Source organism: Gilliamella sp. wkB171 (assembly GCF_001693755.1).
GTDB lineage: Bacteria > Pseudomonadota > Gammaproteobacteria > Enterobacterales > Orbaceae > Gilliamella > Gilliamella apicola_F.
Map to the genome: position 1 here is coordinate 173014 of NZ_LYST01000039.1, position 55409 is coordinate 228422.

Here is a 55409-nt window from a genome sequence, read left to right on the forward strand (position 1 = left end):
TATCAATAACGGTAAGCAAATGAAAAACTGGCAAGCTTTATCGCTACAATTAGCGACACCCACTTGGTTAAGTGAGGAGTTTTGACATGTTAACAACATTAAAATTAGCTGTAGTCGGTCATGCCAATGTCGGTAAAACGTCATTACTGCGGACTTTAATACATAATAGTCAATTTGGTGAAGTTTCAGATAAACCGGGAACCACAAGGAATGTCCAGTCCATTACATTACCTTTAGCAAATAATCAATCTATCATTTATTATGATACGCCTGGATTGGAAGACAGCTTAGCGTTGTATGATTATATTCATCAATTAACTGTCGATAGCGGTAAACTAGACGGGATCGATAAATTAACGATTTTTTTACAAAGCCCAGAAGCTGAAAATAGTTTTGATCAAGAAGCAAAAGTGATCCGACAATTGCTTAAAAGTGATGCGGCAATCTATGTTATAGACGTGCGCGAGCCTATTTTAGATAAATATCATGATGAGCTTGCAATACTCGCTAGTGGTGATAAACCAATGCTTGCTGTATTAAATTTTACTGCAAGCGAAAAAGAAAATGAAAAGGAATGGAAAAGATTACTCTCACGCGTAGGGATACATGCTATCATACGCTTTGACGCTATAGTTCCGCCCCTAGATGGCGAGGAACGATTATATAAAAGTCTTGCTTTATTGCTCGAACCTGCCAAAAAGATCTTAGATCAATGGTTAGATCAAATTGCACAAATGCGACAATCTCGTAATCAAAATGCTAATTTGATTATTGCTGAAGCACTTGTTGATGTTACTGCCTTTTATAAGATGGCAAAAATTGATGATCAGCAAGCAATTGCACAAATGCAAGATCAAGTTAGAAAGCGCGAGCAATTGGCAGTAAATGAATTGTTGAAAATTTATCAATTTAATTCTGATTTAGAGCGTTTTGAGGCTTTACCTTTAATAAAAGGGCGCTATAATGCAGATCTATTTAATATTGATGCATTAAAACGAATGGGTGTGCATTTGACAAAAGGTTTTGTGTCAGGTGCAACTATAGGGGCAAGCATAGATTTAGCCACTGGTGGAATTACGCTTGGCTCAGCTGCTTTAATAGGAGCAGCAGTAGGCAGTATAATGCAAACTGCCAAACATTATGGTTCTAGAATGCGGTATCAGCTTTCTGGTTATAGTAAACTAAGTGTTGATGATGTTATTATTTGTTTTCTTTCTATAAGACTGCTTAGTCTGAAAGAAAGTTTAAATCATCGCAGCCATGCGAACACTTATCCTATAAAGTTGTCGAAATTAGAACAACAAGAGTGGGAAAAAGGTGTGTTGCCAAAAGAGCTAAAAATAGCAAGACGCTATTCGCAATGGTCGACTTTAAATAAAGGAACAAAAAGAAATGACAAAAAAAGACAATCGACGATCAAGCATGTTGCCGAACAACTTTTTTAGTGTGAAGAAGCGATTTTTAATAACGACTTTGCTTTTTTCTCTTTTTATGTTATTTGGATGTAGTACAAGTCAAGGGCAAGTATCAACGAAAACCACTAAACCTGACCCGCAAATGTTAGCAAAGATTGAATCTCACTATAAAAAATGGCAAAAAACCCCGTACCGGTTCGGTGGAACGACATTATCTGGTAGCGATTGTTCTGGTTTAGTTGTTAATTTTTTCAAAAATAAACTGTCTAAGACATTGCCTCGAAGTGCATCAGCTCAAGCTCAGTTAGGTTATAAAGTTACTCAACCTAAAGCAGGTGATTTAGTATTCTTTAAAACTGGTCGTAGCCAAAGTGGTCTACATGTTGGTATTTATTATGCTGATGGTAAATTTTTACATGCATCGACATCTAAAGGTGTAATTTATTCTAGTTTAAATGAAGATTATTGGAAAAAACATTATTGGATGACGCGTCGCTTAACAGATGGTTAGTCAAATCAATTGATTACAAATTAATTAAAAAGCTCTCTAAGTTAACTGATTTAGAGAGCTTTATTATTTTTAATAGTTGCTAATTAAATCTTACCCTGTTCTTTCAATTCACGCATTACATTAGCTACATAAAGCATTTCACCTGGTGTTCCAAGTGATATTCGACACCAGTTTGTAGCCGGTGCAAAATCTCTACCGATTAATATAAATTTTTGTTTCATCAATTCTCGATATTCATTCAAATTAATCGGTGTTTGGTGAAATATAAAGTTTGTTTCTGATTTAAGATAATGTAGCCCAAGGTCTGATAATGTTTTTTCCATAATTTCCCGCGATACATCAACGGCTTTTTTGGAATAAGTCAGATATTGTTTATCTTTCATCGAAGCCAAAGCAGCACAAACACCACAATAATTCAGTTTTTCACCAGCGACATATTGTGAAATATTTTTTATGTGAACTTCGCTACTAACAACATAACCAACACGTAATCCCGCCATTGCATGTATTTTTGAAAAAGTCTTGAGTAATATAATATTTTCGTAACCTTGTGTAATAAACTTATCGGCAGACTTGAAGGTAGGATCATTAACAAATTCAGCATATGCTTCATCAAAAATGAAAATAGTATTGTTAGGTTTGCTCGCTATCCATGATTCAATTTCAGGTAAACCAAAAACAGTAGACGTTGGATTATTAGGATTAACTAAATAAACAATTGAGAATCCTTGATAAGCTTCAACGGCTTTTCTTAACCCATTGATATCAATTTTCCAGTCATTTAAACAAGGTACTTTGGTTATTTTCAAATTAAAAATTTTAGCAAATTGTTCACCATCACTGTAGGTAAGTTCAGGTATAACTAGCTGAGTATTAGGTTTTACAAAAGCAGCGATGGTACTTCTAATACCTTCAGATGAACCGGCAGTCAAGAGTATCTGTTTTTCACTGACATTATGATGTTCTGCTATTGACTGACTTAAAATGGGCATCTCCGCTTTAGCATAGCGGTTAGCTTTAGGAACCGCATCAATTGCTGCTTGTTTGGCTGAAGGTGACATACCTAAAGCATTTTCATTAAAGTTAAGTCTTACCGGATTATTTACATCAGGTGTAACAACTGTATCAAGCATAGGCAATGAAAAAGCGATCGATTTTTGCACTTCTTGAGCATAGGCTTTGGACAGTAATTGATTTATTGATAAACCTGCAATTGCCGCACCAGAGAATGTTAATAAACTTCGACGGCTGATATTTAAATTTGCATCCATTATTCACCTCACCATTAGTTGATCTTCTGTCGGTAATAGTTTGATGCAATATTTATACCAGTTTCGATTGCCGATTATGTAATGCTTAATTTTGCTATATAAGTCAAGAACATTTGTATTTATTGCATTGGTGAGTGTGAGTAGGGGAAATGTTGAAATGCACTCTATTGGTGCTTTTTTGCACAATTAAATCTTTTTTTAAATACTGCGCTTATTTAACAATGATAAATAAGCACAGTTAATTTTGGTTAACCTTGATAAGATTAGTTAACTATCAGCAGGCGTTTCAATATCTGAATAGGTTGATAACATCTGCAAAAACTTATACTTCGAGTTAACCATTTTTGTTGAACGTTCATGTAAAGTATTCGCGACAGCAGGCTCTAATGTTTCTAATCGTCGGAATCGTTGTTCTTTCAATAGGATATCTGACAATGATTCACTATTTGGTGATTTAGAGTCTAATACTAATCCGGGTTTTCCTTCTGCTACGCGGCGTGGATCATAACGGTAAAGCGGCCAGAATCCAGATTTGACTAAATCTTTCATCTGTTCATGTGATTTAGCCAGATCATAACCATGTTCTTCACAAGGACTATACGCGATAACAAGTGAAGGTCCATCATAGGCTTCGGCCTCTTGTAACGCTTTAAGTGTCTGATTGAGTTGAGACCCTAATGCTATTTGCGCAACATATACATGACCATACATCATTACGCTTATGCCTAAATCTTTACGTGCTTTGTGTTTCCCTAGATCGGCAAATTTAGATACTGCACCCATTGGTGTTGCCTTCGATTGCTGACCACCTGTATTTGAGTAGCATTGTGTATCTAATACTAAAATATTGACGTTATCAGTTAAGCTCATTACATGATCAAGCCCACCAAAGCCAATATCATAAGCCCAACCATCGCCACCAATAGCCCATACTGACTTATCAATTAAATAGTCTGCATCTTGCATTAATTCTTTTGCTTCAATCGAATCCATGTGTGCTAATTGTTCACGTAATATAGCAATTTGTGCGCGTTTATCTGCAATTGAAACATCTGCTGATTGCAAGGCTAGGGTAATTTCGGGGGAGATTTCACCGCCAACATGCTCCAATAATCGTAAAACGCGTTTTTTATGTTGATCATAAGTAATACGGTAACCTAAAGCAAATTCAGCATTATCTTCAAATAATGAGTTAGCCCAAGCGGGTCCACGACCACTACGATCGGTAGTATAAGGGGTAGAAGGTAAATTCCCACCATAAATCGATGAACAGCCGGTTGCATTGGCAATGGCTAAATGATCACCATATAGCTGGGTTAACAATTTAATGTAAGGAGTTTCACCACAGCCTGCACATGCTCCCGAGTATTCAAATAGCGGTGTTAGCAATTGTGATGTACGGATATCAATACGTTCAAGTGTTTTGATATCACGATCTGGTAACGCCGAGAAATAGTCATAATTGGTTCGCTGGGTATCGAGGTTTTCAATACGCGGACGCATATTAATTGCTTTAATATCGAAGTTATTTCGATCTCGGGCTGGACAAACTTCAACACATAAATTACAACCAGTACAATCTTCAGGTGCAACTTGCAATACATAGCGTTGACCTTTCATGTCGCGTGCTTTAACTTCGAGCGAGCTAAGCGACTCAGGTGCATTAATCATATCATCTGGTGCTACAACCTTAGCTCTAATGGCTGCATGTGGACAAGCTACCGCACAATGGTTACATTGTGTGCAAAGCTCGGGTTGCCAAATAGGTATCTCTTCAGCAATATTACGTTTTTCCCATTTTGTTGTTCCGGTTGGCCAAGTGCCATCAGGGGGAAAAGCCGATACCGGCAAGCTATCACCAAGTCCTGCTAGCATTGTTGCTGTAACCATTTTAACAAAATCAGGTGCGTTATATGGCACAATAGCTGGGCGTGATGTGCTACTTTCATCAACACAACTTAATGGGATTTGTTCAAGTGATGCGATAGCTAAATCAAGCGCTTTCCAGTTATTTTCAACTAATTCTTGCCCTTTGCTACTGTAACTTTTGGCAATGACTTCTTTCAATTGAGCAATACTGAAGTCATTTTTAAATATTTCTGAAAGATGAAAAAAAGCCGCCTGCATTACGGTATTAATTCTTGCACCTAAGTTACATTCACGTGCTATTTTAGCTGCATTAATGATATAAAAGTGCGCTCTTTTTTTAATTAATTGTATTTGAACTTCTTTCGGTAAGCGATGCCAAATTTCATCTTTACTATAAGGGGTATTGAGTAAAAAAATACCATCATCTTTAAGTTTTTCAACAATCTGATATTTATCAATAAATTGATCTTGATGACAACCGATAAAGTGTGCACTCGTAATTAAATAAGGTGAGTCTATCGGTTCTAAATTAACACGTAAATGAGAAGTCGTTAAGCCACCGGCTTTTTTAGAGTCATAAACAAAAAATCCCTGAACATAAAAGGGCGAACTATCCCCAATAATTTTGATATTATTTTTTGTTGCCGAAACTGTGCCATCACTGCCAAGCCCATAAAATAGTGCTTCAAGAGCAGATTTTTGAGGAATAGACTTTTCAGGTAAGGTTAAAGATAAACCGGTAATATCATCATAGATACCCACAGTAAAACGAGGGCGAGGGTTTTCTAATTGCAGCTCTGTAAAAATAGCGAGAACACAGCAAGGATCAAACTCTTTTGATGATAAACCATAACGTCCACCAATGATTTTAGGTATATTGTTTCGTTCACCTTGACTAAAGCTTTCTGCAAAAGCTGTCATTACATCTAAATAAAGTGGTTCAGCTTGAGCACCTGGCTCTTTAGTTCTATCTAACACCGCAACTTTTTTAACACTAGTAGGAATAACTTCCAGAAAATGTTTGGCGGAAAAAGGGCGATATAGTCTAACAATTACCACACCCACTTTTTCATCGTTTTTATTCAAGTAATCAACGACTTCTTTACTGGTACTTGCACCGGAACCCATGATAACTATTACTCGCTCAGCATCATTAGCACCATAATATTCGAATGGCTGATACTTTCGACCTGTTTGTTGTTCAAAAGCGTCCATCGCATCGACAACATGTTGATAAGTGTTATTGTAATAAGGATTGACTGCTTCACGGCATTGGAAAAAGGTATCTGGATTAGCTGATGTACCTCGTATAGCCGGTTTATCCGGTGTTAAAGCTCGAGAACGGTAAGCTTTAATGGCTTCATGTGGTAAAAGCTGATGGATATCTTCGTCAGTCAATGGATAGATTTTATTGACCTCGTGTGAGGTTCTAAACCCATCAAAAAAATGTACAAATGGTACTCGACTGTTAAAGGTTGCAATTTGTGCGATTAACGCTAAATCTTGTGCTTCTTGTACCGAGCTTGAGCAAAGCATCGCAAAACCAGTTTGTCTGATTGACATCACATCGGAGTGATCACCAAAAATTGATAGAGCATGAGTAGCAACGGTACGCGCAGCAACATGTAATACAAATGGTGTTAGTTCCCCAGCAATTTTATACAGGGATGGAATCATGAGTAGCAAGCCCTGCGATGAGGTAAATGAGGTAGCTAATGCTCCCGTCATCAACGCGCCATGCACAGTTGAAATCGCGCCTGCTTCAGATTGCATTTCAACCACTTTAGGGATATCCCCAAACACGTTAGGTTTATTGAATTCAGCCCATGTACTAGCTTGTTCTGCCATTGATGAACTTGGTGTTATTGGATAAATAGCAATGACTTCGTTTGCACGATAAGCGACGGAAGATACCGCACTATTAGCATCTGATATGATCATTAAAAAACCTTGTATTCTAGAGTATTATGACATTACTTAGTTATAATAATTAGCATTATTGTACCAGAAAGTAAGATAGCTTTTAGTTATTTTTATGTTAAATTTTTTGTTTAACTCTTTGAATTTTTGAGTGACTGAAATTGATATTAATATAGTTGAAAATTTAAAAAAGGGCATAATTAATCAATCAAATAGGCAATAAAAAATAACTGTTAGTGATTTATCAACATAACGATAAAATCTTCTAATAATAAAGATGTTTTTCTATTAGGTTCTACCGATTACTTATTATTATCCAACCTTTATGGTTGGATAATAATAGTGTTAACCACTTGGCTATTTTATTATTACACGTTCGTTTGACGTTGAGTGTTTGATTTCACCCAGTAACCAAGCCTTTTCACCTTGATTATTAAGTAGGGTAATGGCTCTATCAGCAAGTGATTTGGGTAGCGCGATTATCAATCCAACTCCACAATTAAATGTTCGGTACATTTCGTGACGATCCACATTACCCGCCTGCTGTAGCCAATTAAAGATTGCAGGCCATTGCCAACTGTTTTCATTAATTATCGCTTGAGTATTATCGGGCAGAACGCGTGGAATGTTTTCCCAAAATCCACCACCAGTGATATGTGCTATGGCATGCACATCAATTTGCGCAATTAAGTTTAGAATCGATTTTACATAGATTTTTGTTGGTGCAAGTAAGTGATCGGCAAGCGTTTTGTCTTCTAATTGTGTCTTTGCTGGATTTACCCCACTCACTTCGATAATCTTCCGTACCAGCGAATAGCCATTGGAGTGTGGCCCACTCGATGCTAAAGCAATTAACGCATCACCATCTTGTACTTTGCTGCCATCAATCATTTCCGTTTTTTCAACAACACCAACACAAAATCCCGCTAAGTCATAATCATTACCATGATACATGCCCGGCATTTCAGCTGTTTCACCGCCAACTAATGCACAACCAGCTTGTTTACACCCTTCAGCAATCCCTGTTACAACGGTAGTTGCCACATCAACGTTGAGTTTACCAGTGGCATAATAATCAAGGAAAAAAAGTGGCTCAGCACCTTGTACAATAAGATCATTAACACACATTGCAACTAAATCAATGCCAATTGCGTCATGTCGATTTAAATCCATGGCTAGACGGAGTTTAGTACCAACGCCATCTGTTCCAGATACTAAAATAGGTTCTTTGTATTTTTGCGGAATTGCACATAGAGCACCAAATCCGCCTAAACCCCCCATAACTTCTGGGCGTTTAGTCGCTTTTACTACTGATTTGATTCGATTAACGAGTTCGTTACCGGCATCAATATCAACGCCAGCATCTTTATAACTTAGAGAGTTGTTATTTGACACGAGAAGTAATCCTTACAATAGAAAAATTGCTGATATTTTAGCAAGGAAGCAATTGAATGGCGATCTATAATTATATGAAATAACCAATTAATTAACATAATTAATTGGCTTCAAACCAACTTTCTAGAATGATAATCGCTGATGTTGCATCAACATGCCCCTTTTCAAGAGCTTTATAACCGCGAGAAGCAAAAATATGGGATTTAGCTTCAACGGTAGATAGCCGTTCATCTTGCAGATGGACTTGATAACCAAACATACCATGCAAACGATTAGCGAATTTACGTGCTCGAGCAGTTAACGGTTGTTCAGTCCCATCCATGTTAAGTGGTAAGCCTACAACCAAATAGTCAGGTTTCCACTCATTTAAAATTTTTTCAATTGCTTGCCAATTCGGAATACCATCACGCGCTTTAAAAGCGCATAATGGATTTGCTGTTTTGGTAATATCTTGCCCAATCGCAGCGCCAATGCTCGCGGTTCCAAAATCAAATGCAATTATTGTTGCCATTTATTATGCATTTCCCATTTGGTGCGAAATCGTATTTATGTTAATACCGAGTGATTGCGCTGCTTTTTGCCAACGATCTTCAATTGCGGATTCAAAAATAATTTTTGGATCAACATCTGTCACTAACCAATCATTACGTGCTACTTCAGCTTCTAATTGCAGTGACTGCCACCCGGAATAACCCAACGCTAAAAACATATCTTTAGGTTGCTCGGGTGAACCGATTGATTTAAGTAGATCAAGCGATGTAGTAATCATTACATCATCCGAAATTTTTATGCTAGAGGCGAAGCCTTGCTGGGGGGTATGCAAAATAAAACCTTGTTCTTCAGCGATAGGTCCACCAGCGAAAACAGGATGTTCAAGTTCAGCACAGTTTTTACTTGCAGTAATTTCAAGTCGAGTTAATACTGCGGCTACATTAAGATCTTGTATTGGTTTATTAATAACAATCCCCATTGCCCCATCACGATTATGTTCGCAAATATATACAACAGATCGGCTAAATGTTGGATCATTGATAGTTGGCATTGCCACAATAAAATGATTTTTTAGATTCATATGCTCACATTTCTATAATTTATAATGCACATTTGCCAATTTTTACATGATGTTGGATATCACAACGCATCAATAATTCAGGCTCGTTACTCTCTTCATTGATTGATTCGTTGATAATTTCAAATTGTTGCGATAAAAAAAAGTTAATTGCAGAACTATTTTTTTTATAAACATGTACTAGTAACTCACTATGGCGTTGCTTAGCTTTTTCAACTAGCGCTTTACCAATGCCTTGTCCACGATATTCAGGTACAACAAATAGACCCGAGATGTAATTTTCGGTTACGCCAATGAAACCTTTAACACCGTTAAGATCTTGTACATAGACCGTTGACATCGGAATTAACATTTTGACAATATCATAATTTTGTTTAAAAAATTGCGGATCAATAAAGCTATGTGCTTGTTGGTTTCCTTCAAGCCATATATTCATCACTGTATCTAAATCTTTACTTTGAAATTCTCTAATCATTTTTTTGCTCTACTTATTTAATCGACGTTCAATCGCATCCATTAACATACCGGTAATAGAAAGTTCTGGGTTTTCAGCTTCAATCTCACGTACACATGTTGGACTTGTGACATTGATTTCAGTTAGTTTATCACCAATAATATCTAAACCAACAAATAGTAAACCTTTTTGTTTTAAAACTGGAGCGATGCTTTTAGCAATCTGCCAATCACTTTCACTCAATGCTCTAACTTCCCCATGTCCACCGGCAGCAAGATTACCTCTGGTTTCGCCTTTTTGCGGGATTCTGGCTAAACAATAAGGAACGGGTTCACCGTCGACAACTAAAACTCGTTTATCACCGTCTTTAATAGCCGGTATGTAGGTTTGAGCCATGCAGTAACGGCTATTATGTTCTGTAAGTGTTTCAATAATTACCGAGACATTAGGATCGCCCGCTTTTATTCTGAAAATCGAGGCACCGCCCATACCATCAAGGGGCTTTAAAATAATATCGCCGTATTCTTGATAAAACGATTTTAGTTGATTGGTTTGACGGGTAACGAGTGTTTTTGGCGTAAATTCAGCAAACCACGCAGTGAATAACTTTTCATTACAATCTCGCAAACTTTGTGGTTTATTTACTACCAGTACACCTTTTGCTTCAGCCCGTTCGAGAATATAAGTTGCATAGATAAATTCAGTATCAAATGGTGGGTCTTTTCGCATCAATATTACGTCGAGTTCACTTAATGGCAGAGTTTGTTCATCTCCCATATCAAACCAGTGAGAATAGTCGTTATGAACGGTTAAAGTACGAGTGGTTGCATAAGCTTCACCGTTTAGTAAGAACAGGTCGTTCATCTCCATATAAAAAAGTTGGTAGCCTCGTTTTTGTGCTTCATGTAACATGGCAAAACTGGTGTCTTTTTTTATTTTTATTTGGCTAATTGGATCCATTACAATACCAAGCTTAATCATGGTAACTCCTTACTGATTTTTATTGGTTTTACTAATACGATATTACGTTGTGCGATTTTATACCGTTTATAAGGTATGTTTGAAACATTATTGATAAATGGTGTTATAAAATAGCATTTAAATATGCTGGCAACTATCATACTCGTTACTCAATGAGATGCAAATAAACATTTATTATCACGCTTTTTTATTGATTATCCCAGATCACCAAAACGAACTTGTAATGCTGTTATGGCTGTTAGCGCCGCTGTTTCGGTGCGTAAAACTCGTGGACCGAGTAATAGGTCAGTAAAATGATATTGATGAGTCAAATTTATTTCGTCATCTGAAAGCCCACCTTCAGGACCAATAAGTAGATTAAGGGTGTTATGTTCGCAAGATAATTGGTTAATACCTTGCTTAGCTTTAGGGTGAAGATTAAGTTTTAGCCCGTCAGTTAAATTTGCACACCAATTTTCTAATTTCATAACTGGATTTATTTTAGGAATGATATTACGTCCACATTGTTCACAAGCAGAAATCACGATTTTTTGCCATTGTTGGACTTTTTTTTCCAGCCGTTCTTCATCGAGTTTGACTCCACAACGTTCAGAAAGTAAAGGTGTAATACTTGCAACACCTAGTTCGACTGATTTTTGGATAGTAAACTCCATTTTTTCGCCACGAGACATGACTTGCCCTAAATGGATATTTAATGGTGATTCACGATCATCTAAAATCAAAGCTTTTGTTGTTACCTTTACAGATTTTTTATTAATCTCGTGTATGATGGCGGGCAAAATATGGTTTGAACCATCAAAAAGGGTAATCTCTTCACCGACTTTCATTCTTAAAACACGAATAAGATGATTGAACGCGTCATTATTTAATTCTATTAGGCTATTTTGGGCTAGAGGGTAAGGTTGAAAAATTCGGGTCATAATGTTCGTTATTTAATATTATTTGCAATAAATTATAGCGTAAATTCTCAATATTCGGTAATCTCTATTTTTACGCAATTAAGCTTTCGGAATTTGAGATAATGAGTGTACAGAGCAAAGATAGGGTATTGATTGAAGGATTAACCACATTAGCAACGATTGGCGTATATGAGTGGGAAAAAACCATCAAACAAAAACTAATACTTGATCTAGAAATGGCGTGGGATAATCAACCTGCTGGCGAAAATGATGATGTTGCACTTTGTTTGGATTACTTTAAAGTGAGTCAAGCTGTAACAAATTTTATCACTTCAACCGCATTTGAATTAATTGAAGGTGTTGCTGAGCGTGTTGCACAATTAATCATCCAGCAATTTGCTGTTAAATGGATAAAAGTCAAAGTCTCCAAACCAAGCGCAATTGCCAATGCAACTAATGTAGCGGTTGTGATTGAACGGACATCTCGTTTTTAATAACATAAGTATAGATTTTATTATGAACAATATACATGATGCCATTTCTAATCAATGCCATCGAACCGCAAAAGGTTTTCAAAATGAACAACCATTTAAAATAAAATTACGGGATATTTGGCGTTGGCATCGACAACGAAAAGTTTTACCACCAAAAATGGGGTACGATGCATTTAGACAAACGTGGTGTGAAAATATAGATTTAACGTTGAGCGGTGACCGCGTATGGTGGATAGGGCATTCAACAACATTAATTCGCTTAAATAACAAAATAATATTGACTGATCCTATTTTTTCACAGCGAGCATCACCTTTACAATGGATGGGACCTAAACGTTTAACCCAAGCTGCAATAAGTATTGATAAGCTTTCTCAGCTTGATTTTATTGTTATTTCGCATAATCATTATGATCATCTAGATTTTACTAGTATAAAAAAGCTTATTGTACGGTTTGCTAATGTTACCCTGCTTGTTCCGTTAGGATTGAAAACTAAATTAATCAAATGGGGAGCAAAGAATGTAATAGAATTGGATTGGTGGGAATCAATTAATATCAATGATATTACGTTTACTGCTACGCCGGCTCAGCATTGGAGTAAGCGAGGCCTAGTTGATACCAATAAAGTATTATGGTGTGGTTGGATGATGCAGTCTAATTGTGATGGCTTAACTAAGACAGTTTATTTTATGGGCGATACCGGATATTCACCCAGTTTAAAAAAAATTAATGAACGTTTTAGCAAAATTGATTTAGCCTTAATTCCAATAGGTGCTTATGCGCCAAGGTGGTTTATGCAATCACAGCATATCGATCCAGCGCAAGCAGTGCAGTTATATGATGAACTTAATTGTCAATCTGCCATAGCTATTCATTGGGGAACATTTGAATTAGCCGATGATCCATTAGATGAGCCTCCTGAATTATTAAGCTCACTTAAGCACTCGCGTCAGTTTTATTTATTGAAAATAGGCGGTAGTTTAGCTATTAATCCCGAGAATTATGAATTAAAATAATATTAATCAACAATAATATGAATAAATTAAAAAAAGCCATTGGCCTAGAATATTGAGGAAACATATGAAATCTAATCTTATTGCATTGTCCTGCTTAGTAATGAGTTTAACTTTAGTTGGTTGTGGTGGCAAAAATGATGAAGGCAAAAAATACCATTGGTCAAAAGCACATGGCGTTTTAGAAGATTGCCGTGGTGTGATGAATAAATCACAACAGTGTGAAACTAACGGTAATAATCAACAATATTTGTTTCAAATAGATAGGTATTAATATGAGTGCTTGGCTCATTTATGCATTATTGTCGGCAATTTCGGCTGCTTTTGTCGCTATTTTAGGTAAAATTGGTTTACAGCATCTTGATGCCAACACCGCAACTGCTATTCGTGCAATTGTAATGGCTATCTTCTTAGTGGGCGTTGTGGTAGTACAAGGTAAACTGAACTTGATTAGTACTTTTTTGAACGACAAAAAAGCGTTATTCATCATTGCACTTAGTGGTATTGCTGGCGCTTTATCTTGGTTGTTTTATTTTATGGCAATCAAAGAGGGCAAAGTATCTCAAGTTGCTCCTATAGATAAGCTGAGTGTCGTTTTTGCTGTTATCTTTGCCGTCATTTTATTTGGTGAAAAAATTTCCTTTCTTGCCAGTATCGGCGTTTTAATGATTGCCGCTGGTGCAATTTTAGTTGCACTATTTTAGTAGTGCATTAAATAGCTCAACGGTAACAAGTTCGCCTTTTTTAACATTGCCCCGTTCTTGTTCAAGCAAAATAAAGCAGTTAGCGCTATTGAACGATTGTGTTATGTGTGATCCTTGTTGACCTGTTGTGGTGACGGCTAACTCACCTTGATCATCAATGTATAGTTTGCCGCGTTGAAAATCCATTCGACCGATACTTTTTTTCAAATCACAGGCAGTTTTGATGGTAAAAGATGTATTGATCGATAAGCGTTGTTGTCCACTTAACATTAAAATTATTGGTTGAACTAATTGATAAAAAGTCACTAATGTTGAGACCGGATTACCCGGTAATCCACAAAATAATGCATCGCCAATTTTACCTAGTGCAAAGGGTTTTCCGGGTTTGATGGCAATTTTCCAAAAATCAATTTCGCCCAATTGTTCTAAAGCCATTTTGGTATAATCGGCATCACCAACTGATACTCCACCACTTGTGATGATTAAATTAGCTTGTTTAGCGGCATTAGATAACGCCTGTTTGATTTGCATGGGATCGTCAGGAATAATACCTAAGTCGATAATTTCGCAGTTTAGTTTTTGTAATAATAATCTTAAGGTGAAACGGTTACTATCATAAATACTAGTGTTATTAGATAAAGGCTCACCAATAGAGGTTAATTCGTTACCAGTAGAAAAAATAGCTACTTTCAATTTTTTAAATACGGTAAGTTGATTAATTCCTAGCGTTGCAAGGGTTGATAGGGTTGGTATGGTTAATTTAGTGCCACACTCAACGGTGATAGCATCTTTTTTTATGTCTTCTCCACATCGACGAATGTTATCACCGCTTTTTATTTCATTTAAAAATGTAATTCCTAAATCCGATTTTTCGGTTTGCTCTTGCATGACAACTGCATCTGCATCATTAGGTAAGGCCGCACCTGTCATAATTCGTAAACATGTGCCTTTTGGCCAATGAAGATTGTCAATATCATCGCCTGCATAAATAACGCCTGCTACTGGTAGAGGTTTTGACTGTTTAATATCTGATAATCTTACCGCATAACCATCCATGGCTGAATTATCAAAGCTTGGCACATTCATTGGCGATATTACCGGTTTTGCCGTTATCCGATCGAGGGAGTCAAGCAAACTCACTTGCTCACAATTGGGTAATTTTACGGATGATATGGCTTGCAGAATTTTTTGTTTGGCTTGTTCAAAAGTGAGTAGCATAAAAATGAGCCTTGCTTAAATTTAAAAATCCATTTTGTTATAACTAACAAGTAGAGTTAACTAGTAAATAGCTTTTAATAAAACATGATTTGTTATCAATTTATGGTTAAATTCGTTTAACAAATCGCCGCCTAATGGCGACGATATAAGCAGGATTAGACATTAAATAAGAAATTCATAATGTCACCATCTTGTACGATATAATCTTTACCTTCAGAGCGCATTTTACCTGCTTCTTTTGCGCCTTGTTCACCACCATATTTAATAAAATCATCAAAAGCGATAGTTTGTGCGCGAATAAAGCCTTTTTCAAAGTCGGTATGAATTTTACCGGCTGCTTGTGGGGCGGTATCCCCGACCGAAATCGTCCATGCACGAACTTCTTTAACACCCGCTGTAAAATAGGTTTGTAAATTAAGTAAGCTGTAGCCTGCGCGAATGACTCGATTAAGCCCTGGTTCAGTTAAACCAAGGTCTTGCATAAATTCATCACGATCGGCATCATCAAGTTCGGCTAATTCTGCTTCAATAGCTGCACAGACCGGTACCACTACTGATTTTTCTTGAGCAGCTATAGCTTTAACTTTTTCTAAATACGGGTTATTTTCAAAACCATCTTCATTTACATTAGCAATGTACATAGTTGGTTTTAACGTTAAAAAACTTAGGTATTTAATCGCTTCGAGTTCTTCTTTACTTAAGTCTAAAAGTAATAATTTTTTCCCTTGCTCTAAATGTGGTAAACATTTTTCAAGGATTTCTAACTCAAATTTGGCCTCTTTATCACCGCCTTTAGCTCGTTTTTGTACACGAGTTATCGCACGTTCACAGGCTTCAAGATCGGAAAGTGCTAGTTCAGTATTGATAATTTCGATATCTTCTGCGGGATCAATCTTACCAGCAACATGGATAATATTGTCGTTTTCAAAACAACGAACGACATGACCAATAGCTTCAGTTTCGCGAATGTTAGCTAAAAATTGATTACCCAAACCTTCACCTTTTGATGCGCCTTTCACTAAACCGGCAATGTCAACAAACTCCATCGTTGTGGGTAAAGTGCGCTGTGGTTTAACAATTTTAGCCAATTCATCTAAACGTGGATCGGGCATAGGTACAACACCAGTATTGGGTTCAATTGTACAAAATGGAAAGTTAGCTGCTTCAATACCTGCTTTAGTTAATGCGTTAAAAAGAGTTGACTTGCCAACATTTGGTAGTCCGACAATACCACATTTAAATCCCATACTTTTAATTACCTTTTATTCTAAAATAGCTTGAAAATAGAGGCTAATTATATACTAAATCGTGCCGATTGTGCCAATGTTCTTAGTGTTGAATGCAAAGTTAACAAAATTATTCGCAGGTTTATTTAATAACCGTGCTTTAGTTGATTGCAACAAGCAAGACCTATATCGCTATTTGTTTATGGTTAATTCTCAACAGTTAAACCGAGTTGATAAAGTTGATTTTTTTTAAGCCCATAAATTTCAGCTGTTATGGCAGCTGCTTTTTTTAGCGGTAACTCTTTTTGCAATAATTTTAAGGTATTAATCACGTTTTCATCGATATCCTCATCGCTTTTAGTGTGACCTTCAACAATCAAAACAAATTCACCTTTTTGACGATTAGTATCTTCATTCAACCAATTAATTAACTCTGCAATAGGGTAACTGACTATGGTTTCCCAAGTTTTAGTCAGTTCTTTGGCAAGCACAATCATTCTTTCATGACCAAATACAGTTTGCATATCGTGTAATGTATCTAACAAGCGATGCGTCGATTCATAAAAAATCATTGTGTGTGATTGATTAACTAATTTAACCAAACTATCTTGCCGTGCTTTCGTTTTAGCCGGTAAAAATCCTTCATAACTGAATTTATCAGAAGGAAGACCTGCAACCGAGAGCGCAGCGATTGCTGCACAAGCGCCAGGAATAGGCACGACTTTAATATCATTTTCACGACAAGCTTTAACTAAATGATAGCCTGGGTCATTAATTAACGGTGTACCCGCATCGGATATTAATGCGATGGATATTCCTGATTTAAGTTTTTCAATCAAAATTTGGGCTTTTTGCTGTTCATTATGATCGTGTAAAGAAAACAGTTTAGCTTTAATCGCTAAATGTTGTAAAAGTAAACCACTATGGCGGGTGTCTTCAGCTGCAATAAGATCAACACTTTTAAGTGTTTCAATTGCTCTTAGGGTAATATCATCCAGATTACCGATAGGGGTTGCAACAATATATAGAGTCATTATGTTAAGTCACATTCAATTTTGGTTGAAAAATACGATAAATATACTATACGAACTAGCATTTTATTGTATATACTCACCACTTTCAAAATAAATCCTATTTAGGATCGAATAATTGATTAATTCAATGTTGGTAAGATATTAATCATATGTAGGGCAATCAACGATATTGTTGAACAACAAATGGTATTTTTGTGCTAAATTAATAGCTAGAAAGTAGAAATTAAATCGAACAATATTCACTACTTTGATTATGACATTGGAACAGCATAATAAATAATCAATATAATAGCTTTTTACGATAAAAGCGATAAAATATGCACATAAAAAATATATGAATGAAGGGTGTTGCTTTGAAAAAGATTCTTACATTAAGTTGTTTAAGTTTATTGATTGTGGCTTGTACACAGTCAAATCCTGCTGAAATTGAAGATATTTCTGATTCATCATCAAGTAATGGTGTGACACAGGGTTATAAAAAACCACCAGCTAATATTTCAACCGGTGGTAGAATATCAACGCCTGTGAGTTCTCCAACAACTTATTCGACGCCTTCATCAAGACCTGTTACTACAACCACAACTAGTGTTCATAATAATGTTTTAACGACTAATGAACGAACCGTTTATAACCGTAATTATGATGAAATTCCTAAAGGTGGTTACAAAGGCGATACCTATACAGTTAAACGTGGTGATACACTATTTTATATTGCATGGGTAACGGGGAATGATTTCCGATCTTTAGCAGCTAAAAATAATATTAAAGAGCCTTATGCTGTCAATGTTGGGCAAGTACTCGATGTGAGTGGCGGCACAACAGTTGTAACACAAACACAAAAGACAACATCTAATCATACTCCTTCTATGGTTTATATGGATGATGATAAGACTACCGCAGCAGCACAAGCCAAAACTAAACCGGTAATGACAACAACCACTACCACGACAACTACAACATCTGGTAATAACCAACCACCTAAAACTACTCAAAAAACTGAAACAGTGACTGAGCCACTCAATAATACGCCTAGCCCTAACATCAGTGCGAGTAGTTCAGCTAACACATTTTTACCAACCTCGCCAGTGTCAAATGTGGCGAATATTGCGTGGCAATGGCCAGCAAAAGGTAAGATTATTGAAAAATTCTCTAATGCAAGCAAAGGTATTGATATTGCTGGTTCATTAGGTGACAAAGTTGTTGCTGCCGCTGACGGTCGTGTTGTTTACTCAGGTAATGCTTTACCCGGTTATGGTAATTTAATCATCATTAAACACAATGATGACTATTTAACTGCCTATGCACATAACCAATCAATTTTAGTAAAAGAACAACAAGCAGTGAGAGCAGGTGAACAAATTGCCACAATGGGTGCAACAGGGACTTCATCGGTAAGACTGCATTTTGAAATCCGCTATAAAGCGCAATCTGTTGATCCATTGAAATACTTATCAAAATAATTAAAGTTTTATGTAAGATTTATTGAGGCATAAAACGCATAATGCACGGTGTGTTCCGTGCATTATTATGAATATAAATTTAACCATTTTATTCTACGAAACAAAGGAGCTATACTCATGGCAGTAAAAAAATTAGTGCTTATTCGACACGGAGAAAGTGTTTGGAATCAAGAAAACCGTTTTTGTGGTTGGACAGATGTTGATTTATCTGAGAAAGGTAAAAAAGAAGCAGCTGAAGCTGGACAACTTCTAAAAAAAGAAGGGTTTACTTTTGATTTTGCTTATACATCTGTTTTAAAACGCGCAATCCATACTTTATGGCATGTTTTAGATGCAGTTGATCAAGCATGGTTACCGGTTGAAAAAAACTGGAAGCTTAATGAACGTCACTATGGTGCATTACAAGGTTTAAATAAAGCAGAAACAGCGGCTAAATATGGTGATGAACAAGTCAAATTGTGGCGTCGTGGTTTTGCAATTACGCCTCCAGCACTTGAAAAATCAGATGAACGTTTTCCTGGACATGATTCACGTTACAGCAAATTACCTGAATCAGAATTACCATTAACAGAAAGCCTTGCATTAACGATTAAACGTGTGCTTCCTTATTGGGAATCAACTATTGCACCACGTGTTGCTAAAGGTGAGCGTGTGATTATTGCAGCGCACGGTAACTCTTTACGAGCATTAGTCAAACACCTTGATAACATCAGTGATGATGACATTATTGAACTAAACATCCCAACTGGTGTGCCGTTAGTGTATGAATTTGATGACAATATGAAAGTTGTTAAACACTATTATTTAGGTAATGCTGATGAAATTGCTGCAAAACAAGCAGCGGTTGCAAATCAAGGTAAAGCTAAATAATTAATATTTAATTTATACTTAAAAAGGTAGGTATAGTACTTACCTTTTTATTATCTTAACAATCTCTTTTTTATCTATTTCACTTTACTTCTTGAGAGTCTTATTTTGTCGAAAATATACTATATTTATGCCGTGATGAATGCGGGAAAATCAACCGAGCTATTACAAATAGATCATAATTATTTAAGTAACAACATGCAGACTTTATTACTTAAGTCGTCTGTTGATACACGTGATTCCGCGGTAGAAATTGTATCGCGATTAGGGTTACGTAAAAAAGCATTATTGCTTGACGATAATAGTGTTGATGAGATCATTGCACTTATCAAAAAAAATAATTATGCCTGTATATTGATTGATGAAAGCCAGTTTTTATCTAAAAGTACTATATGGAAACTATCGGATGTCTGTGATGAATATTGTGTACCTATGATGTTTTTTGGCTTAAAAACCGATTATATGGGACATTTATTTGAAGGCTCAAAAACCTTACTTGAAATTGCCGATAATTTTCGCGAATTAAAAACTGTTTGTTGGTGTGGTAAAAAAGCAACAATGAATTTGCTAGAAGGACAAGATGGTAAAATTGTTAAATTTGGTAATTCAATTCATCTTGGCGATAGTGAGTTCCATTCAGTTTGTCGTAAACATTGGAAAGCAGGTCAAGTTAGGCCAAAAAGCTAATTTCAGCAAGTTTTACTGTATGTGTGTATAACTTTGTCTAACGTTATTTGATTTGAAAAAAATGTGAATGACTTCTCATTTTTACGATATTGTTTTATTGATTCCTTTAATTTTGTGTCATATTAACTGAACCGATTCAGTTTCGTTTTATTCATTATAAGGAATCACTATGAAAATCAAAATTGTTTCATCTGCTCTATTACTTGGTCTGCTTAGCTATAATGCCAGTGCAAAAGAGTTTGTCTTAATCGATAACGAAAAAGGTATTGCAGAAGGTAACTGGTCGATTTCTAGCAAAGATTTGGGTGTAAAAAATGAAAAATTTACTATTCAAAACACGGTGCTTAAAGGCGGTAAACAAGAAGGAACTGAATTACTAACAATAACAAGTGATGTTTTGACTATTAAATTAATTCCTACGCGTGGCTTAGGTATTTTATCGGTAGAAGGTGAGGGGATTCGTTTAGGCTGGGATTCGCCTGTTAATGAAGTTGTTAACCCTAAATTTATCAATTTAGAAAGTCGCGGTGGCATCGGTTGGTTAGATGGCTTTAACGAAATGATGGTTCGTTGTGGTTTTGAATGGACTGGACATGCCGTTCAAGCCGATGGCATGATGTATACGCTTCACGGACGAGCACAAAATACGCCTGTATCAAAATTAATTGTCACAATCGAAGATAAAGCGCCGTATACTATTAATATTAAAGGTCTGATAAAAGAAAACACATTCAAAAAAAGTCATTTAGAAACGTGGGCATCACTTAGCTATGTGCCAGGAAGTAATGATTTTACCGTACATGATGTCGTTACAAATAAGAGTGATTATACCCGCGATTATCAAATCATTTATCATAGCAACTTTGGTACGCCAATTCTTGAAGAAGGCGCTAGATTTGTTGCGCCAGTTAAAGAAATTTCACCTTTTAACGATTATGCAAAAGAAGGATTAGCGACGTGGCAAACTTATTTAGGCCCAACTAAAGGTTTTGATGAAATGGTCTTTAACGTTTATCCATTTGCTGATGCAAATAATCACACACAAGTAATGGTCACCAATAAAGCAGGAGATAAAGCAGCAGGTATCGCTTTTAATACCAAACAATTACCGGTACTTTCGTTATGGAAAAATACCGATACCCTTAAACAAGGTTATGTTACTGGTTTAGAGCCTGGTACCAGTTTTGCCTATCCTGTAACTATAGAGCGAGAGCAAAAACGCGTTCGTCAATTGACACCTGGTCAAAGTACCGAATTTACATTAACGTATAGTTTACTGTCAGGTAAAGATGCTGTAAGCAAATACGAAGCGCAAATTAACGCAATTCAGGGTGAACAACAAACCCAAGTTGTTACTCAACCTATGGCCAAAGAATAACTAACCAATTTTGCTACCAACGCGCAGTTGGTAGCTATCTCATCTATCTATTTTTTGATGTTTTTCATCTCTAAAATTATCATCTAAATAAAAGTAGTTTGAAAATGTATTGCCGGTTGATACTTGATTCGCTTTTAATTGGTAGGTATAGTCGGTAAAATTATGTCTATATATGACTGAAAACTTGAACGATGATTTTACATTGCTAGTGCTAAAATAGTAATTCACTATTTATGTAATTTTACTGAAAGATAAGGATAGAAATGGCAAACCGACGAATAATAATTGGTATTAGTGGTGCAACAGGAATTGCTTATGGTATTAAAGCGCTAGAACTGTTAAAACCGTTAGATATCGAAACGCATCTTGTTATTTCTAAAGCTGCACAAATAACCTCTAGCTACGAAGTCCCCAATATGAGTATAAAACAGATTCAAGCATTAGCAGATAGTGTTTATTCCATTAATAATATTGGTGCAGCGATAGCCAGTGGCTCTTATAAAACTATTGGTATGTTAGTTGCTCCCTGTTCAATGCGCTCTCTATCTGCAATTGCGAATAGTCTATCTGATAATTTACTTACTCGAGCGGCTGATGTGGTACTTAAAGAGCGTCGTCGCTTAGTCTTAATGACGCGAGAAGCCCCATTACATCTAGGACATATTAAAAATATGGAAGCGGTGACATTAATGGGGGGAATTATTTTTCCACCTGTTCCTGCCTTATATCAACATATTGAAAGTGTTGATGATATGATAACGCATAGTGTTGCAAGAGCCTTAGACTTGTTTGATATTGATATGCCATGCCTACCTCGTTGGGGTGAAGATATGCAACTCAACAGTAAAATAATTGAATGATATGACAAACAACAAATTTTGTATGCAACCTAATCGTAAGATCATTGAATTTATCAAAAAACAGCATGTACTTTCGTTAAGTGTGATTTTATCAAATAATCAACCTTGGGCATGTAATACCTTTTATGTATTTGATCAAGAGTTGATGAATTTATATTTTCTCACTGAGCTAAAAACTCAGCATGCTAATGCAATGCTAAACCAGCCGCAGGTAGCAGGTACAATTAGTATTACGCCTAGAACTGTTGCTCAAATTCAAGGTATACAGTTTGTCGCAATAGCAAAACCGCTAACTGATCAACAAGCTATGCATGCTTATTCACTGTATTATCAAGCTTTTCCATTTGCTAAATTAATGAAAGCGCCAATTTGGTCACTGGAATTACAGTACATTAAAATGACCAATAATTTACTCGGTTTTGCGCATAAAGATATTTGGACAAGAAACTAATCTTTTCCCGTCAGGTTAATCAGTTTTTCTATTTTTAGCCGTTTTTATATCCATTCATTTCGTTCAAATTGAGTTTTTTGAATCGCTATTCTTATCCCATAATTCAAATTTACCGCGTTTAAGTAAGATGATTGGCAATCTTTAAAGATTAACCTTGTTATAAAAAAAAATTATAAATATATATAAATATATTATTTAACGAGAAAAATACTATTTTGTATTATACTTGCACACCTTAATTTTTTCATCACTAACATAAATGCGTAAATTAGCCAACCGACTCGACCACTTTTCTGATTCAGTTATCCGCCGGATGACCAGAATTGCTAATGAATATCAAGCTATCAATTTATCACAAGGATTTCCTGATTTTGATCCACCAAAAGAATTGATACAAGCGCTTAAGCAGGCTGCAGAGCAAGGTCCTCACCAGTATGAAATTACTTGGGGGTCAAAAGAATTTAGACAGTTACTGGCTAAAAAGCAGCAAAAGTTGATGAACATTGACATAAACCCCGATGAAAACGTCCTTGTGACCTGTGGCAGTACAGAAGCCATGATGTGTGCGGTTATGACAATTTGTAATCCTAAAGATAAAGTTATCATCTTTTCACCTTTTTATGAAAATTATGGTGCTGATGCGATTTTATCTGATGCTACGCCAATATATGTACCACTCATTCCACCTACATTTGAGTTTGATAAACAGCAGCTTAGACAAGCTTTTGAACAAGGTGCAAAAGCTTTAATCTTATGTAATCCAAGTAATCCTTGCGGTAAAGTTTTTACTAAAGCTGAACTTGACTATATCAGTCAATTAGCCATCGAATTTGATGCTTATGTTATTACTGATGAAGTGTATGAACATATGGTTTATGCCCCGCACAAGCACCTTTATTTAGCCAATTTCCCCGGTATGAAAGAGCGTACTATTAGCTGTAGTTCATTATCAAAAACGTATTCGATTACAGGTTGGCGCCTTGGTTATATTATTGCAGATAAAACTATCATTGATGGCTGTAAAATGATCCATGACTTTTTAACTGTTGGCGCCGCTGCACCATTACAAAAAGCGGCTTGCGCTGGGTTATCATTGGGTGATGATTACTATCGACAATTAACTCAAACCTATACTGAAAAACGTCAACTGTTTTTGCAAGGTTTAGATAAAATAGGTCTATCTTATTATGAGCCACAAGGCGCATATTATGTCTTGGTTGATATTTCGGCTTTTAACCCATTTAAAACTGATTTTGAATTTTGTGAATGGTTAATTAAAGAAGTAGGTGTAGCAGCTGTACCGGGATCCGCATTTTTCAAACATCCTGAGTATCGATATATTCGTTTTCATTTTGCTAAACAAGAACAAACGCTGATTGCAGCTTTACAAAGATTATCCAAATTTAAGGAAAAATTATCATGTTTAAAAAATTAATTGCATTAAGTTTTGCTATTTTATCAACATTCACTTTGCTGACCGGTTGTGATGATACTAAAAAAGAGAATCATATTGTTGTCGGTGTTGCTGCCGGACCTTATGGCGATATGTTTAAACAAGCGATTGCACCAGGACTAGAAAAGAAAGGTTATAGTGTTGAAATTCGTGAGTTTAGTGATTATGTACAACCTAACTTGGCGTTAGCTAATAAAGAAATTGATGCTAATTTATTTCAACATCTCACTTATTTGAATAATTTTAAACAGGCACGCAATTTAGATATTATCGCAATAGGCTTTGTGCCTACCGCTGGTGCGGGTATTTTTTCTAATAAAATTACCGATTTTTCTCAATTAAAAAAAGGTGATCAAGTCACTATTGCTAATGATGTCACTAATGAAGCGCGAGCATTGAGAATTTTGCAAGCCGCAGGCCTTATTAAACTCGATCCAACTGTAGATAAAAATAATCTTACACCTAATAACATTATTGAAAATCCTTATGGTTTAAATATTGTACCAATTGAAGCACCACAAACACCTCGCTCTTTAGATAGTGCGGTATTGTCGGTTGTCAATGGTAACTATGCTATTGGTGCCGGTTTAGATTTGTCTAAAGCACTTTATACCGAAGTTTTAGATAAAGATCTAAAAAATGTTATTGCCATTCGTAGTTCATCTAAAGATACTTTAGGTAAGGACATTATTGATGTACTTAAATCACCTGAATTTGCGCAAGTGATCGAAGATAAAAATGGTATTTTTTATACTTTCCAAAAACCTGACTATCAATTATTTTAATTATGCAACATACACCTTTAATCCAAGTAAAAAATGTATCGGTGCGTTTTGAGGCAAAAGGCCAAATAGTTGAAGCCGTCAAAAATGTTTCATTTGATGTCAATCAAGGCGAAATTTTTGGCATTATTGGCTCAAGTGGTGCAGGTAAAAGTACATTGGTAAGAACGCTTAATCGACTCGCCATACCGTCGTCAGGACAAGTTATTGTCGATGGTGTTGATATTAGCACTTTGAAAGGCCGCCATTTACAGGCCTTTCGTTTTCAAGTCGGTATGATTTTCCAAAATTTTAACCTTGCTTGTTCAAAAACCGTTTATGAAAATATTGCCTTTGTTCTTAAGGCTGCGGGTAAAAAGGGTGATGCCGTAAAAAACCGAGTGAAAGAGCTTCTTACATTGGTAGGGTTGAGCGATAAAGCTTATGCTTATCCTGCCGAGCTTAGTGGTGGGCAAAAGCAGCGAGTCGGTATTGCAAGGGCCTTAGCGAATGAAGCGAAAATATTGCTATGTGATGAAGCGACCAGTGCATTAGATCCAACTACAACCAGTGCTATTTTGGATTTACTCAAACAGCTCAATCAAAAATTTGGCTTAACCATAGTTCTTATTACCCATGAAATTGATGTGGTAAAAAAAATTTGTCATCGGGTTGCGGTAATGTCACAAGGTGAAATTGTTGAAATGAATAACACATTCAATTTATTTGCTTGCCCAAAACAACGCTTTACCCAAAACTTTCTTAATATTGATGAAAATACTCATCTTCCCGATCTTATTAAACAAAATGCTAAAGGTAAATTGGTTAGACTGCGCTATATTAATGAAAATACTACGCAACCTATTTTATATCAATCAGCGCTTGAAACAGGCGTCGCTTTCAATATTTTGCATGGCTTTATCGAGTATTTTAACGAGCAAGCGTTAGGCAATCTAGTGATAGAGTTAATTGGTGATCCCGATGATATCTTGAATCTTATTGCAAAGTTACACAATCAAGGTGTGATTATTGAGGAAATATATTAATGATAAAACTCACCCTTGCTGAAATGGCACAAATGTTATGGCAAGCCGCTTACGAGACTTTTATTATGGTCAGTTGGTCACTGCTTGCTGGTATTTTATTTGGCACAATAATCGGGCTGTTGCTGTTTTTGATGTCTAATCCGTTTTTTTTCAAAAATAGAGTAATGAATAGTATTGCTAACTTTATCATTAATGCGACTCGTTCAATTCCTTTTTTGATTTTAATGGTGACGGTGTTACCTTTAGGTGCTTTATTTGTAGGCACGACTGTTGGACCAAAAGCGGTTATCTTTCCTTTGTCGTTAGCGGCTATCGCTTTTTATGCAAGATTAGCTGAAAATGCGTTTAGTCAGATAGATAAAGGCGTGATTGAAGCGGCAGTAGCGAGCGGAGCATCACATATTCGCATAATTATTGGAATACTATTTCCTGAAGCGATGGCACAATTAATTCGCCATGCAACGGTAACGACAATTTCGCTCATTAGCTTTAGTTCAATGGCCGGTGTGGTTGGCGGGGGTGGAATAGGTGATTTAGCCATTCGTTACGGCTATCAACGTTATGTCACAGAAATCCTGATTTTATGTATTATCATTCTGATTTTTATTGTGATGTTAATTCAATTTTTAGGGGATAAATTAGCTAATCACTTTGATCGCAGCTATAAATAATCGGTATAAACATGAATACAATTACAACTATTATTAAAGATCCTAACCGAATCATTTATCAAAACAATATTCCAAAATCTCACTTAAGTGATGGACTGCAATTGAAATATGGACAAGCTGAACTACTGGTTTATCCAGTAACAACAGCGGAAGTTTCACAAATAGTTCAATATGCCTATTCAAAGGGGATCAATATTACAACGCGTGGCGCGGGTACAAATTTGGTGGGTTCAACCATTCCTAATGGTGGCATTATTATTGATTTATCTTTAATGAACAATATTGTTGAACTGGATAAAGAGACATTCACCATTACTGTCCAGCCAGGCATTTTATTACAAGATTTACAACAATGGGTTGAAAAGCAAGACCTGTTTTATCCGCCCGATCCTGGTGCAAAAAATGCCACTATTGGCGGTAATATAAGTACTAATGCTGGTGGCATGCGTGCGGTTAAATATGGCGTGACTCGTGATTATGTGCAAGCAATAGAAGTGGTCATGGCTGATGGCAGCGTTTTAAATTTTGGTAGTAAAAATGTTAAAGATAATACCGGGCTTTCGTTAAAACATCTCTTTATTGGCAGTGAAGGGACACTGGGTATTATTACGCAATGCACTTTAAAGTTAATTGCTAAACCAAAAGCTTTCGAAACCTTAATTATTGGTTTTAAAAGTATTGATTTAGCTATAGCAAATATCACAACTATATTACAAACGTTAACACCCACAGCATTGGAGTTTGTAGAACGTCAGGTCGCGCAGTGGGGTGAAAGATATTCGGGGTTTCAATTTCCATTACCCAATGCACAAGCCTATCTTATTGTTATGTTAGATGGTGCTGATCACCAGACTATATTACAACAGCGCCAGCAACTACTGGCTAATTTGGCTGATTGTGAACATTTTATTGCAGAAACTGCAGAACAAGCTAGCCAAATCTGGGCAGTGCGCGGGTCACTAGTTCGCGCTGTTGAAGCGGTGACAGAGCAAGATCCTATAGATATTGTTGTACCCATTAATAAAATTGCTGATTTTATTCATTACACCAAACAATTAGAAGCAAAAACCGGTGTAAGAATGTTAGCTTTTGGGCATGCTGGTGATGGCAATATCCATTTATGTCTGTTACGCGATGGTAGAGAGCAAGCGCAATGGCAATGCTTACTTGAACAAGTCCATTGTGCTTTGTATCTAAAATGTCATCAATTAGGTGGTCTTCCTTCTGCAGAACATGGTATTGGTACTGCTAAAGTTAACTATTTTAAGCAGGCCATACCAGAAGAAAATCGCCAATTAATGCAAGCAATTAAACAGCAGTTTGATCATAAAAATATTCTTAATAATCAGGTTTATATTTTGCAAATTTAGATGTTTTTTATTTTTAATTTACTAAAAAGTCTTTGATGATAATCAAAGACTTTTTGTTATTACCTAAAGCAAAGACCTACTAATAAAAATAGGGTAACTTTACAAGTTCAATAAACATCATGACAAAACCCTTTTTTTTACTATAATTTAAACTTGTTTATAATCAATAGGTTAATTTTTAATGTAAAAAAAGGGTTTTTAAGCCTAAAACAAAGATTTATCTTTTGCCCAACAAGCGTTATAGTGTATTGGTTTCTAGTTTAACGCCGTGTAGGTGGTTTAGAAATGCGCTATCGCCGGTATGTGATGGATCGTAACGTTTAACGCCGTGTAGGTGGTTTAGAAACACAATTGCAAGGCGGCGCAATGGTCCAGAGAGTTTAACGCCGTGTAGGTGGTTTAGAAATGCGTATGAGGAATTTTTGACTGAAGCAGTAAGTTTAACGCCGTGTAGGTGGTTTAGAAAGATAACGCCACCAACGAATGGCGCTAACGTGAGTTTAACGCCGTGTAGGTGGTTTAGAAATGGCAGAATAAACGATAACAATGATTGACCAAGTTTAACGCCGTGTAGGTGGTTTAGAAAATGGTTTATTCTGACAATATTCGTCTGCAAGAGTTTAACGCCGTGTAGGTGGTTTAGAAAACGATAACCTTGATCCATAATGTAGCTATTAAGTTTAACGCCGTGTAGGCGGTTATAGTTTTTAAAATTCCATTTAAAGGATGGGATTAACGGTTATGCCAGATTTATCTGAGTTAGATAAGTTGTTTTTGTAATCATTTTAAGGTTATGAATCATCCCTTTACCAATTGCGCCATATTGTTTTATTTATATGATTAAATTAAGTATTCTTGAGTTTAGTCTCTTGCTTGTTTTATGATTTGATAATTTTAGTATGTTATTTGGCCTACATTAAATAGTGAATCTTGGTGGTACACATTACTCTGCTTATTAAAAGGTATTAACTTGTGATGCAGGGCGTCATAAATGCAAAATCTTGTTAAATCCTTTATCAATAATTAACATTCTGGATGAGGTTTTTGAGTACAATTTTTAAGGGATATATGCTAGAGTTGAATCCCTTATTTTTCGACTCAGTAGGGAGGTAGGTCTTGAATCTTTCACCTAAAGCGTTTCATTATTTGGGCGTAATTGCTACTATCGCTTCACTTGGCATGTATGTTTCTTATATTCCACAAATCATTGATAATCTTCATGGTTACAAATCTAATCCCACTCAACCATTGGCTGCAGCAATAAACTGTTCGTTATGGGTTTGCTATGGCTTATTGCGCGAAAAGAAAGATTGGCCAATTGCTATTGCCAATTCACCGGGCGTCATCTTTGGCTTAATGGCTTTTTTCACCGCTTTATAAATCGTATTATTTATTAAACTACAGTGAAATCAAGCTTAATTCCTGTAGTTTTCCTCTCCTTTTTCTCTTAATTGTGCTATCGTTGATTATGTTGAGTTCATATTTTTAATAAAGTTTGAAATTAATACAGCAGTAGGTTAATATTTAACCTTGCAAATAAATTAAAATAAATCAATATAATACGGAGTTATCAACAGGTTTGTTAAATACTTATCAAAGAGTACAGTGAATAATTTGCTAGTTATCCCCTTTTAAGATTTTTAGCGTTGTGCAAAACTTGTTCATTGTCATGTTGTTTATATATTATTATAGTAAAAGTGATGAACTTGATTTTTCTATCTGGATTTAAACTTTAAAAAATTTTTGATAAATGTTAGTGGTTCAATTAGAGACGTTGTATTAGCAAAGTAGTACCACAAATCTTGGCAAGATGATCGTCTTGCTGGGTAAAAATCGCGATAAAGGAAGGAAATATTATGACAGAAATTAATCTTTCAGATGAGTTAATAAAAGACTTCATTTATTCAGTTTATCGAAAAGAAGTATTGTTAAATTTAGATGGGGTGGTTTTAACTGAAGATGATCGAAAAACGTTACATGAAAAACGAGATTTTGTTAATAGCTTGAGCGAAACAGAACTAGCTAATATCCGATCCTGGATTATCAATAAATTAAAATCATTGGAAGATAAACATCATTAAAATTACGTTAGTTTACTGCGTTTTAAACGGGCTAACTTTCCTATTATTTTAATAAAAAATATTTTTTTATCTTTATCAAAAACACTATAGACAGATTAACCAATAGTTTTATAATGCACTCGATAAAATATCATTTATAAAAAAGGAAATAATATGAAAAAGTTAGCCTTTGTTTTATTAGTTAGTCTACCAATGATAGCTAGTGCATCAAACTGTGATGAGATCAGCGCTAATATCGCAGAAAAAATCAAAAATAATGGTGTTGAAGCCTCTCAATTTCAATTGAAACTTGTTTCATCAAATGAACCTCAACAACAAATTGAAGGGCAAATTGTGGGGTCTTGTGATCGTGGTCAACAAAATATTGTCTATGTGCGTTATGATGCTGCTAGCAAATCTGTAAAAAGCACAGATAAAAAAGCTGTTGATGCCAAGTCTCAACCTGAGCAATCAAAAACAGAAACAGTAGCACCAACTACAACAGCACCAGTTGATTCTAGTGAACAGCAAAAAACGGAAAACCAAACAAGTCCTAACCAAACATCAGAATCAACCACTAACTAGTAATGTTGATAGTAAAGCGTCGATTAGAATTAAACATGAAATACCCAAAGCGAGCTTTTGTTAATTTAGTTGTTTAATTTACTTTTCGACGCTGCTAATTAATTCACTATGTTTTGGGCTCAAATTTGCCCATTGCATCTGATTTGCTTAATTCCGACAAAATGGGTATTTAATGGGTAAAATCAGTTTTAAGCCTTTATAAATTGATTATTTAAGTAACAGTATTTTATGTTTTCATTTTATTCCCTTATTGATTCATGCCAGACAGATTGGAATAGTTATATCCAGCATGAATTTATCGAACAACTTGGTAAAGGAACGTTAGATAAGTCTTGTTTTCAACACTATTTAAAGCAAGATTATCTATTTTTGGTTAACTTTTCGCGGGTTTGGGGACTTGCAGTTTATAAAAGCCGTAATCTTTTAGAAATCAAACAAGCATTACATAGCCTTAAAGCTATTGTTGAAGTAGAATTGGATTTACATATTCGTTATTGTAAACAATGGCATATCACTGAATCAGAATTAACCCGTTTAGTTGGAGCCAAAGCTAACATTGCTTACACCGATTATGTTTTAGATGTAGGCTTAAAAGGTGATATTCTTGACTTACATATTGTTTTAGCGCCATGCTTGATCGGTTATGGCATGATCGCAAATTGGATAACAGCCCAGTCTTGGTATAATGCAGAAAATAATCCCTATATAAGTTGGATCGACATGTATTGTGGTGATGAATTTCAAAAAGCAGTGCAAGATGAAATCAATTGGATTAATGATAATTTATCTAATATCAATGCAGAACGTTTTGCACAGTTAAAAACCATTTTTAAAACGGCAACCCAGCTTGAAGCTGGTTTTTGGCAGATGGGATTAGAAAAAAGCTGTTAATGATTATCATACTTCACCAATAATGGCAAAGTATGATGTATTTTGGCTATAGCAAATTCGCATAACTTTGTTTGGTTTTTTCATCCCAAACACTTGCTTGTACTTGCCCAATATGTTTTAGTTGTAACAACAGCATGACTAATCGAGATTGGCCAATACCACCACCAATAGTTTGTAATAACTCACCATTGACTAATGCTTGATGCCAAGCTAATTGTAAACGAGTTTCATCATGAGTGATCTTAAGTTGACGTTTCAACGCTTCAGGATCGACGCGAATGCCCATTGATGAAATTTCAAATGCACTATTTAATGCTGGATTCCAAACTAAAATATCGCCATTCAAGCCTTTAGAACCCATTTCATTATCACTACTCCAATCATCATAATCGGGTGCACGGGCATCGTGTTTTTCGTTATTAGATAAATAGCCACCAATACCAATTAAAAATACAGCGCCCAGCTCTTTAGTAATTGCATTTTCACGCTCTTTTGGTGATAAGTTAGGGTAACGTTTTAACAGTTGTTCACTATCCATAAATGTAATGGATTCCGGCAAAAAGCGTGAAAGGTGATATTTTTCTGATACGGCTTTTTCTGTTGCTTTAATCGCTGAATAGATCTTTTCAACTGTTTGTTTTAGGTAAGTAAGAGTACGATCTTTTGGACTTATTACTTTTTCCCAATCCCATTGATCGACAAATACGGAATGAATTGGTGAAAGCTGATCTTCATCAGGTCGTAACGCTTTCATATTAGTATATAAACCTTCACCCACAGCAAAATGGTGATCAGTTAATACTTTACGCTTCCATTTTGCTAAAGAGTGAACGACTTCAAATTGTGCATTAGCAATCGTTTTAACTTTAACCTGAACAGCTTTTTCTGTACCAGATAAATTATCTTGAATACCATCACCAACTTGACTTAATAATGGTGCTTGCACTTCAATCAGGGATAAATTTTCGGCTAACTGATCAGCAAAAAAATGTTTCACAAAGCTTATTCGTTGTTGTTGTTCTTTGAATGATATCGTCATGTTTACTCTCTAATTATTGTCAATTTGTGTATGTAAATTAAACTAGAAAAAAGAAATATGCAAGTTTCAATACGGTAAAAATAGATACAAATAGCGTTGAATACATCTCTCAACTTTATTGATTATTATAATTATTATCTATTTAGTGATAACTGCTGATTAAAAAGAACGTTAATACAAAAATTGAACAATTTAGTGGGTGGCATTTTTAAGTCAGCAACCAAGTCGATGAAACTAGGATGTTGATCAGTTTAAGGTAACTATCTGTAAAAACGGATATTTTATTTCAAAATAATTATTATTTAATGATATTATCAGGATAATAAACGTTGAAATCAACCCTCCAAGGGGATTGATACCTGTTATTTTTTATATAATCAACTGATGACAATTGCACAATTGTTTCTTGGATAATGCTAAATATCAATGCTCTGCGTGTATAACTTATTTTATATATCATCGGTCATTTTTTATATCGTAGATTACAAGATAATTAAACCTGTCAGCATTGCTAAACAGCAATTCTCATGACTGAATTTATATTGAGTATCAAGCTATGGATATTTTGCCTAAAAACTTCGCGACAAAGCTGTTTATAAACTCACAATTGAATGCTAACGCGTATACGACTAACCCTTTTACCAACCCTTTTTTTTCACCAGATATAAAAAATAATAAAATCAATATATTACAAAGCACATAAAAAAAAGGGTTTTTTAGTAGCAAAACATCATTTACCTTTCTGCCAACAACAGTTATAGTGGTTTAGATTCTAGTTCACTGCCGTGTAGGTAGTTTAGAAATTGTTAGACTGACTTCGTATTCAGTCTTAAGGTTCACTGCCGTGTAGGTAGTTTAGAAAACCAAACTCGCTTATAACTCGTATATCAATGAGTTCACTGCCGTGTAGGTAGTTTAGAAAAGTCGGTGTAGGCTTACCCGCTTATGCATACTGTTCACTGCCGTGTAGGTAGTTTAGAAAATGATCACTTGCATGGGGAGTTGATTGTAACGGTTCACTGCCGTGTAGGTAGTTTAGAAAATTACTAACTTGGTAATCAAGAAAAAGCCGATGTTCACTGCCGTGTAGGTAGTTTAGAAAAAATATCGAGCGACAATTGTTGGCTTTACAGAGTTCACTGCCGTGTAGGTAGTTTAGAAAACAGCCAACATATGTCATGAACATAAACCCTGGTTCACTGCCGTGTAGGTAGTTTAGAAAAAGTGTCAACATGATAACGACTGTTGCTAGAGGTTCACTGCCGTGTAGGTAGTTTAGAAAACACACGGCAATTAACAACAAGAGATCACTTAGTTCACTGCCGTGTAGGTAGTTTAGAAATCGCTAGAACTGTTCGAAATTTTCGGGTGCTCGTTCACTGCCGTGTAGGCAGAAGTAATGTTTAGTCTTGAAATTGTGATATTTTGCAAGGCTATCTTTTATTCGTGATATATTGCTCTTGATTGGTTAATAAATACCAGAAGATTTTCAGTTAATAATTATTGCTGATAGTTGGTTAATTTGTTTATAAAACGATAGAACTAAGTTTTTATATTCGTTTTGGTTGACACCTGTAAAGCCGGTATCAACCTTGAATAAGCTAGGGTGTTCGCATGCGAACAATATTTTACTTATCTATGTCAGAAATTTGTGTTTACTCCGCAAATTTATTTTTATGATCATACCGGTTGTAGTGAATGTCATCACTAATCAAATAGTTATAAATGTCATCGACAATTTCGATACCATTTTTTAGGTAGTCTGCTTCACGTTTTTTGCCACGTTCACCAGGAAAGAATACTTGGCTATTGCCTTTAGCGGGTTTGACATTTTTTAATTGATCGAGCATCGAAGACATAGTTTGTTTGAATATTTCAAGACCGATAAAATATTCTGGGTTAATGACAATATGTAAATGCCCAAGATCGCGTCCTTTGGATAGGTCTGCATACATTGAAGAGACATTTTTACCAAAAGGCAAGCCTAGTAATATCCCCGATAAGATATCAACCATCATCATCAAACCATAACCTTTTGCGTCAGCAATCGGTAATAAAGCATTGACTTTATGAGGATCGGTAGTTGGTTCACCGTGCTCATCAACAGCCCATGTTGGCGGAATAGGAGCGCCTTTGGAGCGTGCGTAAAGTACTTTACCCCAAGCTTGTACCGTAGTTGCCATATCAAATGATACAACTCGCTCATCGGCCGTTGGGGCTGCAAATGCAATAGGATTGGTACCAAAAAATTCTTCGGCTCCACCATAGGGCACAGCCATTGGATCTGATTGACACATTGAAATGGCAACTAAATTTTGTGCAGCTGCCATTTCGGTAAAGTAACACAGTGATCCACTGTGTGACATACGGCGTATACCGACGACCGCTACACCATTCTTCTTCGCCATTTCAATGGCTTTATCCATGCCAACTTTGGCTGCAACCAAACCACAGCCATTATCAAAATCGAGAATAGCGCTCGCTGGACCTGTTTCTTTATAAGTGATGTTAGGATTAACGGTCATGCCACCTTTGGCAATACGCTCTGCATAGTATTCAACTCTTACAGCACCATGTGAATGAATGCCTCGGGCATCAGCAAAAGCTAATGCATCGGCAGCGATGTTTGCATGTTCCTGACTTAAACCGGCTTTATGCATTTTATTCGCGATTAGATCATGTAATGTTTTTTTGTCAACTCGCATAGTAAACTCTCCCAAATATATGTTTTGCCTGTTTGGCTATATTATTTTGTAATGATTGTACCTTTAGTACCCGCTAATAAAGACTCTATATCCGTTAGATTACCGATGTATGCCTTGTTACTGGTTTTTTCAACAAATTCAATGACAGATTTGACTTTAGGGCCAATAGCACCATCATCAACTGCAAGCGGTTTTAATCGTTCTGTATTAACATGATGTAATGGCGTTTGTTGTGGGGTTCCCCAATTTTCATATACCGCATCAGCATCAGTTAAAATCATTAAGTGATCGGCTTTTAATTGTATGGCAAGTTGCGCTGCACTGTGATCTTTGTCGATAACCGCTTCTATACCTTGATATCCAAGTTGATTTTTAATGACAGGTATACCACCGCCACCATTACAAATGACAATAGTGTCTTTGTTAAGTAATTGTTTAATGGTGTCAATTTCAAGAATCTTTTGCGGTTTGGGGGACGGCACCACTCGACGTAGATATTGTCCATCTTGTTTAAAATGCCAACCATATTGTGCTTGTAACTGTTGTTGTTGCGCTGGTTGATATACTGGCCCTATATACTTGGTTGGATCTTCAAAAGAAGGGTCAATGGGATCAACTTCAACTTGGGTTAGCACGGTGACAACATTTTTAACATGTTCGTGTTGCTGTAAACTGCGACCTATCATATACCCGAGCATACCTTGCGTTTGGGAAACCAGAATATCGAGTGGATAGGCAGGAACCTGTGTATAAGCCGCATTTTGTAGTGCTAATAAACCTACTTGTGGGCCGTTGCCATGCACAATCACTAAATGATATTTTCCCGCTAGTTTTGCGATAAGCTGGGTTGTAGCATCAATGTTTCGATATTGATTCTCTATTGATAGTGGTTCATTTCGTTTAGAAATTGCATTGCCGCCTAATGCAATAACAATCAGTTCCATATGATATCCTTGATCACTTATTAAAATTGCTTATTGTTTTAAAGTATTAATACATTTACTCGCTATTAACTGCGTTTTCTTGTTAATATTGAGCTAATCAAATGCGGTAATACCACTGATTTTTTGTCACTGTCCGAATAAGAAAGTGACCTAGTTTTTAATAATGCATTTACCTGCTTGGTTATTCATGGATTCGCTTTATTCGTCTATCGATATTGTTTTGGTAACTGTAGTTGCTTAACTCAGCTCACGATTTGGCTTGAGAAACAAAATAGTACGTTGCATTAAATTTCGACATCACGATGGCAATCTTTTGAATAAATATAACTTAATGGCTCTTTACCCACGGCATAACAAGCTTGCAATGCATAAGCGCCCATAAAAATATAATCATCTTTTTTGACCGGTATCCACTCATTGTCAAGCAAGTACATACCTTCACCACTGAGTAAATATGCGCCATGTTCCTGAACATGAGTTTCAATATAGCCATGACTTGCACCCGGTTGGAAAGTTAAAATATGAAAATTCATATCAAAGCCAAGTTCTTTTGGTAGTAAGTCTTGTACAAATACATTATCCATCTTCTCATAATGAATATTTTCCAGATTAATAACATGGTTCGAAACGATTCGAGCTTGGTGTCCATCGAGTGGGGTATAACGTCTTTTGTACAAGAATAGGCGAGATGAGCTGGTCATATTTTGTAAATAAAGTTTTACTCCACAAGGACAGTAAAGGTAGCCGCCTGTTTGTAAATGAAACGATTGTTGATCGGCTTTAGCGGTTATTTCACCTTGAATAACATAGACAAAAACTTCAAGATCTTTACCACCAAATCCTTGTAGGTTATTGCCATCTTTATGCATGGTGACTAAATAATCAACAAATGATGCGCCCAATTTAGGTGTCGATAAAATAGTGATGTCACAATTATCAAATCCAGGAATGATATTTTTTACCAATCCATCAGGCGGAATGAGCGCGTAATTTTGTCGTTTAATAATTGCTCTTGATGCTAATAAGTCTTTTGGGTAACCTGTGTTGTTATTGATATATCCCATAATTATCTCCTTGGAACATATTGATTTTTTATTTCGGCTGACTATTTTTTAGGTAATACAATAGTGCGCCGTTGAAAACAGCCTAGTTTTAGAAAAATGTGTTTTGCCGATCATAAATATAATGATCGGCACAGATTATTAATTGTTATTCGCGCTTTTATGCATGTTAAGAAGGAAGAACAGCACGGTTGCAATAATTAAGATAGCAATTGCCACGTAAAATCCGGTAATTTTGGTGCCGGTAAAATCTGCTAAATAACCTGTTAATGGGGGAGCGATAACAGACGAGCTCATACCAAAAAAGTTAAATACGCCAAACGAAGTGCCATAATTAGTTTTAGGGGCAGTTTCGGCAACATGTGAAATCAGAATTGGTTCTACAGTCAATTTACCAAATAAACCGTAAAAAATTAATCCAGCGAGTAAGAAAGTTATCGTTGCTGATTGTACTGTAGTTAGTAATGTTGCTGCGGCGATTAGTTCAAGAGCAATGATAAATAATAGGCGTTTGTTTCTATATTTATCAGAAATTTTACTGATGATTAGTGCACCTGGAATTGCTGCAAATGCAACTAAAGAAGATGCAGATCCAATACTACCACCAGTAAAACCACGTTCTGTTTCAAGAAAGTTAGGTAACCAACTGACAATCATATAATAACCATAGCATGTGGCAAAATACATGATATACGATGCAACCATTCGGCTACTAAAAAAGCTATGTGATGTTTGTGATTCTACTTGTTGAGTAGCGGTTGTTTTGATGATATTGTCATTTTGTTTTGCTTGTTTAATTTTAGATTGTTCTTTGATGATAATTGCAAAACCCGCAACTAAACAGAGCAACAATGCAGCAATAATGTATAACATGTATTGCCATGGCATGCCTAATGATTTGACTAAAAAGCTCGTTGCTAACAAACTAATCCCCATACCTAAAGCCGAGCCGGTATTGATGATTGCCGATGCGAAACCGCGGTGCTCTGACGGAATATTTTCAGCTGAAAGTGACCACGCAGAACCATAATAAGAACCACAGCCTAAACCAGCAAGTAAACTACCAATATAGATCATTGTGATTGAATGAGCATTACCGATGATTAATGCTGCAATAGTGAAGAGTAAAAAGCCGGGGATGACTACCGCTTTTTTACCAAACTTATCAACTAACATACCTGCGGGTATTTGCATTGCGGTGTAGGCGAAGAAGTAACAACTGGCAATGAGTCCAAGTGCAGTATTGGATTGTGGTCCTATAGTTTGTTGGACTTCTGGAAAAATCGCGGTTAATACTGGGCGATAAATCCACATAACGGTCCAACCTAGGCATAATAATACAACGATTTTATGCCAATATTTAATTCCACCCGTTTTTTCTATTATGGTCATGTTAATTCCTTATTATTCTTGATAAGCTAATTTATATAGGGCGTGCGTGAGTGCTTTAATGCCTTCTACTAAATCTTTTGTATCTGTATCTTCAGCCGGATTGTGGCTAATACCTTTAATACTTGGCACAAATAACATTGCTGTAGGCACACGTGGAGCAAATATTTGTGAATCATGACCCGCTCCGCTGTGCATTACTCGATAACTGAGTTTTTCTTCCTTACATATCTGTTCTAACATTTTGATTAGCTTGTTATCCATCGGAATTGGATCTTCATCCATCCAGCGATTAATTTCGATTTCAAGTCCAAGTTCGTTGGCGATACGCAGCATATCAGCTTCGATCTCTTCCGTGAATTGAACTAACTGGGCTTTATTCGTATGACGGCAATCCATAGTGAATAATACTTCACCGGGTACAACATTGACCACATTCGGTTTGGGTTCTACGTGACCAAAAGTAAGCACAAGTGGATCCCCAACTTTGATTGCTTTGTTAATTGATTCATTACAGATTCGACTAAATGCATACACCGCATCTTTACGATATCCCATAGGCGTTGTACCGGCGTGATTGGCTTCACCAATTAATCGAATGTTATAACGTCGTTGACCCACAATACTTGTCACAACACCAATACTTTTTTGTTCTTTTTCTAAAACGCCACCTTGTTCGATATGAATTTCTAAAAACGCTTTAATATTGTTGCGTGCAGGTTGAGTATTGAATTTAAATCCACATGTTTGCATGGCATCAACAAATTTTATGCCTTCGCTGTCTTGTATTGTTTCAACATCATGATGATTAGCGATAGCAAATACATTTTTACTGCCCCAAAAGACGTAAGGAAAGCGGCTACCTTCTTCTTCTGCCATCGAGATTAACTCTAATGTGCGTAAAGGTTGCCCATAGTTTTCTTTCAGGTATTGCATTGCAAGTAAAGCCGCTATAATGCCTAACTGTCCATCAAGTTTGCCACCGTTTACTACGGTATCAACATGCGAACCTGACATGATAACTTCATCTTTGTATTTACTGCCTTCAAATCGTCCATATAAGTTTCCAATGTCGTCAAAATAGCTATGCATGCCGATTTCAGTCATTCTTTGTTTGAGTGCATTTTGGGCAGCGAGCCATTCGGCGCTATAGAGCAGGCGCGTTGTACCACCTTGTTTTAATCCACCAAAGCTAGATATCCAGTCTACTGCGTTAGCAACATCATCATATAAGATATTCATGTGTATTTACCTGTTGTTCAACTTGTTACTGTCATTAAGTGTATTTGTATATAATGAAACACATTAAAAGTTAATTTGTCATCTACCATACTATTAATAGCAAATAATAATGTGATCAAACTAGCTTTTTTAATTTTTTAAAATTTAATTAAATTAATGAATTGGTATTATAAAAAATTTTTTAATAATCATTTATGTTGCTGATTTTAATATGTTTTATTTTTTATAATTAATCGTCAATTTGTGACATCCAACCTACTTATTCACTATTTTTTACGTAATATATAAATACAATCTGTAAATTAGATGTGATAGTGTCTTACTATTTATTGTTATTAATCAGAATAATTTAAAACGGGTAACAGGATGCACCTGTAAAATCAATCATTCCCGTCTGTGAAACTATCTCAATAAGTAATAAGTGAGTATCTGTCTATATCTAAACAGAACTTAATTTTTTCATAACTGAAAGGCCAAGTCTCATGATTCAATCTTTTATAAAAAAAGGTAGCTTTCAAGATTCAGTTAGTTTAATGCTAATTTCAAAAAAACTCAGTAATCTTGATGAAGTTGATGAAGTTTCCGTCATGATGGGTACCCCAGCCAATAAGTCGCTGCTTACTGCAACCGGTTTTTGGGATGATATGTTTAATCAAGCAACACCCAATGATATTTGTGTGGCTATTAAAACTCATGATAATTCTTGTAATGTGGTGGAGTTGATTAGTGAACAATTAGAAGATGCGTTAAAAAATATTGCACAGCAACAGCAAGGTGGGAGTAAATTACTTAAAGCAAGACGTTTTGCTAGCGCAAATCAAAAATTGCCTGATGCTAATTTGGTGCTTATTTCTATAGCGGGTGAGTATGCTGCTGGATTGGCTGAACAAGCTTTGGATGATAACAAAAATGTGATGATATTTTCGGATAATGTCTCTCTTGATGATGAAATTCGCTTGAAAACCAAAGCGTCAGAAAAAGATTTGATTGTAATGGGACCGGACTGCGGTACAGCCATTATTGCTGGTGCGCCTTTAGCTTTTGCCAATGTCATTGCGAAGGGAAATATTGGCGTAATTGGTGCATCTGGAACAGGTATCCAAGAAGTTATTTCACAAATTGCCTTATTAAATCAGGGGATTACTCAAGCTATTGGTTTGGGTGGGCGGGATTTATCTCAAGAAGTCGGTGGTATTAGTGCATTAACTGCCTTAGATATGCTAGCTGCGGATCAGGCAACACAGGTGATCACGTTTATTTCTAAGCCGCCGGCGGAGAGTGTGCGTAAAAAAGTGATTTCTGCCATGAAGTTGATTAACAAACCAATTGTCGCAATATTTTTAGGTTCTAACATAGATAAACCACAAGATGAAAATATTTATTTTGCCCGAACGTTGGATGAAGCGGCGCGATTATCATGTTTATTAGGTAAAGTAGAAGCAAGTGCAAGTGAATTAAGTCATGCGGAACATCGTTCTATTTTAGGTTTATATACTGGGGGCACATTAGCTTCAGAAGCGGCTATGTTACTTGCTCTCGAGCTTGGCTTAACGGTTTGCAAAAATCATGATAAAGGCATCATGTTAGATCAAAACGGTCATAAGATAATTGATCTTGGTGATGATTTTTATACTGTAGGTCGCCCACATCCAATGATTGATCCTTCAATTCGTGAACAAGAAATTTCTCAGTTAGGTGATAACACAAGTGTTGGTGTTCTATTATTGGATTTGGTTATTGGCTATGGCGCTAATACTAACCCTGCCGAATCCATTATTACGGGTTATCAAAAAGCGTGTGCTAAACGTGCAGCTGATAATCCTTTAATTGCGATTGTTACTGTAACCGGTTCTGAGCAAGATCCACAATGCCGTAGCAAGCAGATTGATGCCTTAAAAGCTGCCAATATCGTGGTGATGGACAATTTACCGGAAGCAATTTTATTGGCAAAAAAACTCATTTCACCGTTAAAGCAAATACGTTCGTTAAAACAGTACCCATTACTTGATCATATTAGTGTGATTAATGCCGGTCTTAGAAGCTTTGCTGAAGATCTTCAAGCATCGAATGTACCTGTTGTGCATTATCAATGGGCACCAATAGCGGGCGGTAATCAAAAATTAGCGGCTATTTTGAAGAAATTAAATTAAGAGGTTTTGACAATATGAATACATCAATAAATGAAGCAAACCAAGCTATTATTGAACGAATTAAAGCGGCTAGGCCTCATTGGATTGGCGTAGTTGCAGCAAAAGAAGCGGTACCGACGTTAGCACAAGGACAAAAATTACTGCATGCTGGGCCACCTATTGTTTGGCATGATATGACAGGACCAATGCAAGGTGCTTGTATTGGTGCTTGTTTATTTGAAGGTTGGGCGAAAGATGAAAATGAAGCTTTACAGTTATTACAGTCAGGTAAAGTAGAATTTATTCCTTGTCATTCAGTTAATGCCGTCGGTCCAATGGGTGGAATTACCTCTGCTAATATGCCAATGGTTGTTGTTGAAAATGTTACTCATGGTAACCGAGCATACTGTAATTTGAACGAAGGTATTGGTAAAGTCATGCGCTTTGGTGCTTATGGTGAAGAAGTCTTAAATCGCCATCGTTGGATGAAAGAATCATTAGGCCCAGCATTAAATGATGCACTTAAATTATTTGATAAAGGCATTGACTTAACCGCATTGATGGCGCAAGCCATTACTATGGGAGATGAATTTCACCAACGTAATATTGCTGCTTCTGCATTATTATTACGCACGTTGTCACCAAAATTAGCTGTACTTAAACGTAGCCAAGAAGAGATGGCAAAAATCTTTGATTTTTTAAGTGTTACAGATCAATTTTTCTTAAATGTAGCTATGGCTTTTTGTAAATCCGTAATGGATAGTGCCGCCCAGATTCAAGCTGGGACAATTGTTACCGCGATGACACGTAATGGTAAAGATTTTGGTATTAAAGTTAGTGGCCTTGGTGATCAGTGGTTTACCGCTCCAGTAAATACACCTCAAGGCCTATTTTTTACCGGTTATTCACAGCAAGATGCCAATCCCGATATTGGTGACAGTGCTATAACTGAAACTTTTGGTATAGGTGGTGCTGCAATGGTTGCTGCGCCAGGTGTTACACGATTTGTAGGTGCAGGTGGTGCTGATGTTGCGTACGAGGTATCAGAGGAGATGAGTGAAATATTTTTAGAACATAACATGCTATTTCAAATACCATCTTGGAATTTTCAGGGGTGCTGTATGGCATTAGATATACGCCGCATTGTTGAAACCGGAATTACGCCATTAATCAATACCGGTATTGCTCATAAAAAGGCAGGCATTGGTCAAATTGGCGCAGGAACAGTGCGTGCACCATTAGCCTGTTTTGAAAAAGCATTAGAAGCACTGGCTAAAAAGCTCGAAGTATAATTTATGAATATGATGCATGCTAATTGCAATCGATTAAATCAACATATTGATAATCGCTTAATAAACACGTGTTTTACTCTGAATAATCGGTACAGTTGCATGTTATCGAATCAAAATTACTTACATAAAATTAGGCCTTTGCTTGTTAGTGCTCATGCGCCAACAATCGAAGGTGCTTTATCGTTATTTAGCTTACATCAGCACACGATTAATTTAATTAATACTCATCAGCAGTTAATTACGCTTCATCGATATGCAAGTGGCATATCACCAATGGGGTGGGTGCTTAAATCTGAAGATTTTGATTATATTAAATCAGTTTTATTAAACAATGAATTCAAAATAGATCAACTACTAAATGGTGATTTGGTTTGCGGTGATATTTTAATCATGAATCATACTCATCAATGTCATTTGCAAATCAAACGTTATGAAAAGCTGAGCTTCAATAAACAGTCCATTGTACAGCTATTACAACAAGTCGATTATCCGACCGGATTGTTTGGCAATTTGAAAGATAATATTATAGATAAATCGGCACCACAACTTGATTTATTGTGTGATAAAATTAAACAATTGATGGATGGACAGGTTGTTGACATTACACCGTTTATAGGTTTAGGTCCAGGTTTAACACCTAGTATGGATGATATTTTAGTGGGTCTTCTCGCGATCATTTCAAGCGATGTTCGTTTTGTCGGTAAATTAAGTCAACTAAAGCATGGCTTGTCAGCTTTATCTTTCAATTCTTTGACAACGTTAATTAGTGCATCTTTTCTCAATTATGCGTTAGAAGGTAAGTTTTCGTTATTAGTACTACAGATGGTTAAGGCACTTAACCAAAATAGGTTAGATCATTCATCAATAGATAAATTATTAAATTATGGTCATACCTCTGGTGCCGATCTTTTACTTGGTATGTGGTTAGGCATTGATCGTTTTATTTTAGAGGGTTGAATCATGTTAGATACTGAAACAATGCGAACATTTACCAAAGTCGTTGAATGTAATAGTTTTTCAAAGGCGGCTAAGTTGCTTTATAAAACACCAGCAGCAATTAGTTATCGCATTAAATCATTAGAAACTGACTTAAATACCCAATTATTTGAACGGACCACGCGATCGGTTTCGCTTACCTTAGCAGGTCAGCACCTTTATGAACATTGTAGTCAATGGTTACTTTGGTTATCGACCATGCCCGATGAGCTTCAGCAAATCCGAGATGGTGTTGAGCGTAAAGTCAATGTAACGATTAATAATTTATTATATGATGTTGATGCCGTCACAGAATTGTTGGCGCATTTAAAAGAGAAATTTCCTTTTACCAATTTTAACTTTACTCGCCAAGTTTATATGGGCGTTTGGGATTCATTATTGCATGGTGAATGCCATCTTGCGATTGGCGCCACCGGTACTGAATCGTTAGATAATATGATCAATATTCTTCCATTAGGCGAGGTAAGTTGGATTTTTGTTGCCGCTAAAAATCATCCGGTAACCCAAATTGAGGGGCCACTATCTAATGAATCATTACGAAAATTCCCAGCCATTAATGTTGAAGATACTTCAGTACATATGAATAAACGCGTAGCTTGGTTATTACCGAGTCAATCAGAGATTATTGTCCCGAATATTTCAACCAAATTAGCTTGTCATTTAAAAGGTCTTGGCATCGGATTTTTACCAAAATCGATTTGCCAACCCTATTTAGATTCAGGCGATTTAATTGCTTGCCAAGTGGTTAACGAACGAAAACCCTCTCCATTATCACTTGCTTGGAAAAAATCACATATGGGCAAGGTTATGAGTGAAGTTGTTAATTTATTTAAATTTCATCATCCTATAGCAAATAATTTTTTAAAAAATATTGATAAAAAACGATAAGTCACTATGCAGTGTGATTATTGAAATAATTAAATATAAATAAAGGAAAAAAATAAATGTTAGACCTAAACAAATATGATCAAATTAATCCGCCTACGCGGTTGCTTATGGGTCCTGGTCCAATTAACGCAGATCCACGCGTGACAAGAGCAATGGCTGCTCCATTAATTGGTCAATTTGATCCTGTTATGACTGATTATATGAATCAAACCATGGAACTTTATCGAGACATTTTTAAAACTAAAAATGAACAAACATTTGTTATCGATGGTACCGCTCGTGCCGGTATCGAAGCGGTGCTTGTTTCTACCATTCGTCCTGGTGATAAAGTTTTAGTGCCTGTTTTTGGTCGTTTCGGTTTATTACTTTGTGAAATAGCACATCGTTGTCGAGCAGATGTGCATACCATTGAAGTTCCATGGGGTGAAGTTTTTGATCCAAACGTGATTGAAGATGCCATTAAAAAAATTAAACCTCGATTATTACTTTGCGTACAAGGTGATACCTCAACGACATTGTTGCAACCGTTAGATAAAATTGGTGAAATTTGTCGTCGACATGGCGTATTATCTTATGTTGATGCCACTGCATCTATTGTTGGTAATGAACTTGAAGTCGATAAATGGCAGTTAGATGGGGTATCGGTCAGCTTACAAAAATGTCTTAGTGGACCTCCAGGTGTTGCACCCTTAACGTTAAGTCCACAAATGGTTGATATCATTCAAGCACGTAAATGTGTGGAATTGGGTATTCGAGTAGATGGCGATAGCAGTGGTAGTGACGAAATTATTTATTCTAACTATTTTGATATTGACATGATCATCCGTTATTGGGGGGCTGAACGGATCAATCATCATACTGAAGCAACATCGATGCTTTATGCTGCGAGAGAATGTGCACGCATTGTTTTACAAGAAGGATTAGATAACGTTATTGAGCGTCACCGTGTTAATGGTGCGGCAATGGTTGCAGGATTGCAAGCTATGGGACTTGAGCTATTTGGTGATATTTCTCATAAAATGAATAATGTGGTTGGTGTTAAAAAACCAGAACATATTAATGATCTAGAGGTCCGCAACCTAATGTTAAATGATTTTGGTATCGAAATTGGCGCATCTTTTGGTCCACTTAAAGGTAATGTATGGCGTATTGGTACTATGGGATACAACGCTAGAAAGCAATGTGTAATGCAAACGTTAACCGCATTTGAAGCTGTCTTAAACCGTGTAGGCTTTAAAACAACCCAAGGTGCTGGATTACAGGCCGCTTGGGATATCTATCAGAATCATTAATCAATCAATAGTATGATAATAAGCTCACATTTGTGAGCTTTTTTATGTTTAGCTCTACTTTATTTAATACTAAAAAATGAGTTTAACAGTAGTCAAAATAAATCATTAAAACAATATATTAATAACATAATGTTTTTAAACAATTTTTAATTGAGTTAACATAGTTGTAATGCAGTAACAAAGCGTTGGTTGTGCTAGAAAATTTTTTGCTAGTAATTGTGGTGAATCAGCAAAAAAACGCAGTACTCTATTATAACTATTAACGTTATTTGTTATTACGCTCTAATATAGTGTTGCAATATTTTGTTCAAAAGTTATTATATTTTCCCCATTTATTTCAAGGCAGGATAGACAATGATCAAATCTTTTTTTTCACTAATTTTAAGTATTGTTATTTTATTAACAACCAGTTATTCGTATGCAGATGATGCAACTTATGTAGTCGGCGCGGGCGGTACATATCGACCATTTGAGTACGAAAATAGCGCAAAACAACTTGAAGGGTTTGATATCGATTTAATTAAAGCCATTGCAGATGTTCAACATTTTAAAATTAAATTAATTAATACACCATGGGAAGGTATTTTTGCTACCTTAGATAATGGTGAGCGCGATATTATCATTTCAGGTATTACGATTACCGAAAAACGTAAAAATTCTGTTGATTTTTCTTTACCTTATTTTCCTGCTGAGCAAGTTATTGTGACTCAAAAAGGGTCGAAAATAACATCTATCGCTGATTTGAGCTCTCATACTGTTGGTGTTGTTAATGGTAGTACAGCTGATGTGGTTGTATCTAAAGTATTAGGAAAAAACAGTACGTCAATTAAACGTTTTGATAACACACCTTTGTTACTGCAAGAATTATATGAAGAAGGCATTAATGCTGCTATTGGCGATGTTGGTGTAGTTAAGTTTTATATCAAAATGCATCCCGGTAAAGAGTTTAATCTGATTTCTGATCAAAATTTTGAGCCGCAATATTTTGGTATCGCTGTTGCAAAAGGTAATGATAAATTGCGCAATATGATTAACCAAGGACTGAAAAAAATTATCGATAATGGCACTTATGCCAACATTTATTCAAAGTGGTTTGATAATAATGTTCCAACTTTACCTTTAACCGATAAAGAATAATGTGGATTTTTTATGGCGTTTAATTGGGAAATAATTAATGAATACTTGCCCTTATTTATAGAAGGGGCAAAAATGACTATTGAATGTACGCTGTTTTGTGTCGTTTTAGGCACATTATGGGGATTATTGCTCGGTATTGGTCGCACGGCTTCAGCAAAATATGGGGTTTGGAAATATACATTATATTTTTGTGTACAATGGCCGGTTAGAATATATGTTAGTGCTTTTCGTGGTACGCCATTATTTGTGCAAATTATGGTCGTTCACTTTGTTCTTATGCCTTTGTTAATTAACCCACGAGATGGTTTGCTTGTATCTGATAACTTGATTTCGGTTGATACCGCTCGCTTTCTACGATCTCAATATGGTGCTTTCATTTCATGTGTTACAGCCATTACTTTAAATGCTGGTGCTTATATATCAGAAATTTTTAGGGCAGGGATTCAGTCGATTGATAAAGGACAAATGGAAGCTGCGCGTTCATTAGGTATGGGATATGGCAGTACCATGCGAAAAGTGATTTTACCCCAAGCTTTTCGGCGAATGTTGCCACCGCTAGGTAATAATGCCATTGCTATTTTGAAAGATTCTTCCCTTGGTGCAGCTATTGGTCTGGCTGATTTAGCTTTCGCTGCAAGAACTTCTGGTGCGGCTTATGGCTCATATACTGAGCCCTACCTAGTCATATCTTTGGTTTATTGGATAATGACATCCTTACTCTCGTTACTGGTAAAATATTTAGAAAAAAGGTTGAGCAAAAGTGATTCACATTAAAAATCTACAAAAGCAATTTGGTGATATCCATGTGTTACGTGGTATTTCGTGTGATATTCAAGAAAAAGAAGTGATCTCGGTAATTGGTCCGTCTGGTTCAGGTAAAAGCACTTTTTTACGATGTATCAATGGATTGGAAGATATTACATCCGGTGAAATTGAAGTTAATGGTTTTAAAGTGCACGATCCTAAAACCAATATTAATCAATTACGAGAATCAGTAGGGATGGTGTTTCAGCGCTTTAATCTTTTTCCACATATGACAGTGCTGGAAAATCTTATTTTAGCACCTAGAGACGTGAAAAAGATGCCCAAAGATCTCGCGATTAGCAAAGCAGAGAAATTGTTAACCAAAGTCGGGTTGATTGATAAGATTGATGCTTATCCAAGTCAACTTTCCGGTGGTCAACAGCAGCGTGTGGCTATTGCTAGAGCGCTTATGATGGATCCAAAAGTAATGTTATTTGATGAACCAACTTCGGCGCTTGATCCCGAATTAGTAGGTGAAGTGTTAGCGGTGATGAAATCACTTGCGCAAGAGGGCATGACAATGATTGTTGTGACTCATGAAATGGGCTTTGCTAAAGAAATGTCTACTCGGGTGATTTTTATTGATCAGGGCATTATTCAAGAACAGGGTTCACCCGATCAAATCTTCAATCATCCACAAAATGAACGAACACAGTTATTTTTGAGTAAAGTTCTATAAAACTTGAAAATAAACGCTTTAAAAGTGATTTGATAATTTTATTTACGCTTATCTATCGCTACCTTAAATAAAAAACCGTTCTAATTTGAACGGTTTTAGTTTATTTTTTAACAATCAGTTAGATTATGCTTTATATTTTTTCATCACAATTGAAGCATTAGTTCCACCAAAACCAAAACTATTTGACATAACCGTTGTCAATTCACGTTCAGTCGGTTCAGTAATGATATTCATACCAATAGCGGCTTCATCAAGTTCATCAATATTAATGCTTGGTGTAATAAAACCATGCTCTAGCATTAATAGTGAATAAATTAACTCTTGTGCACCGGTGGCGCTTAATGAGTGACCTGTCATTGACTTTGTAGAAGAAATAGCTGGAATATTGTCTCCAAACACTTGTTTGATTGCCCAAAGCTCTTTAACATCACCAACTGGTGTTGAAGTACCATGAGTATTGATATAATCAACAGGAACGTCTAAATCTTGAATAGCAAGCTGCATACAACGCATTGCACCCTCACCAGATGGTGCAACCATGTCATAACCATCCGAAGTCGCACCATAACCGACTAGTTCACCATAGATATGTGCACCACGTGCAAGCGCATGTTCTAACTCTTCAACAACTACCATACCCGCTCCACCTGCGATAACAAAACCATCACGGTTTGCATCATAGGCTCTAGATGCTTTTTCTGGCGTATCATTATATTTGGTTGAAAGGGCACCCATTGCATCAAATTCGCAAGACATTTCCCAACAGAGTTCTTCACCACCACCAGCAAAAACAACATCTTGTTTGCCCAATTGAATTAATTCAGCTGCATGACCAATACAGTGCACTGATGTTGCACAAGCAGAAGTCATGGAATAACTTACCCCTTTAATCTTAAATGGTGTGGCTAAACATGCAGAAATTGCCGATGACATTGATTTTGTTACCGCATAAGGGCCTACTCCACGTAATCCTTTTTCTTTCATGCCTGCAACGACATTATATTGCGTTTTTGTTGAACCACCATAACCGGCAATTAGACCAGTGCGAGGATTTGATACTTGTTCAGGGGTTAATTTGGCATCTTCTATAGCTTGTTGTAAAGCTAAATAACCATAAATAGAAGCATCATTCATAAAGCGAACAATTTTACGATCGATTAATCCTGTTGTATCTAATTTAACATTTCCACATACATGGCTACGCATTCCGCTATCTTTCATTTCTTGTGAAAAAGTAATGCCGCTTCGACCTACTTTTAATGATTCTAGAACTTCTTTAGTATTGTTACCGATACTTGATAGAATACCTAACCCTGTAATTACAACACGTTTCATTTAATGCTTTACTCCTAAAATTATCTAGCTTCATATGAAAAATTGATGTGATTATAGCGTACACTTGTAAGCTGAACAATACCCCATTATCTATTTTATTTATGCTGATGAAAGATAATAATCCGTTTACATCACAAAGCGTGATTAATTTAGTACTTTTCATTCCGGTAGTTTATTCAATGACTATTATGAATTTTCTGATCTGATGAGGTGGATCAACCAAAATTATCCTTTATTAAATTGTTGCACACACTATTATAATCTTTATAATACTGTATATAAAAACAGTTATTGTGGTGTGATATGAACGACAAAATGATTAATAAACTTGAAATATTAGCAGAATCAGCTAAATATGATGTTTCTTGTGCTTCGAGCGGCAGTTCTCGATCAAATAAACATAAAGGTATTGGTAATGCTCATAGTCGAGGTATTTGTCATACTTTTACCGCCGATGGTCGATGTGTTGCATTGCTTAAAATTATGTTGACTAACTACTGTATGTTTGATTGTGCTTACTGTATTAATCGACAGAGCAATGATATTCCAAGGGCGGGTTTTACCCCGAAAGAGTTAGCCCAATTAACAATAGAATTTTATCGTCGTAACTATATAGAAGGGCTATTTTTAAGTTCCGGTATTGTTCGAAGCCCCGATCATACAATGGAAAAGATGATCAAAGTTGTTACCATTTTGCGTAAAGACTATGATTTCAATGGTTATATTCATATGAAAGCGATACCCGGAGCTAGCAATGATTTGATTAAACAAGCTGGATTACTGGTTGATCGAATGAGTGTTAATTTAGAAATTCCAACAGAAAAAAATCTTAAATTATTGGCACCAGACAAAGATCATCAAACCATTTATCAACCCATGCGCCATATCCAACAAAATTTATTGGAGAATGTGGAAGATCGTAAAAGAATAAAATCGACTCCTAAATTTGTACCCGCAGGACAAAGTACACAACTGATTATTGGTGCAACGGATGAATCGGATAATCAAATTTTACAATTGACCGCTAAGTTATATAAAAGACCCAGCATGAAGCGTGTTTACTATTCAGGATTTGTGCCAGTAAATAGCTATGATAAAAGATTGCCTGTCCTGCAAGAAGTGCCTAGGGTTCGCGAAAATCGATTGTATCAAGCTGACTGGCTTTTGCGTTTTTATGGTTTTGATGTGGATGAAATTGTAAATGACAGTTATCCGGATCTTGATTTGACGGTTGATCCTAAATTATCGTGGGCAATACGTAACCCACAATTTTTTCCGGTAGATATTAATTACGATAGTTATCAAAAAATTTTACGCGTTCCCGGCATTGGTGTTAAATCGGCCAAACTTATTGTTATGGCAAGGCGCCATCGAAAACTTAATTTAGAGGCACTTAAACGCATAGGGGTAGTTTTGAAGCGCGCGCAATTTTTTATTGTTTGTCATGAGATGCGAAAATTCAAGCTACTTGACTCTTCAGCTGAGTATATTCGTCTTTCTTTACAAGAACCACCTTTGTTAGAAGCAAAAGCCGCTTCTTTACCTCAGCAATTAGTAATGGGGTTTTAGTTAATGATAGTCTTTTATTATGACAAAACTTTTGAAGGGTTGCTTTGTGCCGTGTTTGACACATTCAAGTTAAAAAAAATGCCAGAGTGTTTATTGCTTGAAGGCGATGTAGCGCCCTTATTAGCGACAGAAACGCATGTAGTTGAATTTCGTAACAGCAAATGCGAACGGGTACAACTTGCACTCGAAAAAAAAATTTCAAAAATTGCGCTTAATCAGTTGTTGTATGTTTGGTTGTCAGAACTTCCTGAAAGTGACTTAATTATTTTGCGTTATATCTGTAAAGTTTTTCAATCAACACATTCAATTGAAACCGATTTTGGCGATCCTGATGTGCTAACTGTGCATGATATTGCTAAAAAAGTGAGTCGGGAAAAGCATCATTTAGTGCAGTTTGTGCGATTTAATGCGATAAACAATCCAATAAGCGTTTGTGAAAATAGTTTAAGTGAAAAAATTTATTTTGCGGTCATTGCACCAATTTATAATGCGTTACCCTTAGTGTTAAATTTTTTTCAAGATCGCTATGCGGATCAAAAATGGGCGATTTATGATGAGAAGCGGCAATATGGCTATTTTTATAATCTTGAAAAAATTGAACGAATATCGCTAGCTAATCATCAAGATATAGTTATTAACAGTATGATTAATCAAGACTATATGACTAAAGATGAACAACTATTTCAAACCATGTGGCTGCGTTATTGTAACGCGTTAACTATTAAAGAAAGAGTGAATCCTAAATTGCAACGTCAACAGATGCCAAAGCGATTTTGGCAATATCTACCTGAAATGAAAGGGAAATAAAAAACCGCCAATGCTAGTGGCGGTTTAATTATTTAATAATAATAACAATAACTATTATAACTATTGTGAATCGATATCATTAATAAAGCTGTTAATACTCTCTTCACGTTGTTGTTGCTTTTCTTCGTCCACTTTGCCGCCGGAGGCAATAAAGTCATTACGTTGGAAGTAAGCATTACGCATAAAATTGTATGGGTCATCACTATTTTTAATAAGATCTTCATATTGAATAGCGACTGCACGCGCTTCAATCCCGTCAAACACGCCACGAACTAAAGCCCATTGCCAATCTAACCAAACTAGTGGTGGATAGAGTGTATCAACTAATCCTCCACCTTCTTCACGTAATGTCGCTGAACCATAGAAAGGTAACACAACGTAAGGTCCATAAGGAACATCGTAGTGACCTAAAACATCACCAAAAGTGCGTTTATTGCCTTTTTGCAACTGTGGATCGACCATACTCGCAACATCAAAAAGACCAGCAACACCAAAAACAGTATTTAGAAAGAATCGAGCTAAATGTGTACCAGCCTTATGCACATCACCTTGTAAAAGGTTATTTACCATCGATGCTGGCTCGGAAAGGTTTGATGAAACATTAACTACGCCTTTTCGCATAGGGGTAGGGACATAATCTTTCCATACAACAGCGGCTGGGCGTAAAATATAGGGATCAAGCGCATAGTAGTTAACATTGAACATCGCTTTATTAAATCCTGATAATGGATCACTATAGGAATTGGTTTCTGGTTGATAAGTTGCACAACTAGTAAGCGCCATTACAGAAAACATCATGCCAACGATTCTTTTTTTCATAATATCTTCGACAAAATAATATAAGATTAGAGATGCTGCGATTGTATCATGTTTACTTAAAATAGAAAATTTTTCGTTATTTAATTGGTATTATTGATATAAATTTATTAAAATACACGCCGCTGTGACCTCATAGTTAAATGGATATAACGAGCCCCTCCTAAGGGCTAATTGCAGGTTCGATTCCTGCTGGGGTCAGATTTTGATAAGAATATAATGATTTTAAAAAGCGTTTTTATTGAAAGTTTTACGATAAAATCTAAATACAACCTCAATGACTGACTAAATTACATATTATCCTGTATTACAAGAAGTTATGGATAAAAAGCACTCAATATTGATTGGTTAGCCGAGCCTACTTTTTCTCTATTTTAATCCTTCAAAATACATCCTATAACTAAAATCGATCTGATTGAACAGTTATAGTATTAAGCATGAAATAGCTAAAAAATACCTATTTATTTGTTCAAGGATATTACTGTTATTTTTCGTCGCAATTTAAATTGTGACTTTTTATTAAGTTAAAACAGACGACTTAATTATCTAATTAATTATTATTTAACTCCAGGAAATGAATCAACATACTGAATAGTAAAATCAGGAAAAGAATCGACAATCTGTATTTTGTAATTTGGAAAACTATCGACTATTTTCCACTCTCCCGGTTTGTTTGCAAAACCATTCGTTTTTTTGACCCGCAGATCGGGAAAACTTTTCACGACTTTCACCCTGTAATCGGGGAATGAATCAACAAATTTTATTTTTCCATAGATTTTTGACACATCGGGTTTTGCCTGTAGCATAAATGGAATCAGAATTAATATAATTGTTTTGATAAATATTTTCATAAAATTTCCTTTAATTTATAAAGTAAGTGTCGATATCACTATATCTATTAATAAATATTATAATTAAAATATATCGAATTTGTTAATAAAGAAATTTTTGGCGTGAGGTTAAATTGCATTTAGTTAAATCAATAAATATCTGGTAATGATTTAGTTATCTTATTTATTTGGTTGTTGCTAAACGTAATTTAGATCTTTACAAAAGCCATTATGCATTTGTTTTTATCTTTTAATGAGTTTGGTATACAGTTCTAATTTTTATTAAGATATTGATATTATTAACATTGCTTCTTGGATTTTATCAATTTGTCTATTTTGAAAAGAGAGGACCTTTTTGATTGTTTGTAAGTTCTCATCGGATAAAGTTATGAACCGTCACTATGTTACCAACCTTAAACGGACTATTTAGCAATATACTACAT

General features: G+C 35.9%; 52 protein-coding genes, 1 tRNA gene and 2 CRISPR repeat arrays (1 of these 55 running past the window's edge). Of the genes, 33 read left to right on the top strand and 20 right to left on the bottom strand.

Annotated elements, in window-relative coordinates; translation table 11 throughout:
• The 3 genes in view from A9G03_RS05770 to A9G03_RS05780 are tightly spaced (at most 1 nt apart) and all read left to right on the top strand, a layout consistent with a single transcriptional unit that may run on beyond the window.
• Positions 1–85, top strand: partial view of a DUF2868 domain-containing protein gene (locus tag A9G03_RS05770; RefSeq protein WP_065798663.1) — the final stretch only. The gene continues 1220 nt to the left of window position 1, outside the view; 85 of the gene's 1305 nt are visible here — the last part of the coding sequence; its start codon lies beyond the left edge, outside the window; it ends in the stop codon at positions 83–85.
• 1 nt (position 86) lies between these two features.
• Positions 87–1445 carry a DUF3482 domain-containing protein gene (locus A9G03_RS05775; RefSeq protein WP_065798664.1) on the top strand — a complete coding sequence of 453 codons (1359 nt, stop codon included), beginning with the start codon at positions 87–89 and terminating at the stop codon, positions 1443–1445.
• On the top strand, positions 1393–1926 hold the full coding sequence (locus A9G03_RS05780; protein ID WP_081297457.1) for a C40 family peptidase: 534 nt from the start codon (positions 1393–1395) through the stop codon (positions 1924–1926). Before A9G03_RS05775 ends, A9G03_RS05780 begins: the two co-directional genes overlap by 53 nt.
• A gap of 83 nt (positions 1927–2009) precedes the next feature.
• Here A9G03_RS05780 and A9G03_RS05785 read toward each other — a convergent pair whose 3' ends face one another.
• From A9G03_RS05785 to rsmE, 8 genes are all read right to left on the bottom strand, one after another.
• Positions 2010–3197 (bottom strand): pyridoxal phosphate-dependent aminotransferase, encoded by a 1188-nt coding sequence (locus A9G03_RS05785; RefSeq protein WP_065798665.1) that lies wholly within the window; start codon positions 3195–3197, stop codon positions 2010–2012.
• Between the two features lie 267 nt (positions 3198–3464).
• Entirely contained in the window at positions 3465–7007 is a 3543-nt protein-coding gene (nifJ, locus tag A9G03_RS05790) for a pyruvate:ferredoxin (flavodoxin) oxidoreductase (protein ID WP_065798666.1), read from the bottom strand.
• A gap of 336 nt (positions 7008–7343) precedes the next feature.
• A complete protein-coding gene (purM, locus tag A9G03_RS05795) occupies positions 7344–8381 on the bottom strand; it encodes a phosphoribosylformylglycinamidine cyclo-ligase (RefSeq protein ID WP_065633394.1) in 1038 nt (345 codons plus the stop codon).
• A 100-nt stretch (positions 8382–8481) separates the two neighbouring features.
• A complete protein-coding gene (ruvX, locus tag A9G03_RS05800; RefSeq protein ID WP_065633393.1) occupies positions 8482–8892 on the bottom strand; it encodes a Holliday junction resolvase RuvX in 411 nt (136 codons plus the stop codon).
• A gap of 3 nt (positions 8893–8895) precedes the next feature.
• Positions 8896–9453, bottom strand: coding sequence for a YqgE/AlgH family protein (locus A9G03_RS05805; protein WP_065633392.1), 558 nt, complete (start codon positions 9451–9453; stop codon positions 8896–8898).
• Positions 9454–9472: 19 nt separating this feature from the next.
• Complete coding sequence (locus A9G03_RS05810; RefSeq protein WP_065798667.1) at positions 9473–9925, bottom strand: GNAT family N-acetyltransferase; 453 nt, start codon at positions 9923–9925, stop codon at positions 9473–9475.
• A gap of 9 nt (positions 9926–9934) precedes the next feature.
• On the bottom strand, positions 9935–10885 hold the full coding sequence (gene gshB / locus A9G03_RS05815; protein ID WP_065798668.1) for a glutathione synthase: 951 nt from the start codon (positions 10883–10885) through the stop codon (positions 9935–9937).
• Positions 10886–11079: 194 nt separating this feature from the next.
• Positions 11080–11805 (bottom strand): 16S rRNA (uracil(1498)-N(3))-methyltransferase, encoded by a 726-nt coding sequence (rsmE, locus tag A9G03_RS05820; RefSeq protein WP_065798669.1) that lies wholly within the window; start codon positions 11803–11805, stop codon positions 11080–11082.
• Positions 11806–11906: 101 nt separating this feature from the next.
• On the opposite strand from rsmE, the gene folB reads away from it, so the two are divergent.
• The 4 genes from folB to A9G03_RS05840 all read left to right on the top strand — a co-directional run bounded on the left by folB (position 11907) and on the right by A9G03_RS05840 (position 13994).
• On the top strand, positions 11907–12278 hold the full coding sequence (folB, locus tag A9G03_RS05825) for a dihydroneopterin aldolase (protein WP_065798670.1): 372 nt from the start codon (positions 11907–11909) through the stop codon (positions 12276–12278).
• Positions 12279–12300: 22 nt separating this feature from the next.
• Positions 12301–13293, top strand: a complete 993-nt coding sequence (locus tag A9G03_RS05830) for an MBL fold metallo-hydrolase (RefSeq protein WP_065798671.1) — start codon at positions 12301–12303, stop codon at positions 13291–13293.
• Positions 13294–13357: 64 nt separating this feature from the next.
• On the top strand, positions 13358–13564 hold the full coding sequence (locus A9G03_RS05835; protein ID WP_065633386.1) for a hypothetical protein: 207 nt from the start codon (positions 13358–13360) through the stop codon (positions 13562–13564).
• Between the two features lies 1 nt (position 13565).
• Positions 13566–13994 carry an EamA family transporter gene (locus A9G03_RS05840; RefSeq protein ID WP_065633385.1) on the top strand — a complete coding sequence of 143 codons (429 nt, stop codon included), beginning with the start codon at positions 13566–13568 and terminating at the stop codon, positions 13992–13994.
• Here A9G03_RS05840 and moeA read toward each other — a convergent pair.
• The 3 genes from moeA to rsmI all read right to left on the bottom strand — a co-directional run bounded on the left by moeA (position 13986) and on the right by rsmI (position 17472).
• Entirely contained in the window at positions 13986–15212 is a 1227-nt protein-coding gene (moeA, locus tag A9G03_RS05845; protein ID WP_065798672.1) for a molybdopterin molybdotransferase MoeA, read from the bottom strand. The genes A9G03_RS05840 and moeA overlap by 9 nt on opposite strands.
• 155 nt (positions 15213–15367) lie before the next feature.
• Positions 15368–16459: a redox-regulated ATPase YchF gene (gene ychF / locus A9G03_RS05850; protein ID WP_065798673.1), complete on the bottom strand. Its 1092-nt coding sequence runs from the start codon at positions 16457–16459 to the stop codon at positions 15368–15370.
• A 185-nt stretch (positions 16460–16644) separates the two neighbouring features.
• Complete coding sequence (gene rsmI, locus A9G03_RS05855; protein WP_065633382.1) at positions 16645–17472, bottom strand: 16S rRNA (cytidine(1402)-2'-O)-methyltransferase; 828 nt, start codon at positions 17470–17472, stop codon at positions 16645–16647.
• A gap of 353 nt (positions 17473–17825) precedes the next feature.
• On the opposite strand from rsmI, the gene nlpD reads away from it, so the two are divergent.
• From nlpD to tenA, 15 genes are all read left to right on the top strand, one after another.
• Positions 17826–18932 (top strand): murein hydrolase activator NlpD, encoded by a 1107-nt coding sequence (gene nlpD, locus A9G03_RS05860; RefSeq protein WP_218837096.1) that lies wholly within the window; start codon positions 17826–17828, stop codon positions 18930–18932.
• 117 nt (positions 18933–19049) lie between these two features.
• Complete coding sequence (gpmA, locus tag A9G03_RS05865; protein WP_065633380.1) at positions 19050–19802, top strand: 2,3-diphosphoglycerate-dependent phosphoglycerate mutase; 753 nt, start codon at positions 19050–19052, stop codon at positions 19800–19802.
• A 105-nt stretch (positions 19803–19907) separates the two neighbouring features.
• Positions 19908–20486 (top strand): thymidine kinase, encoded by a 579-nt coding sequence (locus tag A9G03_RS05870; protein ID WP_065798675.1) that lies wholly within the window; start codon positions 19908–19910, stop codon positions 20484–20486.
• Between the two features lie 169 nt (positions 20487–20655).
• Complete coding sequence (locus A9G03_RS05875; protein ID WP_065798676.1) at positions 20656–21864, top strand: aldose 1-epimerase family protein; 1209 nt, start codon at positions 20656–20658, stop codon at positions 21862–21864.
• A 263-nt stretch (positions 21865–22127) separates the two neighbouring features.
• The gene (locus A9G03_RS05880) at positions 22128–22724 is read left to right on the top strand and encodes a UbiX family flavin prenyltransferase (protein ID WP_065633377.1); all 597 of its coding nucleotides are present in this window, start codon (positions 22128–22130) and stop codon (positions 22722–22724) included.
• A 1-nt stretch (position 22725) separates the two neighbouring features.
• Positions 22726–23175, top strand: coding sequence for a pyridoxamine 5'-phosphate oxidase family protein (locus A9G03_RS05885; RefSeq protein ID WP_082209408.1), 450 nt, complete (start codon positions 22726–22728; stop codon positions 23173–23175).
• A 259-nt stretch (positions 23176–23434) separates the two neighbouring features.
• Positions 23435–24610 (top strand): pyridoxal phosphate-dependent aminotransferase, encoded by a 1176-nt coding sequence (locus A9G03_RS05890; RefSeq protein WP_065634050.1) that lies wholly within the window; start codon positions 23435–23437, stop codon positions 24608–24610.
• Positions 24595–25413, top strand: coding sequence for a MetQ/NlpA family ABC transporter substrate-binding protein (locus A9G03_RS05895; RefSeq protein ID WP_065634051.1), 819 nt, complete (start codon positions 24595–24597; stop codon positions 25411–25413). The genes A9G03_RS05890 and A9G03_RS05895 overlap by 16 nt, the downstream gene beginning before the upstream one ends.
• Before the next feature lie 2 nt (positions 25414–25415).
• On the top strand, positions 25416–26435 hold the full coding sequence (locus A9G03_RS05900) for a methionine ABC transporter ATP-binding protein (RefSeq protein ID WP_065634052.1): 1020 nt from the start codon (positions 25416–25418) through the stop codon (positions 26433–26435).
• Complete coding sequence (locus A9G03_RS05905; RefSeq protein WP_369126354.1) at positions 26435–27106, top strand: methionine ABC transporter permease; 672 nt, start codon at positions 26435–26437, stop codon at positions 27104–27106. Before A9G03_RS05900 ends, A9G03_RS05905 begins: the two co-directional genes overlap by 1 nt.
• A gap of 11 nt (positions 27107–27117) precedes the next feature.
• Positions 27118–28476: an FAD-binding oxidoreductase gene (locus tag A9G03_RS05910; RefSeq protein ID WP_065634053.1), complete on the top strand. Its 1359-nt coding sequence runs from the start codon at positions 27118–27120 to the stop codon at positions 28474–28476.
• A gap of 257 nt (positions 28477–28733) precedes the next feature.
• A CRISPR array of direct repeats spans positions 28734–29122; the repeat unit is 29 nt; unit sequence AGTTTAACGCCGTGTAGGTGGTTTAGAAA.
• A gap of 470 nt (positions 29123–29592) precedes the next feature.
• Entirely contained in the window at positions 29593–29856 is a 264-nt protein-coding gene (locus tag A9G03_RS05915; RefSeq protein ID WP_081297501.1) for a SemiSWEET family transporter, read from the top strand.
• Between the two features lie 476 nt (positions 29857–30332).
• On the top strand, positions 30333–30557 hold the full coding sequence (locus A9G03_RS05920) for a hypothetical protein (protein ID WP_065634167.1): 225 nt from the start codon (positions 30333–30335) through the stop codon (positions 30555–30557).
• A gap of 153 nt (positions 30558–30710) precedes the next feature.
• Entirely contained in the window at positions 30711–31121 is a 411-nt protein-coding gene (locus A9G03_RS05925) for a DUF1161 domain-containing protein (RefSeq protein ID WP_065798677.1), read from the top strand.
• Between the two features lie 228 nt (positions 31122–31349).
• Positions 31350–32012, top strand: a complete 663-nt coding sequence (gene tenA, locus A9G03_RS05930; protein WP_065798678.1) for a thiaminase II — start codon at positions 31350–31352, stop codon at positions 32010–32012.
• A 46-nt stretch (positions 32013–32058) separates the two neighbouring features.
• Here tenA and asnA read toward each other — a convergent pair whose 3' ends face one another.
• The 6 genes from asnA to allC all read right to left on the bottom strand — a co-directional run bounded on the left by asnA (position 32059) and on the right by allC (position 40392).
• Positions 32059–33051: an aspartate--ammonia ligase gene (gene asnA / locus A9G03_RS05935; protein ID WP_065634164.1), complete on the bottom strand. Its 993-nt coding sequence runs from the start codon at positions 33049–33051 to the stop codon at positions 32059–32061.
• Positions 33052–33826: 775 nt separating this feature from the next.
• A CRISPR array of direct repeats spans positions 33827–34394; the repeat unit is 29 nt; unit sequence GTTCACTGCCGTGTAGGTAGTTTAGAAAA.
• Positions 34395–34706: 312 nt separating this feature from the next.
• Positions 34707–35756 carry an ureidoglycolate dehydrogenase gene (gene allD / locus A9G03_RS05940; RefSeq protein ID WP_065634163.1) on the bottom strand — a complete coding sequence of 350 codons (1050 nt, stop codon included), beginning with the start codon at positions 35754–35756 and terminating at the stop codon, positions 34707–34709.
• A 41-nt stretch (positions 35757–35797) separates the two neighbouring features.
• The gene (locus A9G03_RS05945; RefSeq protein ID WP_065798679.1) at positions 35798–36700 is read right to left on the bottom strand and encodes a carbamate kinase; all 903 of its coding nucleotides are present in this window, start codon (positions 36698–36700) and stop codon (positions 35798–35800) included.
• A gap of 284 nt (positions 36701–36984) precedes the next feature.
• On the bottom strand, positions 36985–37764 hold the full coding sequence (allE, locus tag A9G03_RS05950; protein ID WP_065798680.1) for a (S)-ureidoglycine aminohydrolase: 780 nt from the start codon (positions 37762–37764) through the stop codon (positions 36985–36987).
• Between the two features lie 138 nt (positions 37765–37902).
• Positions 37903–39153 (bottom strand): MFS transporter, encoded by a 1251-nt coding sequence (locus A9G03_RS05955; protein ID WP_065798681.1) that lies wholly within the window; start codon positions 39151–39153, stop codon positions 37903–37905.
• A gap of 12 nt (positions 39154–39165) precedes the next feature.
• On the bottom strand, positions 39166–40392 hold the full coding sequence (gene allC / locus A9G03_RS05960) for an allantoate deiminase (protein ID WP_065798682.1): 1227 nt from the start codon (positions 40390–40392) through the stop codon (positions 39166–39168).
• Between the two features lie 482 nt (positions 40393–40874).
• Here allC and fdrA point away from each other — a divergent pair, with 482 nt between their 5' ends.
• The 8 genes from fdrA (at position 40875) to A9G03_RS06000 (ending at position 49609) form a co-directional block, all read left to right on the top strand.
• On the top strand, positions 40875–42542 hold the full coding sequence (fdrA, locus tag A9G03_RS05965; RefSeq protein WP_065798683.1) for an acyl-CoA synthetase FdrA: 1668 nt from the start codon (positions 40875–40877) through the stop codon (positions 42540–42542).
• 14 nt (positions 42543–42556) lie between these two features.
• Positions 42557–43813, top strand: coding sequence for a DUF1116 domain-containing protein (locus tag A9G03_RS05970; RefSeq protein WP_065798684.1), 1257 nt, complete (start codon positions 42557–42559; stop codon positions 43811–43813).
• Between the two features lie 99 nt (positions 43814–43912).
• Positions 43913–44770 (top strand): DUF2877 domain-containing protein, encoded by an 858-nt coding sequence (locus A9G03_RS05975; protein ID WP_065634181.1) that lies wholly within the window; start codon positions 43913–43915, stop codon positions 44768–44770.
• Positions 44771–44773: 3 nt separating this feature from the next.
• Positions 44774–45697, top strand: a complete 924-nt coding sequence (allS, locus tag A9G03_RS05980) for an HTH-type transcriptional activator AllS (RefSeq protein ID WP_065634182.1) — start codon at positions 44774–44776, stop codon at positions 45695–45697.
• Between the two features lie 56 nt (positions 45698–45753).
• Complete coding sequence (locus tag A9G03_RS05985) at positions 45754–46989, top strand: pyridoxal-phosphate-dependent aminotransferase family protein (protein WP_065798685.1); 1236 nt, start codon at positions 45754–45756, stop codon at positions 46987–46989.
• 354 nt (positions 46990–47343) lie between these two features.
• Positions 47344–48126, top strand: coding sequence for a basic amino acid ABC transporter substrate-binding protein (locus A9G03_RS05990; RefSeq protein WP_065798686.1), 783 nt, complete (start codon positions 47344–47346; stop codon positions 48124–48126).
• 12 nt (positions 48127–48138) lie between these two features.
• Complete coding sequence (locus tag A9G03_RS05995; protein ID WP_065634185.1) at positions 48139–48900, top strand: amino acid ABC transporter permease; 762 nt, start codon at positions 48139–48141, stop codon at positions 48898–48900.
• A complete protein-coding gene (locus A9G03_RS06000; RefSeq protein ID WP_065798687.1) occupies positions 48887–49609 on the top strand; it encodes an amino acid ABC transporter ATP-binding protein in 723 nt (240 codons plus the stop codon). The genes A9G03_RS05995 and A9G03_RS06000 overlap by 14 nt, the downstream gene beginning before the upstream one ends.
• Positions 49610–49732: 123 nt before the next feature.
• On the opposite strand, the gene fabB is transcribed toward A9G03_RS06000, so the two are convergent.
• Positions 49733–50944 carry a beta-ketoacyl-ACP synthase I gene (fabB, locus tag A9G03_RS06005; protein ID WP_065634187.1) on the bottom strand — a complete coding sequence of 404 codons (1212 nt, stop codon included), beginning with the start codon at positions 50942–50944 and terminating at the stop codon, positions 49733–49735.
• A gap of 303 nt (positions 50945–51247) precedes the next feature.
• Here fabB and A9G03_RS06010 point away from each other — a divergent pair, with 303 nt between their 5' ends.
• Both A9G03_RS06010 and A9G03_RS06015 read left to right on the top strand, forming a co-directional pair.
• Positions 51248–52513, top strand: a complete 1266-nt coding sequence (locus A9G03_RS06010) for a putative DNA modification/repair radical SAM protein (RefSeq protein WP_065634188.1) — start codon at positions 51248–51250, stop codon at positions 52511–52513.
• Between the two features lie 3 nt (positions 52514–52516).
• A complete protein-coding gene (locus tag A9G03_RS06015; protein WP_065634189.1) occupies positions 52517–53320 on the top strand; it encodes a TIGR03915 family putative DNA repair protein in 804 nt (267 codons plus the stop codon).
• 60 nt (positions 53321–53380) lie between these two features.
• Here A9G03_RS06015 and A9G03_RS06020 read toward each other — a convergent pair whose 3' ends face one another.
• Positions 53381–54139 (bottom strand): MlaA family lipoprotein, encoded by a 759-nt coding sequence (locus tag A9G03_RS06020; protein ID WP_065634190.1) that lies wholly within the window; start codon positions 54137–54139, stop codon positions 53381–53383.
• Positions 54140–54265: 126 nt separating this feature from the next.
• Here A9G03_RS06020 and A9G03_RS06025 point away from each other — a divergent pair.
• Positions 54266–54337, top strand: a tRNA-Arg gene (locus tag A9G03_RS06025).
• Between the two features lie 356 nt (positions 54338–54693).
• Here A9G03_RS06025 and A9G03_RS06030 read toward each other — a convergent pair.
• Entirely contained in the window at positions 54694–54942 is a 249-nt protein-coding gene (locus tag A9G03_RS06030; protein WP_065634191.1) for a hypothetical protein, read from the bottom strand.
• Positions 54943–55409: the final 467 nt, after the last annotated feature.

Excerpts from the sequence above, each read along its gene's own strand:
- A9G03_RS05775 (WP_065798664.1), top strand. The coding sequence starts at position 87 with ATGTTAACAACATTAAAATTAGCTGTAGTCGGTCATGCCAATGTCGGT.
- A9G03_RS05780 (WP_081297457.1), top strand. The coding sequence starts at position 1,393 with ATGACAAAAAAAGACAATCGACGATCAAGCATGTTGCCGAACAACTTT.
- A9G03_RS05785 (WP_065798665.1), bottom strand. The coding sequence starts at position 3,197 with ATGGATGCAAATTTAAATATCAGCCGTCGAAGTTTATTAACATTCTCT.
- nifJ (WP_065798666.1), bottom strand. The coding sequence starts at position 7,007 with ATGATCATATCAGATGCTAATAGTGCGGTATCTTCCGTCGCTTATCGT.
- ruvX (WP_065633393.1), bottom strand. The coding sequence starts at position 8,892 with ATGGCAACAATAATTGCATTTGATTTTGGAACCGCGAGCATTGGCGCT.
- A9G03_RS05805 (WP_065633392.1), bottom strand. The coding sequence starts at position 9,453 with ATGAATCTAAAAAATCATTTTATTGTGGCAATGCCAACTATCAATGAT.
- A9G03_RS05810 (WP_065798667.1), bottom strand. The coding sequence starts at position 9,925 with ATGATTAGAGAATTTCAAAGTAAAGATTTAGATACAGTGATGAATATA.
- gshB (WP_065798668.1), bottom strand. The coding sequence starts at position 10,885 with ATGATTAAGCTTGGTATTGTAATGGATCCAATTAGCCAAATAAAAATA.
- rsmE (WP_065798669.1), bottom strand. The coding sequence starts at position 11,805 with ATGACCCGAATTTTTCAACCTTACCCTCTAGCCCAAAATAGCCTAATA.
- folB (WP_065798670.1), top strand. The coding sequence starts at position 11,907 with ATGAGTGTACAGAGCAAAGATAGGGTATTGATTGAAGGATTAACCACA.
- A9G03_RS05830 (WP_065798671.1), top strand. The coding sequence starts at position 12,301 with ATGAACAATATACATGATGCCATTTCTAATCAATGCCATCGAACCGCA.
- A9G03_RS05835 (WP_065633386.1), top strand. The coding sequence starts at position 13,358 with ATGAAATCTAATCTTATTGCATTGTCCTGCTTAGTAATGAGTTTAACT.
- A9G03_RS05840 (WP_065633385.1), top strand. The coding sequence starts at position 13,566 with ATGAGTGCTTGGCTCATTTATGCATTATTGTCGGCAATTTCGGCTGCT.
- moeA (WP_065798672.1), bottom strand. The coding sequence starts at position 15,212 with ATGCTACTCACTTTTGAACAAGCCAAACAAAAAATTCTGCAAGCCATA.
- ychF (WP_065798673.1), bottom strand. The coding sequence starts at position 16,459 with ATGGGATTTAAATGTGGTATTGTCGGACTACCAAATGTTGGCAAGTCA.
- rsmI (WP_065633382.1), bottom strand. The coding sequence starts at position 17,472 with ATGACTCTATATATTGTTGCAACCCCTATCGGTAATCTGGATGATATT.
- gpmA (WP_065633380.1), top strand. The coding sequence starts at position 19,050 with ATGGCAGTAAAAAAATTAGTGCTTATTCGACACGGAGAAAGTGTTTGG.
- A9G03_RS05875 (WP_065798676.1), top strand. The coding sequence starts at position 20,656 with ATGAAAATCAAAATTGTTTCATCTGCTCTATTACTTGGTCTGCTTAGC.
- A9G03_RS05880 (WP_065633377.1), top strand. The coding sequence starts at position 22,128 with ATGGCAAACCGACGAATAATAATTGGTATTAGTGGTGCAACAGGAATT.
- A9G03_RS05885 (WP_082209408.1), top strand. The coding sequence starts at position 22,726 with ATGACAAACAACAAATTTTGTATGCAACCTAATCGTAAGATCATTGAA.
- A9G03_RS05890 (WP_065634050.1), top strand. The coding sequence starts at position 23,435 with ATGCGTAAATTAGCCAACCGACTCGACCACTTTTCTGATTCAGTTATC.
- A9G03_RS05895 (WP_065634051.1), top strand. The coding sequence starts at position 24,595 with ATGTTTAAAAAATTAATTGCATTAAGTTTTGCTATTTTATCAACATTC.
- A9G03_RS05900 (WP_065634052.1), top strand. The coding sequence starts at position 25,416 with ATGCAACATACACCTTTAATCCAAGTAAAAAATGTATCGGTGCGTTTT.
- A9G03_RS05905 (WP_369126354.1), top strand. The coding sequence starts at position 26,435 with ATGATAAAACTCACCCTTGCTGAAATGGCACAAATGTTATGGCAAGCC.
- A9G03_RS05910 (WP_065634053.1), top strand. The coding sequence starts at position 27,118 with ATGAATACAATTACAACTATTATTAAAGATCCTAACCGAATCATTTAT.
- A9G03_RS05920 (WP_065634167.1), top strand. The coding sequence starts at position 30,333 with ATGACAGAAATTAATCTTTCAGATGAGTTAATAAAAGACTTCATTTAT.
- A9G03_RS05925 (WP_065798677.1), top strand. The coding sequence starts at position 30,711 with ATGAAAAAGTTAGCCTTTGTTTTATTAGTTAGTCTACCAATGATAGCT.
- tenA (WP_065798678.1), top strand. The coding sequence starts at position 31,350 with ATGTTTTCATTTTATTCCCTTATTGATTCATGCCAGACAGATTGGAAT.
- asnA (WP_065634164.1), bottom strand. The coding sequence starts at position 33,051 with ATGACGATATCATTCAAAGAACAACAACAACGAATAAGCTTTGTGAAA.
- allD (WP_065634163.1), bottom strand. The coding sequence starts at position 35,756 with ATGCGAGTTGACAAAAAAACATTACATGATCTAATCGCGAATAAAATG.
- A9G03_RS05945 (WP_065798679.1), bottom strand. The coding sequence starts at position 36,700 with ATGGAACTGATTGTTATTGCATTAGGCGGCAATGCAATTTCTAAACGA.
- allE (WP_065798680.1), bottom strand. The coding sequence starts at position 37,764 with ATGGGATATATCAATAACAACACAGGTTACCCAAAAGACTTATTAGCA.
- A9G03_RS05955 (WP_065798681.1), bottom strand. The coding sequence starts at position 39,153 with ATGACCATAATAGAAAAAACGGGTGGAATTAAATATTGGCATAAAATC.
- allC (WP_065798682.1), bottom strand. The coding sequence starts at position 40,392 with ATGAATATCTTATATGATGATGTTGCTAACGCAGTAGACTGGATATCT.
- fdrA (WP_065798683.1), top strand. The coding sequence starts at position 40,875 with ATGATTCAATCTTTTATAAAAAAAGGTAGCTTTCAAGATTCAGTTAGT.
- A9G03_RS05970 (WP_065798684.1), top strand. The coding sequence starts at position 42,557 with ATGAATACATCAATAAATGAAGCAAACCAAGCTATTATTGAACGAATT.
- A9G03_RS05975 (WP_065634181.1), top strand. The coding sequence starts at position 43,913 with ATGTTATCGAATCAAAATTACTTACATAAAATTAGGCCTTTGCTTGTT.
- allS (WP_065634182.1), top strand. The coding sequence starts at position 44,774 with ATGTTAGATACTGAAACAATGCGAACATTTACCAAAGTCGTTGAATGT.
- A9G03_RS05985 (WP_065798685.1), top strand. The coding sequence starts at position 45,754 with ATGTTAGACCTAAACAAATATGATCAAATTAATCCGCCTACGCGGTTG.
- A9G03_RS05990 (WP_065798686.1), top strand. The coding sequence starts at position 47,344 with ATGATCAAATCTTTTTTTTCACTAATTTTAAGTATTGTTATTTTATTA.
- A9G03_RS05995 (WP_065634185.1), top strand. The coding sequence starts at position 48,139 with ATGGCGTTTAATTGGGAAATAATTAATGAATACTTGCCCTTATTTATA.
- fabB (WP_065634187.1), bottom strand. The coding sequence starts at position 50,944 with ATGAAACGTGTTGTAATTACAGGGTTAGGTATTCTATCAAGTATCGGT.
- A9G03_RS06010 (WP_065634188.1), top strand. The coding sequence starts at position 51,248 with ATGAACGACAAAATGATTAATAAACTTGAAATATTAGCAGAATCAGCT.
- A9G03_RS06015 (WP_065634189.1), top strand. The coding sequence starts at position 52,517 with ATGATAGTCTTTTATTATGACAAAACTTTTGAAGGGTTGCTTTGTGCC.
- A9G03_RS06020 (WP_065634190.1), bottom strand. The coding sequence starts at position 54,139 with ATGAAAAAAAGAATCGTTGGCATGATGTTTTCTGTAATGGCGCTTACT.
- A9G03_RS06030 (WP_065634191.1), bottom strand. The coding sequence starts at position 54,942 with ATGCTACAGGCAAAACCCGATGTGTCAAAAATCTATGGAAAAATAAAA.